This window comes from Mesorhizobium sp. L48C026A00, from assembly GCF_000502375.1.
Classification (GTDB): domain Bacteria; phylum Pseudomonadota; class Alphaproteobacteria; order Rhizobiales; family Rhizobiaceae; genus Mesorhizobium; species Mesorhizobium muleiense.
The window spans coordinates 57150-113889 of sequence record NZ_AYWU01000034.1; the positions used below are offsets into that span (position 1 = coordinate 57150).

A 56740-nucleotide genomic window follows, 5' to 3' on the forward strand; every position below is an offset into this window, starting at 1 on the left:
GAAGAGCGGTAATCAAAAGCACGGTATCGTAGCTGTTTGGCACTGCCTCTCTTGTCAGCGTGTCATGATCCAGCCAGGTCACGCTGTCTTCGGTCGAGGGGTAGCTGTCGCGAACGTGATCGCGCTCGGTCACGGTGGTGAGCACCCCCATCTCCGAGAGGATACCGCCAAGTTTGCCGCTGCCGCATAGCAGATCGATCGTCGTGCCGCGGATATGCGGCAATAACCAGTGCGCCATTGCTGCCGACCGGCAATGATAAAAGACACCGTTCCAACGATCGCGCACACCACGGCCGGCTAGGAAATCGTAAATATCTGGATAGGCCCCGGAGCCATTCTCAGTTAGCATTGCCTCAAGCTGGCCGGATACTTCCACCGCCTCGCGCTGCGCATATCCAAGATCAGAATACAGGGTGCGTGACACTCGATTGGCGAACTGTCGATAAACCTCGTTTGAAAAGCACATCGGTTCTGTCGCGAAGCCTTTTTGCTGATGGACGATGTTCATGTGCAGTCAAACTCCTGATTTTCTGTCGCCAAGGGGTGAATGGAACAATGCGCTAGGACGCAGTTTTCTCATCGTGCGGCAGATTGCGCTGGCCGCGCGCTTTTCGATTTCGGACTACTAGTCGTTACTGTATAGCGCCCGCAGCGAAGGGTCCGGTCAGCAAGGATGTCTTCGTCGGTGAATGATCAGGTCAAAGGCATCTGCATCGCCCAATGCTTCGGCAAGATGTCTGATGATGGCATTCGAAAAATCATCGGGAACGTCCACAAGCTCGCCCGAGTGCTCGTCATAGATATGTACATGCGCGGATGTTTGTGTCGTAAAAGGGTTGGGAGGAAAACTGCGGGAGCTGCCTGAGCTTTCCTCTTTTCGTGAGGCACAACAGCGTGTCGTTCACAGCCTCAAGCGATATGTTCGCGCGATTGGATTCCAATTTCCCGTGTATGTCATTCGCGGTGAAATGGCAGGCACCACTGGCAAAGACTACTTCGGCAATTCGCTCATGAGAGTTTGGGTAATGAAATGCATATTTGTCTTGGCAGGCGCGTCGTGTGCAGTTCTGGCATTGGGCGCTATTTGCCATAGGTCGCTCCTGTGTCTTGAATTCCAGCGTAGGGCCTGCGCCGCAGAAAGCGAGCAGGCGAGACAGAGGTATGGTCAACGAAGCGCGACTGTTCGCCGCGCCGGATCAGTAAGGAGTGGCGGATTCCCAAAACTCGTCGCACCTGGGCAAGTGCAGATTCATTGCACTCTAGGTAAGCGACGATGCATGACTCTCCGCTAACCTCCTGCGGCAAGCCGAGCGGTGCCACACGCCAATTCAGCATTGCCCATTGAGGAAGAAAGTAGGTCTCTTGGATGCCTCCGGCATATTGGAGTCCCTCTTCCAGACAAAACTCCATGACGGCGCAACAGATTTGGGTGAGGATGCCACGCCGGCCCGCAGTCCGCCTATCTGGGACTACAAAAGTTCGTGTCCACTCTGCCCAGTCTGGCCGGTTTGGCAGACCTTTGATTTCGCACATATGCGGGAAGATCTCGGAAACGAGATGCGGTTTGTCCGTGGGGATCAGACGCGCTGCTGTAACCAATTCGCCGTCTTCAAACCCAAGAATATAGGTAGCATCCGGTGTGTCGAATTGATCGAGCTCACGGCCTTCCGGGCTTGCGGGCCGCCATTTTTTCTCATGAACATAGATTTCGTGACGCCAGCGCAGATAGGAGTCCCATTCTGCGTCATAGAGCGAGCGGTTCTGATGCGTCACTACATGCGCTTCGATCACCTTGCACCCCCGATATTCTGGCGGAAGATGTCAGAAACGCTCCGTCAAATCAGGTATCAGATTTGAGTATTTTCTGGGTTCTTACAGTACGATTTGACGCCGACGCAGAGCCACTGCAACGGCACCCATGGTGGTGGAGACGGCAAATGTCTGGCGAGCATTTTGAAGGTGTTTGCGTACGGTTGTGACCGATACTGACAGGATGTTCGCGATCTCCTCGGCCGTCCTTCCCCTCGCGGCCCAAAGCAATACTTCCTTCTCGCGCCGGCTGAGCAGTCTCTCTTTTTCCGGCGGACTACGGATCGCTTCGACGGAACTGACCGCGACCGTCGACATCAGTGTTATTGCGGCAAGCTCTCTCTTCGAGAGGTCGAGGTGCTGCAGAGGTGAGGCAAGGGAAACTACCGTCTGCCAATGGACACGAGAATTAGCCGGAATGACATAGCCGTTAACGAGTCCAAAGTCCGCAGCCTCCTTGGCAACACGCTTTGAATTCGGGGAATTGCGCAGTCGTTCCGGAACGTCGCTCCAGAAAAACGGGCGCGTTGACTCTGCGCAGTGTCGACACACTGCATCCACACCGGCGTAGGTCTGGCTGGAATATCTCGCAAACCAAGGTTTGGGCCAACCGTTTAGCTCCACCAGTGGCTCCAGTGCCTCGTTCCCAACCGGCACACCACTCAAGATCAAATGTTCAAAGCCGAATTTCCTTACACAAGAAAGGAGATCATCGAGCACAACCTTCGACGTCATATGCGTCTGGCATCTCTCGATGAAATCAAAAGTATCAGTTTCCAAGCCCATGTTAGCCCAGCCCCCAAGAACTGCTGACTCGTAACACGAAAGCTCACCTATCGTATGTCTGTGGCGCAAAAATGTAGTGGGGCCACCCAGGCTGAAAATTCCACGGCAGGGTCGCGGGCCGGCAATTATCTTGCCGTCTAGAACTCCTCCTGGCGACTACGCTTTTCCGGCATTAGAGCAGCGTAGAGCGCGGTCTTTCCTATCTTAAGTCGTGCGGCTGCTTCCCGCACAGTGAGGCCTTGGGCGATCAGGGATTTGGCACGTGCAAGCTTGTCAGAAGTGACGACCGGCTTGCGGCCACCTTTCCGCCCGCGCGTCGCGGCGGCTTTGAGGCCGGCCGCAGTTCGTTCCCGGATAAGATCGCGCTCGAACGCGGCCAGTGCCCCGAACACTGCGAAGATAAGTTTGCCGCCCGGTGTCGTGGTGTCGATATTCTCGGTCAATGAGCGTAATGCGACATTGCGGGCCTGAAGGCCTTCGACTGTTTCGATGAGATGTGGCAGGGACCGCCCGAGCCGATCAAATTTCCACACAACCAGCACGTCGCCCTCACGGAGGTAGGCTAAAGCTTCCGTCAACCCGGGCCGTTCGGCCTTGGCGCCCGATGCGATGTCCTCGAATATCTTTTCGCACCCTGCCTTGGTCAATGCATCGCGCTGCAAGGTCAGGTCCTGCGCATCAGTCGAGACGCGCGCATATCCGATGGCAGGCACAAGTAAGTCTTGTCCGGTTTGCCGTCCAGCAATCTTTCTGTCCGTCTTTCCGTTGTCAAAGGGACATTTGCGGATATTTTCTGTGGACGGACAGCGCCACGGCCACCCCTACTACTCTGGGGCTGATCCAGTGGAGGATATGGATGGCGCAGCGACCCTGCTCAAAGCCGACCGGTGGAGCGCACTGCTCGGCGCGCCGGAGGACGAGGAGACTCTGATCCGCCACTACACTCTCAGTCAGTCGGAGCTCGACCTCATCCAGGCCAAGACCGCGGCGCATAATCAGCTCGGCCTGGCAGTCCAGCTCTGCCTCATGCGTCACCTTGGCCGAAGCTGGCGGCACGCCGAAATCTTGCCGCCGGCCTTGGTTGAATTCGTCGCCGAGCAGATCGATGTCGCATCGGCGGCACTGGTCGAATACGGTCGCAGGGAACAGAACCGCCGCGAGCATGCACTCGAGGCGCTACGGCATCTCGGTCTGCGACAGGCGGACAAACATGACCTCCGCACGGCGCTGATCGCAGCAATCGCGGCGGCCGATGCGACTGATCACGGCCTGCCGATCGCATAGGCGATGATTTCAGCGTTGCGCGAGCGCCGTGTCCTGCTGCCGGCGGCCGATACACTCGACCGTCTTGGCCGCGCCGCTCGCGCCATCGCGCGCCGGCGCATGGAGGCCGCGCTTCTGGACGGCCTGTCGGCCGAGCGGTTAGCGGCAATTGACGATTTTCTCACCGTCGACCCTACTGTCGGAATGACCCGGTTCGCCTGGGCGTGCTGCCGGAAGCACCGAGCGAAAAGAACCTGGTCGCCTTGATCGACCGGCTGCGTTTCGTCCGCGATCTTGGCCTCGATCCACACTGCCGGGCTCGCGTTCATCCCGTTCGTTGCGCGCAGGTACGTGAGGGCAATGTCACCCCGAGCTGGCTGGCAAGCGATTTCAACGCCGGACGACGGCGCGCGACGATCGCAGCCCAGTTCATCGAACTTGATGGCCGACTGACCGACGCCGCCATCACGATGTTCTGCTGATTGGTCGCACGCCTGTTCACGCGTTCCAGGGCGCGCCGAGATCGGCGCCATCTCGATGCCCGCAAGGACACAGCGCGACTGCTGAGCCTGTTTCGAGACACGCTGGGGGCGCTCACCGAGGCCCATGACGCGGGTGAGGACGCCATCGACCTCCTTGATCGCAAGATCGGATGGCATCAACTGCTGCGGGCCAAGATAGACGTCGAGGCCATGGCCGAAACTGCCGATCCGGATCCGCTGCTGGATGCAGCGGAACGCTCGACCGTGCCCAAGGTGGCCGAAGCAGTGAAATGGCAGTGTCTCGACCGCATGCCGCTCGTTGAAATCACAGACCTGATCGCCGAGGTCGATGCCTGGACCGGGTTTTCAAATAGCTTTTCTCATCTGCACACCGGCGAACCGGTGCGCAGCCTGACGGCGCTTTATGCGGGAATTCTCGCTGACGCCACCAATCTCACGCAAAGCGTATGGCCGAGGCTTCCGATGGCGTCAGCGCTCGCCAGATTGCTTGGGCACGGCTGTTTCATCTCCGAACCTTCAAGACCGGCGTCGCCCGCATCATCGACGCGCAACTGGCCCATCCCTATGCCCAGATCTGGGGCGCTGGGACGGCATCTTCCTCGGACGGCCAGTTCTTCCGAGCCGCCGGGCAAGGTGCCCGGAGAGCCGACGTCAAACGGCGGTGACCCCGGCTCAAAGTTCTATACTTGGATCTACGATCAGCACGGCCATTTCTACATCCTGCCGATCGGTGCAACCGAAAACGAGGCGGCCTATGTCCTGGATGGATTGTACGGCCATGAAAGCCGGCTTGAGATCGAGGAGCACTATGTCGACACCGGTGGCGCTAACCAACAAAGGCGAGGCCGGCAACAAGCTCACCCGGGCGGTGTTCTTCCACGAGCGCGGCGAAGTCCGCGACGGTTCCTTCGAAAGCCAGGCCTACCGCGCCTCCGCCCTCAATCTGGTGGTGAGCGCCATCATTCTGTGGAATACGGTCTATCTGTCTCGCGTCACCAATCACCTGCGCGCTGACGGGCACGACCTTCCGGATGAACTGCTGCGCCATGTCTCCCCGCAGATTTGGGAGCATATCAACCTGATCGGCACTTACGACTGGAGCGGCAATGCGCGACCGCCCGCCGGAGATTTTCGACCCCTTCGCGTGCCGCGACAGACATTCCTGGCTGCTTGATCAGACGGTAGTCGTCAATCAGAGAATTCTTATTTCGTTCACGGATTCCGGACGCTTACGCACTACTCTTGTAATGACCCCTGTATGTGCGGCAGTCCTCGTGCCATCAGGTTCTGCACAATCGTGAGAGCAGCGCCCTGCAGCTCTCGCACAGCGCATGATCGCAGGCGTGACGACAAGGTGGCCAAGGCTCTCTTCGCCGCGACAACCGTATACTGCCGGGATGCACCCTGGCGCCGAAATAGCGTCCATATCGCGATAGGCCTGATCGGCCCGAAGCTGATGAGGTGGAACGGCCCTTCTCGAACGGCAAGTGCCTAACGTGGTCGTGCGAAACGCCCCAAAGAAGAAGGACCGCTCCATGGAGAAGATTACCACAGTCGGGCTTGATCTGGCCAAGTCCGTTTTTCAGGTTCACGGCATTGCCAGAGATGTGACATGGCTACGGGACTGTCGCAAAAGTCTCCTTCAATCGCCGGACTTTTGCGCCTGACATTTGCGACGAGAATTGCTGAGCAATTTCAGGTTGGCGCAGCCCGGGCCGGAAAGTCAGGATTTCTGCGACTGTTCCTGATCTTTGGTCCAAAATAGTAGCCCGCCGACGCAGATCACAATGATCACGCCACATGCCATGTAGAGGGTTGCCTCGGACGCCCCCGGCACGATTGTCGGCAGGAGGTATATCGCAAGCCCGAATCCGCTGGTGAGAAGAGCCGTGAATGCCTGCACGCGGCCAATCATGCTCGGATTCCCCACAAAAGGTGGCCGTTAGCCGCCGCCCGCGACACGTTCCAGAGCATTCCCGCCACACAATACAGAAGAACCGCGATAGTCGGATTCGACATGAGGGAGAACAAAACTAGAGATATGCCAGCGGCTGCAAGAATTAGAGGTGTAAGACCTTGCAGACGTTCCGCTATAGACGGGAGTCCAACCACAGCCAATGCGACCATGCCAGCGATGGCAGCAGCCATTTCGAGCAAGCCAAACAGGCTGCTGTCACCACCAAGGAAGCGGATCACAAAGCCCGGCAGCAGCAGGTTGGTAATTTGAATCACGGCAAATGCTAGCCCGACAGTTACCGCCGCCGAAAGAGCTTGAGGGTTGGTGAGCAGATAGTTGAAAGCCTGCCGTGAAGCAGGTAGCAGGCTTAGCCGCTGCGGCGCTCTAATATCAAGGGCCTGCGCCATGATTACCTTCAGTGCTGGAAGGCATGCCAGGGCCGCCGCTGCGAAAATCAGTGCGGACATGGTGCTGCCGAGTCTGTCGATGGCAAGCCCGGCAGCACCCGTCCCGATCGCTATACCAAGCTGATTGAAAAGGGAAATCGCATAGCGAGCCCCATGCGCTGCACTTCTGGAACGATCGCTTGTAAAATGCCGCTTAGTGATCCCGATAGGAGTGCGAATCCAAAGGCTCCCGATATGCCGGAAACTATGAGAACGGCGGGCGATAGAGGTTCTGCGACAAACCCGATAAGAGCGAGAAGAGCTAGCCCTAGGGCACGGATGATCTGCCCGCTGACTGTGATCTGTGTTCGATCATGACGATCGACCAGATGGCCGGCGACCGGCGCGAGCACCAGACCCCCCACGCTGGACGACAGCAACACGAGGCCAACCAAACCCGAGCCGCCAATATGAAAAGCCACCCATGCGGGCAGGACAATTCCGACGCCAACGATAAAGAAAGAAGCCGATGAAAAAGCTATGAACAGGGGTCTTTCCAAATCGTAACGCTCAACCTGTCTCAAAGGAGATCATTGTCATCTCCTGATGCCTAATGTCGCAAAAGCCCCGATTGCACAAATTGAATCGCAGACTATTGCAGCGTGCAAAGAGCCCGAAGCCATCATCCGGCTCGGTGCTCCAATATATCGCCGCTAAGGCCGGATGACGATAATCCCAGCCAGTGCAATGAGAACGATACCGAGCATGGAAGCCGCATCCAGACGTTCCGAAAACAGCACGACGCCCCATAGCACTGCGAAGGCCAGGTAGGAGAAGTCCCAGGTCGAGATGATCGACGATGGTCCCCACTGGTAGGCGATGGCCGTGCCAATGCTGCCGATCAGCATCGTCATGCTCAAAAACCCGATCAACGCCCATTGGGTCCAGCCCATTGGAATCCACTCGCCGATGAACAGGCTTTGCCCGCCCTCGCTCCCGGCCGTCACGGTCGCCAGGCTCGCGCCGCCCGCGAGAACGATCGCTATCAGGTTGAAGATCAGCGCCAGAACGAAGGGGTTTTCGCCGCGGCTCTTGGTACGCGTCAGCACCATCGCCAGAGCGTAGAGGATCGCGGAAACCAGCGGCATCACGGCATGGATGCTACCATCACCGGCCTGCGGCTTCAGCATGAGCAGCACACCGACGAAGCCGAGGGCGACCCCGACCCAACCTTGCGCCCCGACTGGTTCCCTGATCCAGAAGGCCGCAAAGAGGGTAATGAACAGCGGGATCGTGTAGTAGACCGCCGCCGCCATCGAGAAATCGAGCCGCGGTAGCGAAGAGTAATAGATCAGCAGGCTCGACAGAAGCAGGCTGCTTCGCACGATGGCCCAGCCAGGATAGGCTGGGCGCAACGATACCTGCGGAAAGCGCCATTTCAGGATCGAGATCAACAAGGGCAGCGTGACGCAGGACCGCAGGAAAACGAACTGCGACAGCGGCATGTCCGAGATAGTGACCTTGATGATCGCATCCGCGAACGAAAGCGTCAGGTCCGTGAAAACCATCGCCGCAACGGGGATGCCCACCCTGTCCGCCTTGGGCGCTATCTGACTGATCGACATTTTTCGCGCTCCCTTTCTTCGCCAGCCGAGGCTAGCGAGCCGAGAACGTTCCAACAATTCCGATTATATGGAAATTTTGTCCGTGATATTGTACAATGAGCAACGACACGAAAGGGGATGCGGGGCTTTGGACAGCGTGAACGACATGATCCTTTTGGCCGAAGTCGCCGAAACGGGCAGCTTTACCCGTGCCGGGGGGCGGATCGGGATTCCCAAATCTACCGTCAGCCAGCGCATCGCCCAGCTTGAGGCACGTCTGGGACTGCGGCTCCTCAATCGTTCCACCCGGCACGTAAGCCTCACCGGCAGCGGCCAAGTCTATCTCGAATACTGCCGCCGCGTTCGCGCAGAGGTCTCGGCCGCGAACGTGGCGATGGCCAATCTGAAGGAACAGCCTGTCGGAACGCTGAAGATCACCTGCCCAGAGGTAACAGCCACCTATTTCATGCCTGCCTTCCTACACGGATTTACGACGCAGTTTCCCCGGATCGCGGTCGAGCTGATCGCCACAAACCGGCACCTCGACATCATCCGCGAGCGGGTTGATTTCGCCTTTCGCGTTGGCACGACCACAGGTCAGGACCTGATCGTGCGGCGTGTCTCATCGATCAAACGGGTTCTCGTCGCCGCCCCAGCCTATCTGGCGGCTGGCAGTCCTCTTCGGGAACCGACCGATCTCCTGTACCGCCGCTGCCTGATGCATGATGCACAGCCCGAATGGGTGTTCTCGTCAGACGACACACCGATTGTCCTGCGACCGCCGCCGGCTGCGACCTCGGATTCCATGGGGTTTCTGCTGCAATCCTGCATCGCGGGCGGCGGTGTCGCACTCCTTCCCGCTTATGTATGCCAGCCGGCCGTCGCGGTCGGCCGCCTCATGGAATTGCTGCCTGGCTGGGAAATTCCACCCTATGAAATGATGCTGATCTTTCCCAACCTGAAGAACCAGTCCAAGGCGCAGGCCGCATTCCGCGATTATGTGAATACCTTCGACTTTTCAGCGTTTGCCGTTGGGCGATAGCCGGAACTTCCCGAGTCTGACGGCCGCCTTGCTTCACAAAGCGGACTATCTGTCGCAAAATTCCCAATTACGGGCAATCGGGAGAACACGATGCCGCCCTAACATTTCTCTCTTGACCTCAGCATCGTCATGTGAGCCGACATTCACCGGAACCGGGTCATGACGCCAATGCGGACCTTTGCCGGTCAGGTCAAGAGTGGCGCTTCTGGTCCAGTCATGTCCACGGCGAGTGAATATGCCGCCCTTCTTTCCGGCGATATGGATCTGTGTGCGATAACCCTCGAACTTTAAATTAGCTCATGCAGCCATTCGACCTCCGGAACGATCGAAGCAGTATTGTGTTAGACCGCGCTGGCAACTCTGTTCCCCCGGATTCCGCTGAACCGGCGGAGGACCCATCCCTCCTTTTGCAGCATGAAACTCCGCCGGTTCACATCTCTTCAGAAAATCCAGTGGATGGTCGCCGCGGCGGCTAATACGGCCGCGATCCATATCGGCAGCGTCCAGCGCGTTACGCGAGGCCCGCCGTAGTCAGAAAATTTCTCGTAGCCGGTCATGGTGCATTGCCCAATCTGTGTTGCAGACATGCAGCGTCGAATACCGCTCAGCATCAAAACGCACTGATCATCTGCGCCGTCTGATAACCTGCCTGTGCGAAGATCAGCAGACCGACACTCCGCAGCAGCACGCGCTCGTTGAGCCGTTTCACCATCAGCCCGGCAAGCGGAGCCGCGAACAAACCGCCAACGATCAGCCCGAGAATGGACGCCAGGCTGGAGGTTGCGCCGCCAATGACGTCCCACCGGCCGGTTAACAGCGCCAGCAGGAAGCTCAAGGAAACAGCAAGCGTTATCAGAAACTCGCTCGCATTGACCGTGCCGATCACGTAGCGCGGCGCCCCGCCGGCGCCGAGCAGTCCGGTGGTGACGATCGGCCCCCAGCCGCCGCCGCCCGCCGCGTCGAGAAAACCGCCGGCCGCGCCGAGCGGCGCTACAAAACGGCCAGGCACCGGGCGTGACGGGATTTTCCAAAACGACCGGATTACCAGCCAAACGCCGACCAGACCGAGATAGCCGGTGACGAATGGCTTGATCATGTCGCCATCGAACGAGGTCAGCACGTAAGCGCCGAGGCAGCCGCCGAGAATGCCGAATGGAGCTAGACGCCAAAACAGCCGCCAGTCGACGTTGCGGTGGTAGAGATGCGAGGAACCGGAGGCGGCGGTGGTGAAGAGTTCCGCGGCATGAACGGCGGCTGAAGCATGCGCCGGCGAGACCCCAAAGGCCAGCAGCGTCGTTGACGAAATTACGCCGTAGGCCATGCCGAGCGCGCCGTCCACCGCCTGCGCGAGGAAACCGACGATGGCGAAGAGGAAAAAATCTGTCATGAATGGCTTTCCGGTCCCGACGGGCGCAAACTAATCGCCGGCCATGGCGCTACACCTACATTGCTGCCTGGCAGCGCTGCAAGCGCCGTGGCCCTAAACAACGCGACCTGCGCGAGCTTCTCTGCCACCGCTCGTTGATCGGCATTTTGCGCGTATCGCCCGCCGAACACGGCGATCAGGGTGGCAGTTAAGGAAGACCGCTCGCTTCATGAGCCGGTCAGATTCGGCTACTCACTGAACCCAATGCGGTCCTCCCGGCATCGATTTCTCTCCTGAGACCCGACTTTCGCCACAACCAGCGCTACCCTGGCGGAGCGGCCCAGATCGCCGCGTCCAACGTGACAGTCCTCAAGGCGCTTTATGACGAGGACGCCGTCATTCCGAACCCGGTTCAGACTGATCCGAATGACCCGACGAAACTCACCCCCACCAGGGAGAGCCGCTCACGGTAGGCGGCGAGCTCAACAAGCTCGCCTGGAACTACGGCGTTGGTCGTGACTGGGCCGGCATCCACTGGCGTTCCGATTTCTCGGCATCGCTGGCGCTCGGAGAGGAGCTCGCGATCAGCGTTCTCCGTGACGAGCGTCTGACGTATCGGGAGCCCTTCGAAGGATTTAGCTTCACGTGCTTCGAGGGGACGAAGGCCGATGTCTAGCGAGATCCAATGCTGCCCACGGCAATGCAGTTGCGGTGCAATTCGATGTCGCGCCTCGCGTTGTCCTAGGGAACTCATGCCACAGGAGCCCATAATCGAGCCCGCCGCACTGCCATCCCTTGGCCAGTTTCGTCTGCTCGACGTGCGCAAACCCGCGGCATTCGAGGCCGATAACCGGTGAGGGGCATCCGGGTGCCGATCAAAGCATGGGAGGCCGCCGCGAAGTCGGGCGAGACCTCCTTCGAGAACGTCACCTACTGGGAACAGAGATTGCCGATCTCGGCGTCGGCGGCCTGCTGCCCGCAGTGATCTATGACGACGGGCGCATGACGGAGGCCGCACGCGTCTGGTTCATCCTGCAGTATTTCGGCGCGGAGGCGCTCATCGTGAATGGGGGATGGCCTGCCATCCGCGGGCAGAGGAAACCGCTTGCGCAGGCAAGTGGACTTTCAGGTTCGACGACATTCCAGGCTCGACCGGGAGCGGAATCGGTCGGGTTGGTTGACCGGCAGACGCTGAAGGCCGACCTGGACGGCGTCCAACTTCTCGACGCTCGGACCGCGGACGTGTTTGCCGGCATGGACCTGCGACGCAACGCACGGGGCGGCCATTTGCCCGGCGCGCGGTCGCTTCCACATGCGAGCCTGCTCGACGATGACCGCCTGAAGCCAGCCGGCGATCTACGCTGTCCGTCGCCGGATTCCGAGCCGGCGATCACCTGATCACCCATTGCGACGGTGGTGGCCGCGCGGCACTCGCGGCCGTCGCCGCGGTCCGGGCAGGATATGACGGCGTCCGCGCCTACTATCTGAGCTTCGCCGACTGGGCGAAGGACGAGAGCTGCCCGGTCGTACTGAACCCGCAAACCCGGTGACCGCCATGACAAACCCCACCGTCGTCGGCTTCTCAGGCAATCGACGATGCGAGTTCTCTCCTGATCTCCCGCCGACGCGGCATCGGCGCTACTGACTTCACGCCGCCCCGGACCGCCGAAGAGCAAGTCGAGAAGCGGCCAAGCTCGTTCGCACGAGTGGATACCCGACTTTGACAACGCTGCGGACGTCGGGCCTGGCGATCACGACCAGCCATGGACGACCTAAGGACCTTCTCGCAATTGCGAAGACGAGGTCTATTCTGCCACCGACAGCGAAATTTTTGAGACGATATTCCCGGCTTCGCACTGTTACGGCAACCTAGTACTTTGCTGAGACGGCAGCTATCCTGGAGGATGCTGGTGAGGTTGCGCACCGTGCGTTGCCATCCCTTCACCTCAACTGGCTGATTTCAAGGAAAACATCATGACTGAGCTTACAAAACCGCCGCATCGTCTTCTTGCCAAGGCGATTACGAGGCGCGCCGGCCTTGCCGCATTCATCGCTTCGGCAATCGCGCTCGTTGGCATCGCTGCGCCGGCGCCGGCGTTCGCGCAGGACAAGAAGGCGATCAAGGTCGGGATCATCAGCGGCGAAGACGAGGATGTCTGGCGGGTGGTCACACAGGAGGCCGACAAGCGCGGCCTGACCATCAAGACCGTCGTCTTCAACGACTACACCCAGCCCAACGAGGCGCTGGAGCGCGGCGAGATCGACGCCAATGCATTCCAGCACGAGCCTTATCTCGATAACCAGATCAAGACGCAAGGCTATCACATCGTGCCGGTCGGCTACACCGGCGTATGGCCGATCGGGCTCTACTCCAAGAAATACGCGAAGGTCGCCGACTTGACGGTAGGCGCCGTGATAGGCGTGCCAAACGACCCGTCGAACGAGGGCCGTGCGCTGCGTCTTCTGCAAAACGAAGGGCTTATCAAGCTGAAGGACGGTACCGGTATTCTGGCGACGACCGCCGACATCGCCGAGAATCCGAAGAACATAGAAATCAAGGAGTTGGACGCCGGCATCGTCGGCCGTTCCATCGATGACCTCGACGCTGCGGTGGTGAACACCGACTGGGCACTGAAGAGCGGCCTGACACCGGAAAACCGCATCGCCCAGGAGCCGATCGCCGACAATCCCTATCGCAACTTCATCGCGGTAAAGGCCGGCACCGAGAACGAGCCGTGGGTGAAGACGCTGGTTGAGTCTTATCAGAACGATACGGTGAAGGTCGAATTCGAACGAGTCTACAAGGGTACCGGACTCAGCGCCTACTGACCTGCGGCCCGCCACTCCGGTTGGCTATGTGAAAAGAGGCAGGCGGCCCGCGCCTTCGACGCGGGCCGCCACGCTGTATGTCCTGCAATACGCCGCCTGGACACCCGAAGGAAACCATTTTGAACCAGCATTTCTCTGCAGACGCGCAACATACTCCCCACGTCGACCCGGGTATGCCCGAAGACGTTCTGCGCTTGATAGACCTGAAGCGCCGATTCGGCACGACTCCCGCTCTGGACGGGGTCTCGCTCACCGTTCGCAAGGGCGAGATCCTCGGCATCATCGGCCGCAGCGGCGCCGGCAAGTCGACGTTGATCCGCTGCCTTAATGGTCTGGAGCGTCCCGATTCCGGGCAGATTTTCGTCGAAGGACGCGACATTGCCCGGCTCGGCGAACGCGAACTGCAGCCGCTGCGCCGGCGCATCGGCATGATCTTCCAGCACTTCAACCTGCTTTCGGCCAAGACCGTCGAGGACAATGTCGCGCTGCCGCTCAAGATCGAAGGTCGCCCGAAAGTAGAACGCCTCGCACGGGCGGCCGAGCTTCTCGATCTGGTCGGGCTTTCCGAAAAGGCAAAGGCCTATCCCGCCTCGCTTTCGGGCGGACAAAAGCAGCGCGTCGGCATTGCCCGGGCGCTGGCGGCCCGCCCGGCGCTGCTGCTTTCCGACGAAGCGACGTCCGCGCTCGACCCGGAGACCACGCGCTCCATCCTGGCGCTGCTGAAGGACATCAACCGGCGACTCGGCCTGACCATTCTGCTCATCACGCACGAAATGGAGGTGATCCGCTCCATCGCAGACCGGGTGGCGGTGATTGATGCCGGCCGCATTGTCGAGGAAGGTCCTGTCTGGTCGGTCTTCGCCGATCCCCATTCGCCCATCACACAAAGCCTTCTCGGCGGCATCCGCCCGCAATTGCCCGACGAGATCGCCGCCAGGCTCTCGCCCTCGGCCGGCAAGGAAGCGATCCTCAGGATCGATGTCGCGGGAGAGGCTGCGCGCCGCCCTCTCCTTTCCGATCTCGCCGCAAGTATCCCGGGCTCGTTCCGCCTCGTCCATGGCGGCATCGACCATATCCAGAGGCAGCCGGTGGGTAGCCTGTTCCTCCGCGTCCCCACCGGTGCAGACCATGTGGCGCGCGTGACCGATTTTCTGGCGGGCCACGGTGCCCGTGTGGAGGTGCTTGGCTATGTCGCCAGTAATGATTGAACTGCTTTTCCGCTCGCTCTGGGAAACAGTGCTGATGACTGCCGCCTCCGGCTTCATCTCGCTGGTGGCCGGCTTGCCGCTTGGGCTGGCGCTCGTCGCCACCGATCGTGGCGGCATCGCCGAGCAACTTTGGGTGAATCGCGTCCTCGGCGCCGTGATCAACGGCTTCCGGTCGGTCCCCTTCATTATCCTGTTGGTTGCGCTGATCCCGGTGACGCGGCTGGTCGTGGGCACCTCGATCGGCACCTGGGCGGCGATCGTGCCGCTGTCGATTGCCGCAACGCCCTACTACGCCCGCATCGCGGAAGTATCGCTGCGCGAAGTAGATCACGGGCTGATAGAGGCGGCGCGCGCCATGGGCGGCAACCGCTGGACGATCATATGCGAGGTGCTGGTGCCCGAAGCGCTGCCCGGCATCGTGGCGGGCTTCACCGTGACGCTGGTGACGCTTGTGGGGGCTTCGGCCATGGCGGGCGCGATCGGCGCCGGCGGGCTGGGCGATCTCGCCATCCGCTACGGATACCAGCGCTTCGAGACCGCTGTCATGGTCGCGGTGGTGATCGTGCTGATCATCCTCGTCTGCGGCATCCAGTGGATAGGCGATAGGCTCGTCGCCCGGCTCGACCACCGGGTATGATCTGGATCGCTATTCGAAAAACCGGTTCCTGGGGCGTGCCAGGCCGAGATTTTCGCGGAGCGTCGACCCCTCATATTCGCGTCGGAACAGCCCGCGCCGCTGAAGTTCCGGCACTACCTTTTCGGCGAAGTCGTCAAGGCCGGCGGGAAGATAGGGAAACATGATGTTGAAGCCGTCGGAGCCGTCGCTGAAAAGCCATTCTTCCATCTGGTCGGCAATGGTCTGCGGCGTGCCCACGAAGGCAAGGCCGGAATAACCGCCCAGACGTTGCGCCAACTGCCTGACCGTCAGGTTCTCGGCTCGTGCCAGCTCGATGACACGCTCGCGACCGCTCTTGCTCGCGTTGGTCTCGGGGATATCGGGTAGCGGCTGGTCCGGGTCGAAGCCTGAAGCATCATGACCGAGCGCGATGGAAAGCGAAGCGATGCCGCTTTCGTAGTAGACGAGGCTATCCAGCTTCGCCCGCTTGCTGCGCGCCTCCTCGGCGCTCTCGCCGACGATGACGAAGGCGCCGGGCAGGATCTTGATGTCGTCGCGTGATCTCCCGAGTTTTTCAGCACGTCCTTTCACATCCGCGGAGAAGCGCTGCCCGGCCGAGAGATCGGCATGGGCCGCGAATATGACCTCGGCCGTCTCGGCGGCAAGCTGCCGCCCTGCCTCCGATGCGCCCGCCTGGACGATCACCGGCCAGCCTTGAGGCGGCCGGGCGATGTTGAGCGGCCCGCGCACCGTCAACTGCGGTCCCCTGTGATCGAGGACATGCAATCTGGCTGGATCGAAGTAGAGGCCGCTTTGCTGATCGCGAACAAATGCATCGTCCGCGAAGCTGTCCCAGAGACCTGTCACCACGTCATAGAATTCGCGGGCGCGGCGATAGCGTTCGCTATGCTCGACGTGATCCTCCAGCCCGAAATTGAGCGCGGCGTCCGGGTTCGATGTCGTCACGATGTTCCAGCCGGCCCGTCCGCCGCTTATATGATCCAGCGACGCAAAGCGCCTCGCGACGTGGTAGGGCGCATCGAAGGTCGTCGAGGCGGTAGCGACCAGCCCGATGTGGTCGGTGACCGCCGCTAATGCCGATAGCAAGGTGAACGGCTCGAACGAGGTGACGGTGTGGCTCCGTTTCAGCGCCTCGATGGGCATATTGAGCACGGCCAGATGGTCCGCCATGAAGAACGCGTCGAACTTGGCAGCCTCGAGCGTCTGCGCGAAACGTTTTAGATGAGCGAAGTTGAAGTTCGCATCCGGGAAGGCGCCGGGGTAGCGCCAGGCACCCGTATGGAGACTGACAGGACGCATGAACGCGCCGAGCCGCAACTGCCGTTTCTGTGTCATGCAAATGAGATCCCGGACAAACACTCAGACCACAGGGAATGTCGCACGCATGCAGTGACCTTCAGCTGCCTGCGGTATGATTTCCACTCCGTTTCGCCGCCGCTTCAATTGCGATGTCCCGTGCCCTCAGGAAGACGCTCTCCATCCGCCAGTGCTCGTTGGGATAGCGGGGATCGCCGGCCCATTCGTCCCAGCCATGATCGCGACGGAATTCGCCGAGCAGGCCGGAGGCCAGGATCGCGTCCTTGTCGACGGGGGTCGGGTTTTCGCAGTCCGGAGCGACATAGATCGCATCTCCCCGGCAATAGAGCTCGCACATGAAGCAGGTCTGGCAGTCTTCCTGTCGGGCGATCAGCGGCGGCCCAACCGATACCGGATCAAGCACGTTGGTAGGGCAGACCTCCACACACGCGTTGCAGCCTGTGCAGCGCTCGGCGATGACGAGTTCGATCATGATGCGAGCTCCAATGCGTGGCCGTAGTCCGGCCTCGTCCGAACCTTGTCCAGGCCGCCGACGAGAATGCGCCGGTTGAAGCGGGAATCGGCCTCCGGCCGATCGTCGCGCTGGTGCATGCCGCGGCTTTCGTCGCGCGCCAGCGCCGACGCGGCGCACCAGCGCGCCGTGGCCAGCATCGCGGCGGTTTCTCGAGTCCGCAACAGACTGCTGCCAACGCCGTGGGCGCGGGCATCGAACTCCGCCCAGGCGGCATCGAGAGTTTCGGCCGAGCGTTTCAGCGCGTGACCGCTACGGAAGATGTTCCGATCGTAACGCAGCATCTCTCCCTGAATGACGGACAGCGTCGCGCCAAGATCGACATCACGCTGTGCGCCGGCTGGGCGCAGGCCCGCCTGCCCGATGGGCTTTGCGCCCGATGCGGCAGGGTTTTTGGCGGCATGGCGCGCCGCCCCCACTCCCGCCCACTGGCCTGACGAAACCGCCCAGGCCGAATTGATATTCCCGCCACCCGAAATCGCGCCGGCGACCAGTTCGCGAGTGGCTGCGTCACCGGCGACATACAGGCCCGGAATCGAGGTGCCGCAATCGTCACCAACAACGCGCAGCCCGCCGATTCCGCGGATGGTTCCCTCGCCGTGCAGCGTCACTTCGAACCGGTCCTTGTACGGGTCGATGCCCCAGCGCCGGAACGGCAACATGAAGTTCGGCGAAATCGTCGGAACTTGCGCGCGGATATCTTGCGGCGTGCGGGCAAGGTCGCAGAAGACGCGGCCCTTCAGCATGGCCCGCGCGAGCGGCCGTGTCGTCTCCGGCCCAGGTGGCATCGGAATCACCGCGCCATCCTCGTCGTAATAGGTGGCGAAGGCGTAGGACATGGACCGTGTCATGGTCGAGCGTACCGGCGCGACGGTATAGTAGGTGGTGAACTCCATCCCGGAGAGTTCGGCGCCGGCTTCTGCCGCCATCAGATAGCCGTCACCCGTGTTGGTGTGGGAGCCTAGCAAGCGCGACAGAAACGAAGTGCCGCCGGTCGCGATCACGACCGCGCCGGCATTGACCTGCCAGTCGCCACCCGCCTGCCGCCGGATGCCGCGCGCGCCTGACACCGAGCCATCGGAACGCTGCAGCAGCTCCAGCGCCGGGCTGTGGTCGAGGANCCGGATGCCGCGCGCGCCTGACACCGAGCCATCGGAACGCTGCAGCAGCTCCAGCGCCGGGCTGTGGTCGAGGACTGTCACGCCAAGACTGTCGACCAATTTGCGCAAAGCGCGCATGTATTCGGGGCCGCGCAGGGCACGATACTGCTTCACGCCATTCTCATCCGTGGAAAAGTCGTAGAAGCCTTCAAGGGTCGGCAAGCTGTCCCAGGTGAGCGCCAGGATGCGCGCCATCCATTCCGGATCGTTCAGGCCTGCCCCTGTCTTTCTCCTGTTACGGATGGCTGTGTCTCGCAATTCGGGAGGGTCTGGCGGTATCCACCAATGGCCTGGCCCCGCAGTTGCGGTGACGCCGCTGGTGCCGCAATAGCCCTTGTCGGCGAGGACAACCGAAGCGCCCGCACGCCGTGCGGCTGACGCTGCCCAGGTTCCGGCAAGCCCGCCACCGATGATCAGCACGTCGGCGGTCAGTTCGAGAGTCTCTCCGCTCGATCTGCTCATCGTCCAAGATCCTCAGGCATTGCCGTGAGTGCGATGGCGAACACCTAGCCAGTCGAGAAGGCTGCCGCGTATCCTGGCGAAGACCGGATCGGCGACATCGCGCGGACGCGGCAGGTCGATGCGCTCTTCATGCGCGATGACGCCGTCCTTCATGACCAGAACCCGGTCGGCGAGAAGCACCGCCTCCTCGACATCGTGGGTGACCAGAAGAATAGCGCAGCCATGCCGCTGCCAGAGCTCGCCGACCAAATCCTGCGCCTTGATGCGGGTCAGCGCATCGAGCGCGGCAAAGGGNGCCATGCCGCTGCCAGAGCTCGCCGACCAAATCCTGCGCCTTGATGCGGGTCAGCGCATCGAGCGCGGCAAAGGGCTCGTCGAGCAGCAGCAGGTCGGGTTCGCGCACCAGCGCGCGCGCCAGCGAGGTGCGCTGCGCCTCGCCGCCGGACAGCACCTTCGGCCACACGTCGGCCCGGTGGCCGATGCCGACCTCGTCGAGCGCTGCCAGCGCGCGCGCCCTGTCGGGCCGCCCCGGCAGGCCGAGTACGACGTTGCGCCAGACCTTCTTCCACGGCATCAGCCGCGGCGCCTGGAAAGCAACTGCACGGCGCACCGGCACCTCGACCTCGCCGAGGATTTCGCGGTCGAGATCGGCGAGGATGCGCAGCAGTGTGCTCTTGCCACAGCCGCTGGCGCCGAGCAGTGCCACGAACTCGCCCGGCGCAATGTCGACGTCGAGGCTCTTCAACACCTCGCGCTCGCCGAAGCGGCGCGTGAGCCCACGAACCCTGACCGCGGGCAGCGGGGCTTTCGACCGTTTCGGGACAGGTGGAGGCGCGACCGCCTCGACCACGTTCAAGTTCCGCTGAAGGCTGGCCGCCATGCGAGGAATACCTTTTCGAGGGTGCGAACGGTGATATCGACGCCAAGGCCGAGCAAGGCATAGACGACGAGACACACGACGATGACATCGGTCTGGAACATCTCCCGCGCGTTGGCCATCAGATAGCCGATGCCGGCGGTGGCGTTGATCTGCTCGCCGAAGACCAGCGCCAGCCAGGCGATACCGAGCGAATAGCGCAGCCCGACCAGCGCGCTCGGCAGCGCACCGGGNGATGACGTCGGTCTGGAACATCTCCCGCGCATTGGCCATCAGATAGCCGATGCCGGCGGTGGCGTTGATCTGCTCGCCGAAGACCAGCGCCAGCCAGGCGATACCGAGCGAATAGCGCAGCCCGACCAGCGCGCTCGGCAGCGCACCGGGCAGCACGACGTGCCTGATCATTGCGCTGCGCGACAGGCCGAGCGTGCGGCCGGCCTCGATCAGCGTCGAATCAACGTTGCGGATGCCGGCATAGACGTTGAGGTACAGCGGAAAGGCGGTACCGAGCGCGATCAGCGCGATCTTCGGCGCTTCGCCGATGCCGAACCAGATGATCAGCAGCGGGATCAACGCGACGTTGGGCACGGTGCGCAGCATCTGCATGGTGGCGTCAACGAGGTCTTCGCCGAGCCTAAACAGGCCGGCGACGACGGCCAGCGCCACACCAATGGAGCCGCCGATCGCCAGGCCCCCCAGGGCGCGGCTGAGCGAGATGACCATCGCATCCTGCAGTTCGCCGGTCTTGATGAGCTTGGCGGCGCTGCCGATCACAGTCGACGGACCGGCGAGGACCTCGCTTGGCAGCACGCCGGTTTGCGACGCGACATGCCATAGCAGGACCAGCAGGACGGGACCCGACAGCCGCCGCAGCCAGCGCGGCACCCCCTGCCCAGCGGTCGATACCGGCTCGATGCGCTGCCGTGCCAGCGGACCGTCGTGTTTGGCCGGATCATTCGCCGGCCACCTCTCGACGGCGCCCGGCGTGACGGTGATCGTGGCGATCGAACTCATCGGCTTGTTCCCTTTCGAAACCGGCGTCAGTTCGTGGGCAGCCCGCGATAGNGGTGATCGTGGCGATCGAACTCATCGGCTTGTTCCCTTTCGAAACCGGCGTCAGTTCGTGGGCAGCCCGCGATAGACGTAGTCGGCAAGCTTGAGGTCGCCGCTCAGCACGCCGGCTTCCTTCCAGGTATCGAAGACGTTCTGGAGCGAAGCGGCGAAGGCGTCGTCGATGGGCTGCCTCACGTAGGCAGCTTCATCCGGGTAGAGACCCTCGATGGTCGCCTTGTCCTGCTTGGTGAAGGCGGCATAGAAGTCGAGATAGGCATCCTTGTTCTTTTTCGACCAGTCGAATGCGCGTTCGATGCGGTCGGAGAAGTCGGCGATCGCGGCGACCTTGCCAGGATCGGCCAACGCACTGTCGGTGGCGCTCAGCACGAAGTTGCCGGTGTTGATGCCGGGGCCATCGATCAGCACCGTTGCCTTCAGCGTGCCGATCGAGCGCGCCTTGTAGATGCCCCAGGTCCCCCAGGCGTCGATGCTTCCGGCCTGGAAGGCGGCGCTGGCATCGGAAGGGTTGAGGAAGGCGAGCTCCACGTCGTCCTGGGTAAGCCCAGCTTTCTTCAGGACCCCGAGGACGAGATAGTGGGCGACACTACCGCGCGTCGTCGGCGAAATAGTCTTGCCCTTGAGATCCTCGATCGTCTTGATCGGGCTGCCCGCCGGAACGATCAACGAACTGCCAAGGCCGCCATTCGAATAGTTGGCTACGACCTTGATCTTCGACCCTCCGGCGATAGCGCTGACGGTCGGCGAATCGGCAGCTTGGCCGATGTCGATGGCATCCGCCTTCAACGCCTCATGCAGATTGACGGCGGCCGGATAGACCGACCACTCGATCTGGTAGGGAATGTCGGCGAGCAGGCCGGCTGCTTCGAATTTCGCCTTGGTGGCGCCGGTCTGGTCGCCGACGCGCAGTACGACCTTGCTGAGGTCTTCGGCTGCGAGAGCCGACGGCTCGGAACCGAATACGGCGACGGCAGCGAGTCCGCCGAGAAGGAGACCGAGTGTGCGGCGATTGAGCGTTTTCATGGGGAGGTTCACTTCCAGCTTGTGAGAGGGCTTCGGTTGCGAAAGCGCGGGAAAGATTACTCGGCAGCGACGGCTTCGTGGCGCCCAGCATGGCGATTGGGCGGCACCGGAATTCCGAGATTGCCGCGGAACGTCTCGCTTTCGTATTCAGTTCGGTAGATGCCGCGCTTCTGCAGAATCGGGACAACGGCCTCGACGAAGACTTCGAGTTCCCTCGGCAACGACACATTGAAGACGAAGCCGTCGGAGCCGCGCTCCTCCAACCAACGCTGGAATGCGTCAGCGACCTGCTCCGGGGTGCCGACAAATTCCGTGCGCGGCGTCGCGAAACGCACAGCGACCTGGCGAAGCGTCAGGTTTTCCCGCTCAGCAGTTTCCAAAATCTTACGCGAGGTGCTCTGGTTGCTGTTCGCCCCAAATGCCAACACGTCCGGGAATGGCGTGTCGAGATCGTGCTGCAGGAAGTCATAGTCGTTGAACGGACGGCCAAGCATAGACAGCGCGTTCTCGATCGATGTGAGGTCGGCAAAATCCTGGTACTTGCGCTCGACTTCCGCTTCGGTCGAGCCGATCACCGGGCGAATTCCGGGGAGGATGAAGAGCTTGTCCGGATCGCGGCCAAAGCCGGCGGCGCGTTCCTTGATATCGCGGTAATACGCTTTGCCTTCATCGAGATTTTCGTGGTGGACGAAGATCGCGTCGGCGCGGCTCGATGCAAAATTGTTGCCGTCCTCGGAGGCGCCGGCCTGGAAGATCACCGGCTGGCCCTGCGCCGAACGGGCTATGTTGAGCGGACCCTTGACCTGAAAGAACTCGCCCTTGTGATTGAGTGTGTGAAGTTTGGCCGGATCGAAGAATACGCCACTCTTCTTGTCATGGACGAGAGCGTCGTCCTCCCAGGAATCCCAGAGGCCCTGCACGACGTCGAGATGTTCGGCGGCGAGCCGGTAGCGCGTATCATGCGCGAGATGCGAAGCTTTGCTGAAATTGGCTGCGCTTCCTTCGAGCCAGGACGTGACGACGTTCCAGCCGGCGCGGCCGCCGCTGATATGGTCAAGCGAGGCGAACTGGCGCGCAACATTGAAAGGCTCGCTGTAGCTGGCAGTCAGCGTGGCGACGAGACCGATATGGGAGGTGGCGCCAGCAAGCGCCGACAGAATCGTCAACGGCTCGAAGCGGTTGAGATAATGCGGGCTCGATTTTTCGGTGATGAAGACGCTGTCGGCGACGAACAGGAAATCGAACTTCGCAGCCTCGGCGAGTTGCGCCTGCTTCTTGTAGTATTCAAAGCTCGTGCTCGCAGTCGGGTCGGCATGCGGGTGGCGCCAGTCGCCCCACCCCATGCCGACGCCATGGAGCATGAAGCCGAGTTTCAGCTGATGTTTTTGGGGCATGACGGACTCCCTGGCTCTCATCTGGGCCGTGGCCGGAAGGTCGTTTCGCTTCCGCCGGTTTCCATCAAGCTAATTTCTACTAGTTTAGTAGACTAGGCATTGCGTGCTGAACTTTCCTCCGATCGGAGAGTCGAATTCTCCTTTCCGGCGTTATGCTGGGCAGGTTGTCCGCAGGTTCGAAAATCGGCGATCCCGCTCACGGCGATGCCTTTCGGACATCGAACACATCCATGAGGGTGACTGAACGAAAATCCGACACGAGGACGGTGACGCGGACGATCCAGAAGCCATCCAGGGGCAGCACGAATCCGTCGGCGAGATAGACGCCGCCATCCCCGGCCCGGCGCGCTTCCCGCGTGAACGGACCGAGGCCGTAGGACGGCTTGTCGAGGTCTATGCTCAATCTGACCGGGTCGAATGGTTTTCCATCGAGGAGCAGGTCGCGCACCTCCACTCTGACTGGCCCGACGATCGGCGGATGGATCGACAGGGCAGCACTGACCCCGTCCTTCTGCACACGGACTTCCTGGGCTTCGAACAAAGCGGGATTTGCCGCAATTGCGCGCGGCGGCGGCGTAAATCGCCATAGGCCGAGCACAGCGATGACAGCGGTTGCAAGAACGATCTCAGCGCCCACGCTGCGCCTCAGGCGCCGCGTCGCGCCCGCGTCGCCAGCGATCGCGGGAGCGGTCAGGTAGAAGCGATTGAGCGCAGCAAGCAGCAGCAGCGCAACGACCAGGGAAAGCTTTGCCAGCAGTATCAGCCCATAATCCGTGTTCCACAGCGCGGAAACCGTCTCGACCTGCACGGCGGCGAGCACCAAGCCAGATACGATCAAAACGCCAACGACCGCCGGGATAGCTGAGGAGAAGCGCCTGAGCACGACCGGCACCGATGGGCCACCTCGCAGGAGCGCGGCCACCAGCGGAACCAGCGCGCCGATCCAGAGCAGAACCGTCACCGCGTGCAGGAAAACCGCTGGGACAGTCAGATAGCGTGGCGGCGCAGTCGAGGCATGACCGGCGCTGGCGAGCGAAACGCCGACCATTACCAGCGCGGCGACGGAGAGCGAGATGCCAAACCGCGGCCGACCGCGGGTCTGGGCGGAAGCATAAGCGAGGAAGATGGCCGTCGCAGCCAGCAACACCGAACGGCCATACCTTGTCGCCCATAGCCCGGCCCGCCAGATGTCGATCATCGCCAGGCCGGAGAGCGGCGCGCCCAGCGCATCGAGCCCCTGGAAGCCGATCAGCAGCGGCGCGGCCACCAAGCCGGCGAACAGCGCCCCCTTCACGATGCGGGCTTCCGGCGCCGGGTCGGAGCGGCCGATCAAGGCGTTGAATGCCACGCCGCCGACACCGACGATCAGCCCGGCGAGCAGCAGGAAGCGCGCCGACCAGAGCCCGATCCGGACGGAGAGATCTGATTGCTCGATCGTCGCCGGCGCGACCGCGCTCGGTGCACCGACCGAGAATACCAGGCCGCCGCCGATCGGATGACCATCGGACGAGGCGACACGCCAGGACAGCACATGCGTGCCGTTTTCCAGGCCGGACGGAAGCGTCAGCACGATCACCGAACCCTTCTCGCCGATCTCCTTGAGGATTTCGGTGCGCCCGCCCGGGTGGATCAACCGCGCCACAAGGGGCCGGGCCGGTTCGGAGAAACGCAAGGTGACGGTTGACGGCGCGGTCGCCACGACCGCCCCATCGATCGGCTCGGCGGCGATCAGCGTCGCGTGGGCAAAAGCCGATCCGGCACACAGGCCCAACACGAAAACAGCGGCGAAGATCGCCGCCGCCAGCCGCAACAGTAAGACACGACGTCCGGTCACGATCCGGCAAGTATCCTTATCGACGGCGCCGGGAATTTGAGATCGTCGGAAGAGGCTCCTGCCGACGGGATCTCGATCCAGCGCTCGACGCCGGCCTCGCATTCCTGGACGACCGGGACAAAGATCGCCGCCACCGCGATGTCTTCCGCCACCTTCGCCCGGAACACGAACTCGTCATAGTAAGCGTCTTCGAGCCGGCCGCCCGACCATGCGATCTCCTTGATGACGGCATCGTCATGTCCGCCATGGGCGGCGTGGCCGTCTTCGCCGGAGCCGTCGCCCTGGGCTTCGATCCGGGTGACGTCCAGCGTCCAGCCGGGCTTGGGCTGCGGCTTGGTCTCAGTCAATTCCTCCGGCAGCGCAATCCTCACCGCCGTGGTCGGTGACCCGGCACAACCATGCGGCACCCTGAGCACGAACTTGACCGTGCTACCCGCCTTTACCTCCTTGTTCTCGAAGGTGATGTGGGCGTGGGCGGGAAGCGATATCGCAAACGCCGCCATAGCAAGGGTAGCGCGCAAGCCGTAGTTGAGCATTTTCATTTGAAGGATTCCGATCGGTTGACTACCAGGTTGCGGCGAGGCCCAGATGGCCGAGCGCTTCCCGCCTAAGTTCCGCCAGGCGCGGATCGCCACGATGGCGTGGGTAAGGAAGATCGACCTCGATGTCGGCGACGATGCGCGCCGGCCGCGGGCCGAAGATCAGCACCCGCTGCGTCAGGAACAGCGCTTCCTCGACATCATGGGTGACGAGAACGGCGGTCAGTCCCGCGCGCTGCCACAGGCTTACAAGCTCCGTCTGCATGGTGAGACGCGTCAGTGAGTCGAGCTTGCCGAGCGGCTCGTCGAGCAGAAGCAGGCGTGGCTCGTTCACCAGCGCGCGGGCAAGGGCCACACGCTGCGCCATGCCGCCCGAAAGCTGATGTGGGTAGGCCTTGTCGAATCCGCCCAGCCCGACGAGCTGGATCGCGTCATCGACCCTCTGCCTGGACTTCTTCAGGATGCCCCTGGCTTCGAGGCCGAGCGCCACATTGTCCCACACCGTTCGCCACGGGAACAGGGTCGGATCCTGGAAGACCATGATGCGCGAGGGATCAGGATATCCAACGTTCTCACCATCAACCTTCAAGTCGCCTTTGGTCGGATGATCGAGGCCGGCGAGCAGGCGAAGCAGCGTCGACTTACCGCATCCGGAAGGGCCGAGCAGCGCGACGAACGATCCCGGCTCGACCGAAAAGTCGATGCCGTCGAGCACGGGGAGCGGTTCGCCCTCGAGCTCGAACTGATGGAAGACGCTCTCGATGTCGATCTTCTGGCCGGCGGCGGCGGATGCTGCTGCCGTGTTCGTTGCGAGAGCTACCATCTGACGAGACCTTTCTGCCAGGATAGCGTCCAATCGCGCACGCGGAACAGGATGGTGATCAGGCTCGAGCACATCAGGGCCATCACCAAAAGTGCGGCATACATGTTGGCATAGGCTGCCCAGCCTTGAGCCCATTGCAGATACCAGCCGAGCCCGGCCTTGACTCCCAGCATCTCGGCGATGACGAGCACTGCAAAAGAGGTGCCGAGCCCCATGAACAAGCCGACGAAGACGTGCGGCAGTGCTGCCGGGATCGCCACTTTCAGGATCAGGAACCGGGGTTTGGCGCCGAGTGTGCGGGCGATGTCGTAGTAGTCGCGGTTGACGCCGACGATGCCCGACCAGGTGAGGATGGTTACCGGGAAAGCAGTGGCAAGCGCGATCAGGAACACACTCGCCGATCCGCTGGTCGGGAAGATGAAGAAGGCGAGTGGCAGCCAGGCCGTGGCCGGCAGCGGGCCGATGAGCCGCAGCACCGGATGCACCCAATAGCTCGCCGCCTGCGACCAGCCGATCGTGACGCCGGTGATGAAGCCGGTGAGTGCGCCGAAAAAGTACCCCTTGGCGAGCAATGCAACGGAATACCAGACGCTGAGACCAAGCCGGCTCCAATCGTCGAAGAACACTTCCAGGATGCTCTGCGGCGAGGAGAAGAACGGCACCGGGAGCCAGCCGGTCTTCGCCGTCACCACCTCCCAGATCGCGACGACGAGCGCGGCGGCAATCGCCCAGGGCCCATAATAGCGGATGGTGGAGGCGANGAAGAACACTTCCAGGATGCTCTGCGGCGAGGAGAAGAACGGCCCCGGGAGCCAGCCGGTCTTCGCCGTCACCACCTCCCAGATCGCGACGACGAGCGCGGCGGCAATCGCCCAGGGCCCATAATAGCGGATGGTGGAGGCGATAGCTCCGAAGAGCCGCCCCGTCGCTGCGACGATGACCAAACCGAGCGCGAGCGCCATTGCGATGATTGCCAGTTCTCGGCCATATGGCTGCGGAATGATCTCCGGCCACAGTTCGATCAGCGCGGCGACGCCGATCCAACCGGCTGCGGCGACGAGCCCAACTATCCAGATTCCTGCCCCGGTCGGCGCCGAAGCGCCTTCCAGGGCAGAGGTTTCAGCGTGCCGGGAAATCGCCGGNTATCCAGATTCCTGCCCCGGTCGGCGCCGAAGCGCCTTCCAGGGCAGAGGTTTCAGCGTGCCGGGAAATCGCCGGATCGATCGATGCCATCGTTCCGCCTCCCTACGCCGTCAACACGTCGGCATAGACGCGCTCGGCGAATTCCTGCGGATCGGTCGAGTTCTTAAAGACCTGCACGTCGCGCAGTTCCTGCGCATAGAGCGCAATCTCCTGCTTGAGGTCGGCCCCTATCGGATTGTGGCCGTGCGTCTGGTCGAGCAGCACGCCCACCAATTGCTCGATGGTCTTGTCCTTGGGTGCGTTGGGAAGGAATGCCTTGGCAGCGATCTCCGGCTTAGCGACCGTCAGATCCTGCGCTTCGAGCAGGGCTCGCGTAATAGCCGACGCCGTCGGCAGATCGTCGCGGACGAGGCTCCCCGTCAGGCCGACGATGCAACAGACGCGGTTTTCGAAGCCGTGATCGAGATTGGACGCGATCTGAAGGTATTTCGGATCTTGGAGCCAGAAATACGCCTTGGGATCACCGTCGGCGATAGCGTGGATTTCACCCTTCTCGGCCGCAAGCTGCAGGAGCTCGCCCGGATATTGACGCCATTCGACATCGGCGACCGGATCGAGGCCCTCCTTGTGGAGCAGGATCGAGAAGAAGTTCTTGCCGGGGCTGGCGAGATCGGAAATGCCGATCGTCTTACCCTTGAGTTGCTTGAGGTCCGTGATGCCGGCCGACTTGAGCGCCACGAGCCGCGAGCAGCCGCCATGGGTGCCTGCCGTGATCTTGACGTCAAAGCCCTGTTCCAGCGCCTTCAGCCAGCGCAGCGCCATGCCGACGCCGCCATCCGCCTTGCCGGTCGCTATGGCTTCCAACAGCGCCTCGGTCGAGGCGCCGAAATTGACCAGCTCGACCTCAAGTCCGTATTTCTTGAAGATGCCCTGCTCCTGTGCGACGAAGACCGGTGCGAGGCAGATCGCCGAGGCGTTGGTGGCGAATTTGATCTTCTTCAGTTCTCCGGCCGGCGCCGCGGACTGCGCCCAGAGGCTGCTTGCGGACACAGCGCCGAGTGGAGCTGCGAGGCCGAGTGCTCCCGCCGTCTTCAGGAACGAGCGTCGGTCAAGCCCGCCGATGAGGGAGTTGTTTCTCGCCGATGCAAAGGTTTTCCAGGTCATGTTCATTTCTCCTGAGGATGCCGGTTGATGGGAGCGCTCAGCCGTTGGCGGTGCGCATGGAACTATTCGGCCGCCTGCACATGCGGCGACGCGTTGTCCCGCTGCGCAACAAGCGCACGCACGCGGGGGATGAGATCGCGGCCGTAGTGGAAGGCGTCTTCGAGCGGATCGAAGCCGCGGATGAGGAAGGTCGAAACGCCGAGATCGTAATAGTCGAGCATGGCTTCGGCGACCTGGTCGGGCGTCCCGACCAAAGAGGTCGAATTGCCGGCCGCGCCGGTCAGGGCTGCGATTTCCGTCCAAAGCCGCTTGTCCAGCCGCGCGCCTTGCGCGGCGGCTGCCAGTAAGCGTCGCGAGCCTTCGTTCGGCGGCTGGCCAGGACCGCTCTTCGCGTTGACGTTGATCAGGCGCTCGCCACTGGCGCGCAAGGCCTTGGCCCGCTGCAGAGTGCGGTCGGCCTTCGCCCACGCTTCCTCCTCGGTGTCGGCCAGGATCGGGCGCAGCGACAGGCTGAAGCGCGGTGACCGGCCATGGGCGGCGGCGGCGGCGCGGATGCGATGGATCGTCTCGGCCACCTGCGCGTAGGTTTCGCCCCACAGCGCGTATATGTCGGCATGCTTGCCCGCGACCGCGATTGCGGCCTCGGACGAGCCGCCGAAATAGACCGGAACGCCATCCGGACCTTGCGGCTTGACCTCCGAGAAGCCCCCGGCGACGCGATAGTATTTACCGTCATAGTCGAACGGTTTTTCGCTCGTCCATTCCTTGCGCACGATGTCGAGATACTCGCTCGTGCGAGCATAGCGCTCGTCCTTGGTCAGATGGTCGCCGTCCTGCGCCAGTTCCTGATCATTGCCGCCGGTGATGATGTGGACAGACACGCGGCCATCGCTCAGATGGTCGAGCGTCGCCAGTTGGCGCGCAGCAAGCGTCGGCGCGGTAAACCCCGGCCGATGGGCGATCATCAGCTTCAGCTTTCGCGTGATGCTAGTCACATACTGACCGACGAGAATGCTTTCGGGCGAGGTGGAATGGAAGGCAAGCAGCACCCGGTCGAAGCCGCCATTCTCATGGATGGCGGCCGCCGCCGCGATGTGGTGGGGATCGATAATTGGGCCGGAGCGCGCGATCGTCTCCGAGGCGTTGAAATTCCCAATGTAACCGATGAATTCGACTGGCATGAAAACCTCCGTCGTCCTTCTTGTTCAGATGCCGAGAGCAAGCCGGCCGGCGCCGAGTCGGACCGTGTCTTCCTGCGGGCTGTGAATGCGGCCGCAGAGCACGTCGCGACAATGGCGCTCGAGCGGGTTGTTGCGTGAGATGCCGTGATTACCGGTGAGCTTCAGTGCCTTCTCGACGGCGGCAATTGCGTTTTCCGTGGTGACGACCTTGATCAGCCCCGCTTCCGACAGGGTGAAGGGGCGCCCATCGTCGACATCGCGCGCCGCCGACGAAATCAGGCGGCGGTTGACCGCGATCAGTTCCTCGATCTCGCCGACCGCCTGCTGGATGCGGGGAACCGTCGCCAGTGGCTGGCCGAGATTGGTCGGCACCCGCTCCTTGAGGAAGCGCACCAGCCAGTCGCGCGCGGCCTCCGCAACGCCGGTATAGAGCGCGCCGGGCAGCGTACCGAACCATGCCGCCTGTCCCTCGCCGCGCGTGTCCCATTCGGCCGGAAGACGAATATCGGCAGCGTGATCGAGCGGAATGCGCACATCTTCCAGCACGGCGTCATGGCTCCCGGTGGCGCGCATGCCGAGCGGATTCCAGGTCTTCTCGATCCGCAGGCCGGGAGCATTGGCGGGAACCAAAAAGCCGCCGACACGTGGCTCGGCTTCGTCCGTCCGCGCCCAGACGATGGCCCAGCTGAGACCCTCCGCGCCCGTCGAATAGATTTTTCGACCGCTGATCGACCAGCCGTCGGCCGTACGCCGCGCGGTGGTGGCGGGCAGCCCTCCCCGTACCGGAGTACCGAGCTCGGGCTCGACGCGGAACGCGTTGATCAGGGCGCCGTTTTCGACGGCGTCGACGATGACCTTTCGCACGAGGTGCTCTGGCCAGCGACTCTTGGGCAGCGTGGCAAGGTTGATGTACTGCATGATCAGGATGAGCGCCGTCGACGGCTCACCCCGCGCGATTTCGCGGATCACGTCGGATGCTTCGGCGAGGCCAGCACCCGCGCCGCCGAATTCGACCGGCGCCGTCAGGGCGATAAGTCCGGCATCGTGCAACCGAAAAATGTTCTCGTGCGGAAACGCAGCGCTCTCATCATAGTCGCCGGCGGTCACGGCAAATGTTCGCGCCAGTTCGGCCGCCACCTCCACGGAATTGCGCGCGGTCGTCACGGCCCTTGGGCGAAGCGGGGTAACCGTCATTTGGCGCGTCCTTTTGCAAGTGACGACGGCATCACTCGGCTGCCAGAGCGTGATGCAATGCTTGCGGAAAGAATGCGCCGAGTTCGGCGACTGCCTGTTCGGCGCGGCGTCGGATGGGCTCGGAAGCGAGGCGGTAGTCGGAAAAATCCCGGTCGGCCGCATAGACTGCGCTTGGCAGTGTATGCGCCATGAAGAAGCCGAAGAGCGGGCGAAGCTGATGCTCGACGATCAGCGCATGACGATCCCCGCCGCCCGTCGCAGTCAAAATCACCGGCTTGCCTTGCAGAGCGAGCGGGTCGACCAGATCGAAGAAATGCTTGAACAGTCCGGTATAGCTGCCCTTGTAGGTCGGCGACCCCACGATCAGAACATCGGCCGAAATGATCTTCTGCACGATCTGCTGAGCGGATGTGTCGAGGTCGTCATGGTGCCGCGCATTGCCAAGTGAAGGACCGACATCGGTCAGGTCGTAGAGTTCGGTTCGCAATCCGTATCGGTCACGTGCGAGCCCGGCGACTGTATCCACCAGCGCGTACGATTTTGACGGGCGGCTGAAGTTGCCGACCAGGCCGACCAGTTTTGCGTGGGACATGCAGAGCACCTTCGTCCTTGAAATTTCGAGGGTTTTCGAACGAACATCATATTGCGCCAGCCCATGAGGTGCTGAGGCGCCTTCAATGTCTACAATATTTATAGAATTTGGAGACAAGGAGTCCGCGACGTTTCGAATGTTCGCGGTCCGTTAGAAAATCATGCTTGGTAAGGAGCCGTTCATGGAACCGCGATGCCCGTGTTTTTCCGGCCGGCCGCGTGCCGGACCGGGGTGGTTTTCGCCTGGCCTTGGCTTGCCGATTTCGGTCGCCTGCCGATCAGGCCGGCAAAACCCTGCGGTCTGTCCGTTCGAATTAGACAATTCGTTGCGCGGTGAAATCTTCCGCGCAATTTTTTATCTCGCGCCGCCAACGCGCAATCTTATCCTGAAGGGAACGCGATGGCCTCGCCATCGTCCTTGCCGCTTCGGCGGCCAATCCTCACCGACGGAGCAAACCAATGGCCCAAGCGCAATCGCTCAACGAAACCCTTGCGGAGTTCCAGGCCAAACGCGCACTGACGATGCCCGCCGACAGACTGAAGATCAATGTCGACCAGCGGCGCCTGCTCGTCGAAACCGCTGACCGCTCGNCTGACGATGCCCGCCGACAGACTGAAGATCAATGTCGACCAGCGGCGCCTGCTCGTCGAAACCGCTGACCGCTCGGCCTTCGTGAAGGCGGGCGACACCGTTGGGCCTTTCGAATTGACGGAAGTGGATGCCGGTCCGCTGTCGCTCTCTGAGCTTCTGAAGAACGGGCCGCTCGTCCTGATCTTCTTCCGCTTTGCCGGCTGCCCCGTCTGCAACATCGCCCTGCCCTATTACAGCCAGCATCTCGGCCCCGAACTGCGCAGGCTGGGTACGACGCTGGTTGGCGTCAGCCCGCAGGTTCCCCAAAAGCTGCGCGACATCAAGGATCGCCACCAACTCGATTTCCTGATCGCGACCGACGCGGGCAATTCACTGGGGCGCCGCTTCGGCATCCTCTATTCATTCGACGAAGCCTCGCGCCGTCTTTCGGTCGAGAGCCGAAGCCCGATCGGCGAGGTTACCGGAACGGGAACCTGGGAGCTTCCGATGCCGACTGCGATCGTTATCGATCAGGCGGGCACTGTGCGATTTGCCGATGTCAGTCCGGACTAGCTTGTGCGCACCGAACCGGCCGATATCATCGCGGCCGTCCAGGCCATCACGGCGCGCACCGCTGCCTGACCAGAGCCGGCACAGAGAAAGACGAGGTGACTTTGACCAAGGACCACGGCCGCGACGGCCATCATCACGATCACGACCATGATCACGCGCCGGTCGACTGGCGCGAGAATGGGGTAAAAGTCATCCCCGGAAATTCGCTTGACCCCAACACCGCGCAGACACCCGGCATGAATCGGGCGACGGCGATCAACAAGGCACGGGCGGGCGCCGAAAAGATCTGGGCTGGCACGGTGACCATTCACGCCAACGCCAAGACCGGCGCGCATCACCATGGTGACCTGGAAAGCATCATCTACGTCGTCAAGGGCAAGGCGCGCATGCGCTGGGGCGAGAGCCTGGAATATGTCGCGGAAGCCGGTCCCGGCGACTTCATCTACGTGCCGCCCTACGTGCCGCATCAGGAGATCAATGCCAGCCGCGACGAGACGCTGGAATGCGTTCTTGTCAGGTCGGGCCAGGCACCGGTGGTCGTCAATCTCGACATCGAACCTGTGGAAGCACCCGAGGAGGTGCTGTGGATAGATCCGATCCACCGGTGAACTGCCGAGCTACAGCGCTGATGAGTTGACTGGCGCCAGGCGAGATCGCGGCGGGCAACGACACTGATCCCGGTAGGTTCGGCGACATCGCCGCCGTGCTCGGTCTGCCCGAATAGGCGCTACTCAGTTGCTGAGGGCCTTATGGCTGCAGGCGTCGACTACACGAATGAGCGCAGACGGCGGTTCTGTAAAGCGCTCCAGACTTCGTCCCGCGAACTGCGCGGGCGCCAGACTGCGGATGGCAGCGGCATTGTGGAGGGCAAGCTATCCTCCAATTGCCTTCCGATTCGACGGTTCATGTCCGGACCTGCCTAGGTTTTAGAACGAGGCCTAATCATGCCGGATCGCAGACCTCATCTGGTGGCCATAGCCGGAAGCGTGCATCGACCGTCGAGGTCGCGCGCGTTGGCGGAACCGGTTGCGGCGACCATGCACCGAATCGACCTTCGGGTCAGCATTTTCGATCTCATCGATGCCGGCTCCGGCCTTGGCGCGGCATTCTCACGCGGCGAACAGTCGATGAGGCTCTTTCCATCATCGAGGTCGTCGAGGCCGATGCGATTTGCGAGCGATCACGAATTTGCGGACGGGTTTCCGGCCGACCCCGTGGTGAAGGAGCGCACAGACCTGGCCGGCGCACAATTGACCGCATTGTTGTTGCAGCGTCGCCCTGTCCCGTCGAATGTGCGGGAGTCCAACATCCGGGCAGCGACGGCGGGCTGAAAAACAACGAAAAATCAACGTTTGTCGGGTTGTATATAATGTCACTAGAACTTATGTGTCATGCACGGCCGGGCGCGGTGGGGACGAACCGAGGAGCCAGGCGATCTCAACAAGCGGCACTCCGCTGCCGCACGCCAGGACGACGTTCGTCAAATGCTCACCAGGAAAGGCAAGTACGGCCTCAAGGCGCTCGTGCATCTCGCACATCTGCCGACCGGACAACTCGCATTCGTCAACGACATCGCGACCAGCAACAACATTTCGAAGAAGTTTCTCGACGCCATTCTCGGCGAGCTTCGCAATGCCGGCTTCGTCGAGAGCCGGAAGGGAAAGGAAGGCGGATATCGCCTGGCGCGTCCAGCCACGGATATCAAGGTCGGCCATGTCGTGCGTGTTCTCGACGGACCTCTGGCGCCGATCCCGTGTGCGAGCCGCACGCGCTACGCGCGATGCGAAGATTGCGATGAGGCGACATGCCAAGTTCGTCATATGATGCTGGAAGTGCGGCACGCCATCGCCGAGGTTCTGGACAACCGCAGTCTCGCCGAAATGCGGGGCTCCGCGAACGACGATCTAGCAGCAACCCTGAAATATCAGGCCTGATTCCTGGGGCGCCCCGCTATAGGCGGCGCTCATGACGGAGCGCAGCCGCAACTCCATCATCATCGTCGGCGGAGGCGCGAGCGGCGTCATCCTGGCCGGACATCTTCTGCGTTCTCCGGATCCGAATCTACGGGTCACGCTGGTCGAAAAGCGCGCGTCATTCGGCCCTGGCATTGCCTATTCAACGTCGCTGCCGGATCACCTGCTCAACGTAAGCGCGATGGGCATGAGCGCGCTTGCGGACGACCCGGAGCATTTCTGGCGTTGGCTGCGGGGCAAAGGGCTGGCGAAGGAGGAAGCCTTCCCAGTCTATGCGCCGCGCAGTGTCTACGGCCTCTACCTCCAGGAGCTTCTCATGGAAATCGCCGAGCGTGAACCGGGCCGACTCCGTCTCGTTCAGGAAGAAGGCGTCTCGGTCTCGCCCACTCCCGCCGGCGTGGAGCTACGGCTGGCCAATGGAACGAGCATCGTCGGGCATGTCGCGGTACTCGCGGCCGGGCATGACGAAGAGCCTGCATCGGAGCAGGGTTTTGCAGTTCGCATCGGTTCGGCCGAAGACACACAAATCGATCTGGATTCCCGCGTGCTCATCCTCGGCACCGGGCTGAGCATGGTCGACGCCTGGCTTACTTTGGAGCATCGCGGCCATCGCGGCGAAATCGTCGCCGTGTCCCGGCGCGGACTGTTGCCTTCGCCGCACCGGAAGGGTAGCCCGATTCGGCTGGACAGCGCGGACATCCTGCTTGGCACCGAGCTTTCCTACTTTGTCGGCTGGTTCCGCGACCTCGTCCGCGCAACCGAGAAGGCCGGCGGCAACTGGCGCGATGTCGTCGACGGACTAAGGCCCTTCAATCAGCGCATCTGGCAAAGTTGGCCGGTGAGCGCAAAGCGCCGCTTTCTCAAGCACACCAAGGCGTGGTGGGACATCCACCGCCATCGGATGGCGCCGGAGATCCATGCAAGAATAAGCGAGGCGGTGCGGTCGGGCCGGCTCCGGCTCATTGCCGGCCGGGTTCTGGGTGCCCATCGGGAAGGTCGAACCCTGACGGCCAATCTGCAACTTCGGCAGTCGCAGGCTGTTGAAAACCTGGAAGTCGGCGTCGCCTACGACTGCACCGGCATCGTCAAGGACGTCTCGACCGGAGCGATCGCAGTCGTCCGCTCGCTGACCGACCGTGGGCTCGCGCGCCCGGATCCGCTTCGGCTCAGCCTCGACGTGACCCCGGACTGCGCGGTGATCGATGCGGACGGCTCGCCCTCCGACAAGCTGTTCGCCGTCGGTCCGCTCACCCGCGGCACGTTCTTCGAAATCGACGCCATCCCCGACATCCGGGTCCAGTGCGCGAGATTGGCGGAGCAACTGGCTGGATAGGCGCCTTTGAATCGCCTTGGAGCAGCGGGAGCACGCTCAAGCGCGGGACCGCCTGCCCATCGTCGATGCCCCCGACAGCCCCGGCGCGGGCAATATGGCGCGCCGTTCCTCGCGAGCGAGGGAATTGCGCAACGGCGCTACTGCCTGGCCGAATCTCCGTATCTTCTCCGAATCGTATGGACCGGTCACCATGAATTCCGAGACGCCGGCTTCGGCATAAGCGATCAGGGAAAGCGCCGACCGCGCGGGAAGACCGGGCGCGTGAACCGCGTCCGCACGGCTGACCGGCCAGTCGCGCGCGAAGCTCACAGGCATTGCGAAACGAACCTTCCCGGACCTTCCGTACTGAGCCGCTGCGGCGCGCACGCGCGCAATCAGCACCCGCACATCCTCCGGCGCGCCGGGCGCCAGTTCGAATATGTCGGCATGCCGGCCGGCGACCTTTAGGGAAGTTCCGGAAAGCCCGCTCATCCGGATCGGTATTCCGAAGCCACGCGGACCCTTGTTCGGAATGAACCCGCCACGGACGCTGTAGAACGGACCCTCATGGTCGAACGGCTTGTCGTTCGACCACAGTCTCTTCAACAGCGTCAGGTATTCGTCCGTCCGCTGCCAGGTCGCGAGATGGCTCGCGTGCGAATCTGTAGCGACGTCGTTTTCGGCAATGCCGTCGGCCAGAATCCTTAGAGCCAGACGGCCTCCGCTTGCCACACCGAGCGACGCCAGCTGCCGTGCCGCCACCGCCGGGGCGACGACCCCTGCCCAATGTGTAAGAACAATCTGAAGCGACGACGTCACCGCCGCCGCCTTGGCCGCCAGATCGAAGTTGGTCAAAAGTCCGGCGGAATCATCGATCACGACGCTTTGAAAGCCCGCTTCCTCGACTTGTGCGAGGGCTGCCGCCGATGCGTGCGTATCAAAAAAGAACGGCGCCGCGCCTGCCGCCGAAAGCTCGTTCGAATCGGTACCGGGTACGAAAGTGAACTCGATGGCCATCGCATTTCCTCCTTCGTTCAGGGGTTCCGCCACGGTCGGCGAAAAGATCAAATCCTGCCCCTCCGTGGTTATAGGGAAGCCGTTCAGGGAATGAGCCCGAGCACGATCGCGGACGCGAAGCCGAATGAGAGTGCAAAAGCCGCGTATGCGGCCACCTTGGTCGAGGCGCCCGCGGGCGCCGTCACGCCGCCTGGTCGTCTTGCCGTCCTGCGAGTGTTCTCGGTATGGATGTAAGCCATATCATCCTCCAATATCGGCATTAGTCTATAAAATCAGTAGACTTTGTCGATTGCGAATTTCGCGTGGGATGTGGGAAATGGTTCTCCGGAAGCGGCGCTCAGCGGAAACTTCCTCTACGCCGCCTGGTCCCGGAGACGCTCGACACACATTGCACGGAGGACGACCGCGGTTTCGGCGAAGGTGCTTTGACCGCCGTTGTTGATCTCCGATGCTCGCTCGCCGATGATGTCGGCCACGGTGGCGCGCAAGCGCTCTGGCACAATGTCGAAGCATGTCCGCATGCGCCCGAAAATCGAACTGATCGGAACGTTCTTCTCCTCGAACATCACGGTAGGCTCATCCATGTTCAGGCCCCAGGCTTCATAGGCGTCGAGTGCGTCGGCGAACGCCTGGTGCAGATAGATGGAGGCATGGCCCTCGTGGAGGGCAGGAAGCACACGTGTCATCACCAGTCTCCTCATCAGGTCAAAACACGATATGGACTGCCATCGTCGGCAATTCCGAACAGCGAAAGTCGGCTTAACGCATGTCTTCGCAATTGGTTGTCGCCGACGTACGGGAGCCGGGAACGACCTACCAATGGCCGTGCATACACCAGCCCCAATAAAAGCTTTCGTCATGCTCGGGCAGGCGGTCACGCTCCGCCCTGGAGAGGCTTTCGCCTGTCCAGGCTTGGGGCCGGTTTGTTGTCCTTCGGCACGGGAGAGCCCGGATAGATGTCCAGATATGGCTCAGAAATGTCTGTTTCATCGTCACCTCCTGGTCATGCGAGCACGAGTGGGTGGTAGGCGGTCAGGCATTTAGAAGGCCAGTATGACTCAACCCGGCAGAATGTCAATAATGTCTACGGTTTTTATATACATTAACGCCGCCGGGGCCGGCTGAAGCTCACCAGGCCGTTACAACGGAACCCTTGAAAGTCTGCTCGACGAACGTCGTCACCTCAGGGGAGTCCCTGGGAACGCAGGCCATCGTAAATCTCGTGGGCGGCGGCCTTGGCGTAGCGCTCGTTCCCAAAATCCAGTGTGATACGGATCGATGCGGCGTGACGTTTCGCGAGTGGACTAGGCCCGCCACGCCGATCAGCTACGAACTTGCCATGGCATATGATGCGCCTTCCCCCTTGAGAGATGCTTTCGTGTCCACAGCGCGGACAAAGGTCGAAGAACTCTAGCTTCGTGCCGGGCAAGCCAATTTCGCGAAGCCCGAGAACAGGCGCTTTTTTGGCGCGCGGCAGTTCGCTGCTTCCTCGCTCAAGCGTCATGATCGGCCGGGAATATCGCCAGTAATCCGAGATCAATCGATGCGCACCAATTGCTTGCCTATGTTTTGGCCGCGAAGGAGGCCGATCAAGGCCAAGGGTGCTTGCTCCAGCCCCGTCGCAATCGTTTCCCTGTAAATTCACCACTCCCGAGCGCACCCAGCCCTCGAGATCGGCGATTGCGTGAGGCCAGAGCGAGGCATGATCGGAAACTATGAAGCCTGAAGAAGCGTTCGATTGGCGATGGCCGTGTAGAGATTCGTTATGCCATAGGGACAATCATTGTTGTAGTCGGTAATCATTCCGCAGAGTGCTATCCTGGAGAAGGGATTTCCCAGTTTCAGCACCGCGTTTAGCACCACGCCGCCTACTGTGTCGAAGTAAACATCAATCCCAATCGGGACGGCTTGCGCAAGCTTCTCCGGGAAATCGGCAGCGCGGTGGTCCACGCATTCGTCGAATCCGAGATCGACAACAACATGCCGACACTTTTGCTCTCCACCGGCAATGGATCGACCGCGTAGAATTTGCACTGCGGGATGAATTTTGTGCGTTGCAATATCTGGCGCAATTGCTATCATGAGGTGGTCGGCTACCCACTCCTCCCGGATGCGATGCCGACGTTGAACGCGGTGCACCTCCTCCCGCGCCGTTTTCGAAATCAAGCCCGCTGCCACCTCCTCCCGGCAGCGGGCTTTTTCTTTCAGGATCCAGCATTTTCGCCGCCATGATCTGTCCGATGAACTCGAAAGAGCGCCGAGCGGGCAGCTCCGCTTGGACGAAGGGGGCGCGGAGTGCGCAACCGCGACGATGGTCTCGAGCGCACCTCGTGGGAGGCCGTCGGTCTTAAAGGCGCGTACCGACCGATGATCGAGCAAACGTGTTGAGCGTCTCGTTCCACAACATCCAGCGTTCGGAACTGCCTCCCGATATCGGCTATAAAGCGCCCGATGCACATCCCGCACGAAGCGCTCGTCGGCAAGTGGAGCATGAGCAATGCGATTCATGCGCGCTCGAGCGACAGCGCGAATGCCTTCAACAGCCGGATGGCAACGTCGGTTGCTTTAGCCTGCCAGGCAAGCACGGTCGTGCGCAGGCTTGGCTGGCGTGTCGGCCAGAGGTTCGGCCCTTGCAGACGCGTCCAGGCGGGCGTGCCGGGCCGCTGGGGAACAGCTTCACGCTCGACGCCGAAATCGAGCTGCTCGCGCCAGTCGGCAAGTCCCTGCGTGCGTTCCCCACCGACCCTTGTATAGCCGCGGAATTGCGGCGAGTTGACCATCTCGATCGCACGCTTTTCCGATTCAGGAAGCGCGAAAAAGCATTTCGCCTCGGCAAACAGCGTGTGTATGTCAGCATGGGAGATGCCATGGCCGCCAAGATAGAAGAATCCGATGTCGCGCGCGGCTGATCGCAGATCCGCAAGGAAGGCCATGTGTGCAGAACCACCCTCTTCAAAGCGGTTGAGATCGAGAATTGGCAAGATCCTTGGCATTATACACCTCGTAGCTTCTGAGACCCGCGCGCCACGTATTCCTCATCGTCGTGCGATAGTGCCGTAGTCGCCGTTTGCGACAAAGAAACACACGAGCGCAGACGGAAGGAGAAGGAGACAGTTGCTGTCCAACTCGGCGCGAGAGGGGAATGTTTTTCCTTCCCGCGCCTTTACTTTCTCTCCGATGCGTTGAGACGACTTTCGAGCCACTGGCTGTAGCGCGAACCGCCAAAGCCGAAGACGAAGTAGACCATGGCCGCCACCAGATAGGCTTCGTCATAAAAACCGAGCCAGTTTGGATCGGTTGCGGACGCCTTCGCAGCATTGAGCAGGTCGAAGATGCCGATGACCGCGAGCAAGGAGGTGGCCAGCAGGAAACCGATGGCCAGGTTGACGAGGCCAGGGATAACGACACGAAGCGCCTGCGGCAGCACGACCAACTGCATGGCGCGCCAATAGCCTAATCCGAGCGCTGAGGCCGCTTCCTCCTGTCCGGGCGGGATTGCCTGGAGGCCGCCGCGTACCACCTCGGCCGTATAGGCCGTCCAGAACAGAGCCACCATGATCATCGCCCGCAGGGTCTTGTCCATCGATTGGCCCTCCGGCAGCGCCATCGGCAAGATCAACATGGCGATATAAAGGATGGCGACCATGGGCGTGCCGCGCAGCAATTCGATGTAAATGACCGAAAGCAGGCGCAGTCCGGTCATATCCGAGCGCCGCGCGAGCGCCAGGAGGACCGCCAGCGGCAGGGACGTCGCAAAGCAAACGGTCCAGACTAGCAGCGTGACGGGTAGGCCGCCCCACTGGTTCGATGAAACCGGCGCTCCACCAAGCGCTCCCGCCATCAGCAGCCAGCACAGTACGATGACCGCCGGCCATGCAAACAGCAGTTCGCGCCGCCAGAAACGCGGGATTGCGGTTGCGCCGAGGAGTGCGAGCAGCAGCAAGATAACCAGAGCTGGCCGCCAATGCAGCTCGGGCGGATAAAAGGCGAATAGGAAGAAGCGGAATTTTGCGGCCACGAAAGCCCAGCACGCTCCATCGCGCGCCGCACAATCGGCGGAAGTGCCGCTCCAAGTGGCATCAAGAATCGTCCAGCGCAGCAGCGGCGGCACGATCCACACGAGCAGAGAAACGGTCAGGACCGTGACGATGGCATTGAACGGCGTCCCGAACAGGCCAGTCCTGAGGCGATCCCATATGGGGGCGCGCGCGATGACGAGAGGGGCGCCGACTTCGGCCACAGTCATGCCGGCCGCCCTCCCCTAAGCGCTACGCGCCTGTTGTAGACGTTCATGAGCGCCGACACAGAGAGATTGAGGATGAGGTAGATGACGATGAGGATCAGCAGGGCCTCGAATGCCTGGCCCGTGGTGTTGGCGGTCGTGTTGACGATGCTGACGAGGTCCGGATAGCCTATTGCTACCGCGAGGCTCGAATCCTTGACCAGATCGAGATAGTTGGAGGTCGTCAGCGGCGTAATCACCCGCAGCGCCTGGGGCAGGACGATGAACCGCATAATCTGCCCATCGTGCAGACCCATGGCGCGGGCCGCCTCCCATTGTCCGCGTTTGACCGACTGGATGCCGGCCCGTACGATCTCGGCGATGGAAGCGGAGAATTTCACCACCAGTCCCGTCAGCAGCGCAGCGAATTCGGGCGTGAGGCTGTAGCCGCCGCGGATGTTGAAGCCAGAGAGCGCCGGGACTTCGAGCGAGACGCTGGCTCCGGTGAGTGGGATGCCGAGAGCGACGCCCGCGACCGCGAGAACGCCGGCGAGCAGCCCGGACCGGAGCGTCAGCTTTCCCTGCCGGCGGGCTGTCCATAGGAACGTCGCCCATGCGACGAAGACGAGGCCGGCCACAAGCAGGGTGGGGAAGGACAGACCCTGAAAGATCGGGCCAGGGACGAAGACGCCGCGATTGGTCAAATAGAAGGCGTCCAGCAGCGGGAGCGCCCTGCGTGGTGCGGGAAGCGCCTGAGCCAGCGATATCCAGAAGAAGAGCTGGAGCAGCAAGGGCGTATTGCGCACGATCTCGACATACCAGCGCACAATGCCGGACAGCAGCAGATTGCCAGACAGCCGGGCGATGCCGAGCCCCACGCCAAGGATGGTGGCGAGGATACAGCCCAGAACGGCGACCTTCACCGTGTTGAGAATGCCCACCAGGATGGCGCGCGCATAGATGTCGCCGGCGCGGAAGGCGATCAGACTTTCGCCGATCTCGAAATTCGCGGAGCGCTGGAGAAAGCCGAAGCCGGGAATTACGCCGATACGGCTCATCGTCACCGACGTGTTGTGGCCTAACACGTAAAACAGCGCGACCACAGCGATGATCACCACGACCTGAGTAAAGGGGCGCGGGCCCCACCACATGCTTATTCTGCGGACAGTGCCGGGACCTTTCGGACCCGGCACAACGATGGACGTCATGGTCTTGAAACCGGTAGAAGAGCTTAGCGGAAGGGCGGCGAATAGAGCAGTCCGCCGTTGGTCCAGAGGCTGTTGTAGCCACGTTCCCATCCCAGCGGCTTCAGGTGCTTGTCGAACAGCTCGCCATAGTTGCCGACCGTCTTGATGATGTTGTAGGCGAACTTCGGATCAAGGCCGATCGCCTGGCCTAGCGATGGATCGACACCGAGGAAGCGCTGGATCGCCGGATCTTCCGACTTCAGGAACTCGTCGACATTGGCGCTGGTGATACCCCATTCCTCGGCCTGGATTGTGGCGTTCACCGTCCAGTTAACGATCTCCAGCCATTGGTCGTCGCCGCCAGCGATCGCGGGAGCCAGCGGCTCCTTGGAAAGGCGCTCTGGCAGGACGATATAGTCGTCCGGCTTCTTGAGCTGGGTCAGCTTGCCCACGAGGTCGGACGAATCTTGCGTGATCGCGTCGACGCGGCCTGATTCCAGCGCATTGAGGAACTCGCCGGTGTCCTCGATCGTCACGGGCGTGAACTTCTTGCCGGTCTTGCGGAAGAAGTCGGCAATGTTGAGCTCGCCCGTCGTGCCGCTCTGGACGCCGATGGTCGCGCCGTCGAGTTCGGCTGCGGTCGTCACGCCGATATCCTTGCGCACCAGGATGCCCTGGCCGTCATAGAAAATGGTTGGCCCGAAATGGAAGCCGAGCTGAAAGGCGCGGGTCACGGTGACGGTGACACCGGACAGCAGCACGTCGAACTCGCCGGCCTGCAACGCCGGCAGACGCTGCTGCGGCGACGAATTCGTGAACTCGACCTTTTCCGGGTCACCGAAAACGGCGATCGCCAGCGCCCGGCCGTAGTCGATGAAGAAGCCCTGCCACTTGCCGTTGCTGTCCGGCGCGAAGAAGCCCGGCGTGGTACCGACGCCGACCTTGATGGTGCCGCGTTCCTTGATCTTGTCGAGCGTCGGACCTGCGAACGTCGCAGTCGAGAAGACGCCGGCGGCAAGGACGAGCGATGTAGCCAGCACCGTCCTCCAACGGGCGCCGGATCGAATTTTGGAAGTCATATTGATTGCTCCTGAGATTGTCGTTGCAGTCGACCCTGAGGCCGGTCGTCCCCCGCCTTGATCGACTACCTCGAACATAACTCTATAAATTCTATAGACTAAGGAATCTTCGTCCATTTTTGCGATGCAATACGAAGCAAATTGCTCATGGATTGTGCAGACTGCCCACGCATTACTGGTCTGGCCAATCTGCCCGACGAATGGACGTGGTCCCGCGCTCGATCCAGTCGTCCGGCAGCGCTTCAATTGTTCTGGCGACTTGTCCTGGAGACGCCAAAGCATCCCGTCGCGGATTCCACGCTCGGCGAGACGAACGGAACTGCGGTAGAGATAGTGAGCACAGCTTCCGCCATGCCCAGCAGCTGTCGCTACCATCGATGCAACCAGGTCGAGATCGAGATCGCCAGCATAGTCCGTGGAGTCACGGTTCGCTGTGAATGCCGAGGCAGATATCCGGCCGCCCGGTGTAAAGATCTTGATCCAGCGTGGTACAGTGGCACATGGATCGTCGCTGATTTCCCTCTCCAGAAGCGCCCGCAGATCATCCTCCAGCCTGAGCGGGTTGATCCTCTAAGCGATGCCGCGGCAACTCCCGCCTCTATCCAGGGCTAGCATCAGGCCCGGACGGTCCGGCGTACCGCACCATCGCGTGAGCTGGAGGCGAAACGACCGGCGCCAACCGAATGTTACGGCCGAGCGCTCTTCGAATGCGTCGAAGGCAGGCTTCCAGATGTGAGCCGTAAGAGAAGACCCAGAAGGGCGTATCGGGCGTACGCCCCTCAAGGAGCAGTCTCAGCCAGCGCTCGCGCGTCTCCTCGGAGAGATCGAAGTTGCCGTAATGCGGCCCGGGATCGGGTTCTTTGCGCTCGACCCTCGCCACCAGCGCCGCAGTCAGCGCCATGTTCGAGATCGGCATGGATCGGAGCGCTATCGACTGTGCCATCACCCCGCAATCCTTTCAGGCGTGACCTCCCGGAGTGCGGTGTCCGTTCGCCGCCAGCCGAGCACGGGCGCGATGGCATGGACGAAGTCATGCATGACCTGCCGATAGTCCCCTTCGGGGAAGTCATAGGGGAGCTCCATCCGGAACTCGTCGACCAGCGGCAGGATGGGGTCGTCGGCCAGTTGGTCGAGGATCTCCTCCGAGGTGCCTATGATGTCGCGCGCAAACAACGTCCGTCGCTCGCCATTGGGCTGCAGCGTTCGCGCGTGGCGGCTTGCGGCATAGGCGCGGTAGCGTTCGCGCGTCTGACGATCGGCGCTGTCAAAGGGAACGATCACGCGGCCAAACCCGATGCGCGGCCGGTGCGCGATATTCCAGTTCCTACAGTAGAGTTGGAGCTGGTTGAGCTGTGCCTCGAAGAAATCATCGGTCTTCTCGCCGGTGGTGACGTTGCCGATCAAAAGATTGAAGCCGTTCTTGGCGGCCCACTCGGCCGAACGCAGCGATCCGCCGCCATACCAAAGGCGCTCGGTCAGGCCGACGGCAACCGGCTGGACGCGTGGGCGGTAATCGCCGAGGGCCGAGGACAAGACCGTTTTGTCGTCCCCGAGCAGGTCGCTGCGCAGGCTTTCAGCTAGGCGCTCCGCGCGGGCATGGGAATAGTCGACACTCGACGGATCGCCATCGAGAAACAGACGGCCGAGAAGTTTCGCATGCGGCGGAGAACCGGCGCTCAAGCCCACATTGAGCCGGCCGCCGGACAGCACGTCGACCATCGCCAGATCCTCCGCCAGCCGGAACGGGTTCTCGTACCCCATCTGGATGACGGCCGATCCAAGTTGGATATCGGTCGTTCTTTGTGTCGCGGCGGCGAGAAAGACGGGCGCGGAAGAGACGCCGCGCTCGAGATGCCTGTGCCTGATCCAGGCGCTGTCGAAACCGAGCGATTCCCCAAATTCGAACAGCTTCAGCGTGTCTTCCAGCCCGGCCAGTGGCCGGTCTTCCGGATAGTTACCAGGAGTCAGGAAGCCGATGTGATCGATCTTGAAGTGTTGAGGCATCACTTGGCCGCTTTCGGGTCGATCTTGGAAGAATGTGACGGGGGCTTCCCCCGCGGTCGCCCCCGTCACGGCCGCATCAAAACTTTGGCAGGCCGGGAGGATTCGTCTCCGACCGCTCCAGGGCTTCCTCGGTGAGATTCCAGCGCGCCAGCGCCTTGCCATAGAGACCATTCTCGATTAGCCCGTTGGTGGCGATCGTCAGCGCATCGACCAGGCCGCTGCCTTTGCGGGTGGCAATGGCAACATCCGATTTCAGCGGCCAGCCGGCGCTCAGCGTGCCGATGCGTTTGATGGTCTTGTCGCGCGCCGCGATGAAGACGAGTTGCGCATGCGGCTGGACAATGACGTCGGCCCGGCCCGCAGTCAGCGCCACCAGACGCGTGGCTTCGTCATCGAAATACTGAAGCTCCAGCGGCTTCAGCCCGGCAGCCACATTCTGCTTGTCCCACTCCAGCAGGATACGCTCCTGATTGGTGCCTGCGCCGACAATAATGCGAAGGCCGGCGGCATCCTTCGGCTCCTCGATGGAGGCGATGCCGCTATCCGATTTGACGAAGAAGCCGTGCAGGCCCTGCCTGTAGCTGGTGAAATCGAACTTCTCCTTGCGCTCTTCCGTCACGCCGACATTCGAGATCACGGCGTCGTATTTGCCAGAGACGAGGCCGAGCGGCCAATCGGCCCAGGCGACGGCAACGAGATCGAGCTGCAGGCCAAGGCTGTCGGCAACCAGTTGCGCATAGTCAGGGTCGGCGCCGACAACAGCCTTGGCGTCGGTGGCGTAGGTGCCGAGCGGCGGGCCGCCAGGACTGACGGCGACCGTCAGATGTCCTGGCTGGACGAATTTGAAGTTCGGGGGAACTGCGCGGATGGCTGCCTCAATCGGCGCGGCCCGGACACGCTCTTTCTGCTCGGGCGAGAAATCGAAACCGGCTTGCGCGGCGGCTGGACCCGTCGCGAAGAGGAGGCCGAGCAGGCTGGCGGCAAATGCAAAGGATGGGATCTTCATTTGTTTTCTCGAATGGTTGAAATTATAGGAACCGGGAGCGGCCTCCGCCCGGTCTGGATCAAGGCCCTCCGGATCAGCTCTTGGGAAGGCCCGCGGGATTGGTCTCGGATTTCGTGATCGCTTCGGAGACGAGATTCCAGCGCTCCAGCGCTTTCGTGTAGTTGCCGTTCGCGATCTGCGCGTTGAGCGCGGCGGTGATTGCGTCTGCGATACCGGACCCCTTGCGCGTTGTGACCGCAATCTGTGCCGTCAGCGGCCAGCCGCCGGAAAAGGTGCCGACAAGCTTGGTCTTGCCATCGCGGGCCTCGTAAGCTCCGAACGCGTTGGGACCGAGATAGGCGTCCGCCCTGCCCGACTGGATGGCAAGTCGCTGCACAACATCGTCATCGTAGTACTGTACTTCGACCGGCTTCAGCCCGGCCTTGACGTTCTGGTCGTTCCAGCGCAGCAAGATCTGCTCCTGGTTAGTGCTGGCCCCGACGATCACCTTGAGGCCAGCGATATCCTTCGGTTCTTTGACCTCGGTGATCGGACTGTCGGACTTGACGTAGATGCCGAGAAGGTCGTCGCGATAGGTGGAGAAGTCGAACTTTTCCTTGCGAAGTTCCGTGACGGTCACGTTCGATATGACCGCATCGTACTTGCCCGACTCCAGCCCGAGCGGCCAATCGGCCCAGGCAACGGGTATGAGATTCAGTTCGAGGCCCAAACTGTCGGCGACAAGTTGCGCGATATCCGGTTCTGACCCGACCGGCGTCTTGGTGTCGCTCGCATACGTACCGAGAGGCAAGCGCCCCGGCGCGGTTGCGACGGTGAATTTGCCTGGCTGGGCAAACTTGAAGACGGCAGAAATGAGTTTGATTGCCTCGTCGTTGCGCTCTGCGCGTACGCGGCCCGCTTGCTCAGGACTGAGATCGGGTTCCTCCGACGACGCCGGGGATGCAAACAGCCCAAGGGTGATGGCGATAGCGCCGAGGGGACGAACGAGGGAACGGATGGAAACGGTCATGTGCGAATTCCTGTCATGTTGCGTTGAGAGTCGCGGTTCCCTTTGGAAGTTGTTTTCTTCCGCGTTTTTTGATCACAGCACCTTGGCGAGGAAAGCCGCGGTACGGGGATGCGTTGGCGCGTTGAAGACCTTGTCGGGCGTGCCAGTTTCCAGCACCTGGCCTTGTTCCATAAAGACGATGGTGTCAGCGACCTCGCGCGCAAAGCCGATCTCGTGAGTGACGATCACCAGAGTGGTGCCGGAGCTGGCGAGTTCCTTGATGACGTCCAGTACCTCGTTGACAAGCTCGGGATCCAGCGCCGAAGTCGGTTCGTCGAACAGCAAAACCTTGGGCTTGAGCGCCAGCGCTCGTGCGATCGCGACCCGTTGCTGCTGGCCGCCTGAAAGCTGGCGCGGATAGGCATGGGCCTTGTCCGAAAGCCCCACGCGCGCCAACAGGTCGTAGGCCAGTTCTTCCGCGTCGGGACGAGGCAGGCCACGCACCGTGACGGGTGCTTCGACGATGTTTTCGAGAACCGTCAAATGCGGAAAAAGGTTGAAGTTCTGGAATACCATGCCGACATCCACCCGACGGCGCAGGATATCCGCTTCCTTCAGCTCATAGAGCGTCTCGCCCTCCTGGCGATAGCCGATCAGCTCGCCATCGACCGAGATGAAGCCGTCATCGACGCGCTCCAGATGGTTGATGGTACGCAGGAGCGTCGACTTGCCGGAGCCCGACTGCCCCAGGATCGCCGTCACGCTGCCGGCCGGCAATGCCAGCGTCACATCGCGCAGAACGCGCAGCTCGCCAAAGCTCTTGGAGACGTTGTGGATATTGAGCTCGCCGCCTTTGACGCCACCTTCCTTCCAGCGGCCGGACACGACCGCAGCCGGGCTAGATGATACCTCTGGCGAAACGGCGGCAGCCGCAGCCGGGCGTGCCCTGACGCGATTGAAAAGCGCGGTGAAGATCGAAGGCGGCGGATTGCGCAGCGCGCCTTTCGCATAATGCCGCTCGATCTGGTGCTGAACGGCCGACAGGACGGTGAGGATGATCAGATACCAGATCGTCGCCACCATCAGCAGCGGGATGACCTCCAGATTGCGCCTGTAGATGACCTGGATGGTATAGAAGAGTTCGGGCAGCGCGAGGATGTAGACCTGCGAGGTGCCCTTGGCCAGCATGATTATTTCGTTGAAGGCGGTGGGCAGGATCGACCGCATGGCCTGCGGCAGGACGATGCGAGAGGCCTGCCGGCGTCGCGGCAGGCCGAGGGCCGCGGCGGCTTCGAGCTGTCCCTGATCGACCGAAAGGATGCCGCCGCGAACGATTTCAGAAGAGAAGGCCGCCGCATGCAGTGTAAGGCCCAGCACCGCGGCGAAGAATGGCGTGATGAGCTGCGTTGTCGACCAGCTGTAGAAGCTGATCTCGGTATAGGGCACCCCGATCCAGATCGTCTCGTAGAGATAGCCGAGATTGTTGAGGATCAGCAGGAGCACGATCAGCGGTATCGAACGGAATATCCAGACATAGGTCCAGGAAACACCGGCAAGCAGCGGCGAACCGGACACGCGGGCCAGTGCCAGCGCGGTGCCGAGGGCAAAACCAAAGATCGTGCCAAGCGCGGTCAGCAGCAGCGTGCGGCCGAGCCCGACGAGCACCGGCTCGGCGAAGAACCACTCGGCAAAGACAGGCCAGCCCCAGCGTTCGTTGGTGAGCGTCGAATGGGCTACCGCAAGGATGATCAGGATCGCCAGGACCGTTCCGAACGTGCGCGCGGGATAACGCGCCGGGACGATCTTGAAATGGGAATAATCACCCTTTGCAACAGGTTTGGCCGGGAACACATCAGGGCGGCCGAAGTCCGTGGTAATCGTCATGAGCGAGCCCTCCGTTGCGGGTGGATCAACCGGTGCGCGCGGCGCTCCGGGCAGCGTGCGTTTCGTCACGACGCGGCAGAAAGCTCTCCACTCTCGATTTGCCGATGAACTTCTCGAAAGGGAGGTGCCGGTAGGTTTCCGGGTCGGCCGTCGTGTCGAACAGAGCCGTGTAGCCATGGCCGAGATAGAGGCCGACGGCTTCCGGCTGACGGAAACCTGTCGTCAGGTAGATGCGCCGGTAGCCCTGCCTTTCTGCCTGCGCCTCAAGTTCGACGAGCACTTTGCGAGCAAGTCCCTGTCGGCGCAGGTCCCGGCGCGTCCATACGCGCTTGAACTCCGCCGTCGTGTCGTCGTACCGCTTGAAGGCGCCACCGCCGATGGTCTCGCCGCCGCGGATGAGGAGGAGGAAGTTCCCGTGCGGCGGAGCGAACGCCTCCGGCGGATAACGGTTCAGTTCGGCTGCGGCACCTTCGCGATCGAAGATGTCGCCGTAGCGGCTGTCGTATTCGAAGATGAGCTCGTCGATCAGCGGCTTTGCACGGTCATCGAGCGGGGTGGTGTAGAGAAAAAAGTCGTCGCTCATGGGCTTGGACCTGCGCTAGGATGCGTTGAGATAAGTTTCAGCCAGCGCTACCCAGTAGGCGGCTGCGGGAGCGATGATTGCGTCGTTGAAGTCGTAGAGCGGGCTATGAAGCGGCGCGCTTTCGCCGTTGCCGACAAAAACGTAGCTGCCCGGCCGCGCCTCGAGCATGAAAGCGAAGTCCTCGCTCGCGGTTCTTGGCCGGAAATCCTCCTCCACGGCAGCGCGCCCGAAGGAGCGCTGCGCCACCTGGCGGGCGAAGCTCGTCTCGGCGGGATGATTGATGACGCTCGGAAAGCCGAGCCGATAGTGGACTTCGGCCGTGGCGCCGAAGCTTTCTGCCTGCGCCCTGGCGAGTGCCGGGATGCGCCGCTGCAGTTCGGCCCGGAGGTCGGGCCGATACGTCCGCACGGTCAGCTTGAGCTCGACGCTGTCGGGGATGACATTGGAGGCCGCTCCGCCGTGGATCGAGCCCACCGTGACGACGGCCATGTCGCGCGGGTCGACATTGCGCGCCACGACGCTCTGAAGCGCCGTCACGATATGGGCTGCCGCCAGGACCGGATCGACAGTGTTGTGCGGTTCGGCGCCGTGCCCGCCTTTGCCGACGACGCGGATGACGGCCTGATCGACGGATGCCATCGCGGCGCCTTCCACGAAACCGAATTGTGCCTCTTGCACACCGGGCCAGTTGTGGAGCCCGAAGACCGCGTCGCAGGGAAAACGCTCGAACAGCCGCTCGGAGATCATCTTCTTCGCGCCTGCTCCGATTTCTTCGGCGGGCTGGAAGATCAGGTTCAAGGTGCCGGCGATAGTGCCACGTTCGGCTAGATAGCGCGCGGCAGCCAGCAGGATCGTCGTGTGGCCGTCATGGCCGCAGGCGTGCATCACGCCGGGATGGACACTGGCATAGGAGAGCCCGGGCCGCTCGTCGATGGGCAAGGCGTCCATGTCGGCGCGGATGCCCAGGGTTTTTCCGTCACCACGCCGCAAGGTACCGATCACGCCGGTTCCTGCCAAGCCGGTGGAGACCTCGTACCCCCAGCCGGCAAGCAAGGATGCCACGCGCGAACTCGTTCGTTCCTCTTTGAAGGCCAGTTCCGGATGGCGATGGAGATCGTGGCGCAGGTCGATGAATTCGTCGACAAAATTGCCGATGCCGGCAATGATCCTGACGGCGTCCTTGACAGAGGCGTGAGTGTTCATGCGCTGCAGCTCGTCATCGGGCGAGCTGACGCAACGCGCCACCATCGCCTTGTTGGGAATAGCGGCTCTCACGGCGTGGGAGACCGAGATGATCGCGCAACGTCTTGCCTGCAAGGACGCGCTCATAACGGCCGCGCGCTTCCAAGATCGGGATGACGTGACGGATGAAATCGTCCAGTCCCTCGGCCACCACCGGGAAGCCGAGTATGAAGCCGTCAGCGGCGCCTTCTTCGATCCAGCGGATGAGTTCGGCGGCAACGTCTTCGCCGGTTCCGATGAAATGCGGCTTCGGCGTCGCAACCTCCAACGCCACTTGCCGCAGCGTCGACCCCTTTGATTTGGCGTCGGCCTTGATCCGGTCGGTGGTCGACCGGAAGCTGTTCTGGCCGATATCGCCCAGCTCCGGGAATGGTTCGTCGAGGGCATACCGGCTGAAGTCGTGATGGTCAAAGAAGCGGCCGAGATAGGCGAGCGCCTCGTCGACGTTCAGCAAGTCGCGGATGGCGGCATATTTTGCCTCGGCCTCCTCGCGCGTGGCGCCGACGATCGGCCCGATGCCGGGGAAGATTTGGACGGCGCCGGCGGAGCGGCCGTGCGCGACCGCGCTTGCCTTGACCTGGTTGCGAAAAGTCCGTGTCGCCTCGAAGGATGGGGCATTGGCGAAGACGGCGTCCGCATATTTGCCGGCGAGTTTTATCCCGTCGTCGGAGGAGCCGGCCTGAAAGATGATCGGCTGGCCCTGGGGAGAACGCTGGATGTTGAGTGGGCCCTCGACCTGGAAGAAGCGCCCCTTGTGATCGAGGCGATGGAGTTTTTCCTTCTCGAAGAACTTTCCCGTCGCACGGTCCCGCGGAAACGCGTCGTCATCCCAGGAGTCCCAGAGGCCCTGGGTAACGCTCAGGTATTCGTCGGCGATCTCGTAACGTAGCGCATGGTCGGGATGCAGCCGGCTGTAGTTCCTGCCGGAGCCCTCGAGCGGAGAGGTGACGACGTTCCAGCCGGCACGCCCGCCGCTGATCAGGTCAAGCGAACCGAACTGGCGAGCGACCGTGAAGGGATCGCTGTAGGAGGTCGAAACAGTGCCGGCGACACCGATCTTCGAGGTGACCGTGGCGAGCGCCGACAGGATAGAGATCGGCTCGAAGCGGTTGAGGAAATGCGGGATCGACTTCTCGTTGATATAGAGGCCGTCGGCGACGAAGGCGAATGCGATGCCTGCAGCTTCGGCTTTGCGCGCGGTGTCGATGTAGAATTGCAGGTTGACGCTGGCGTCGGCGGGACCGCTCGGATGTTTCCAGGCGTTCATATGCCCGCCCGCCCCGTGCAGCATGACGCCGAACCTAATGCTCTTTTCGCTCATGGCATTGCTCCTTCAGGCAGCCGCGCTCTGGTAGGCGCCGACAAGAAGTTCGATCGAGGCGAGGCGCTCGGCGTAGCCGGCGACTGGCGTGTCGATGACGAATTCCTTGACGCCGAAGCGCTGGTGAAGCCGGTCCAGCTCGCGGCGGACGTGGTCGGGCGTCCCGGCGATCACGCTCGGACGGTTCTCCTCGACGCGGTATTCGCTTACGCCTGCCTGCCTCGCAAATTCCGCGGCGGCCTCAAGCGAAGGAAGGTTGACGCTCTGGCCCGTGGCGAGATGAACCTTGAAGACGCGCAGTTCACTCACCTGGCGTTCGGCCGCCTCGGTCGTCTCCGCTACGAAAGCGAAGAGAGCCAGCAGCGGCACGCGGCCGGTGGACTTCTCATAGACTTCGAATGCGCTTTGCACCTTGGCAAGGTCGCCATTGAGGTGGGCGGCAAAGCAGAATTGCCATCCATGGCGGACAGCCAGCGCGGCGCTATTGTCGCTGGCGCCGAGCAGTATGCGTTCCGGCGGAGCGGGCGGTACAGGTGTGGCGGCAACGCCCGCGAGGGGGTGACCCTCAGGAAGCGTACCCACAAGAAAAGAATCGAGTTCGGCAAGCTGATCGGCGAAGTCTCGCTTGACGTCGGCGCCACGTCCGGCCTGGAGCGCCTTGGTCGAAAGCGGCAGCCCGCCAGGAGCCTTACCGACACCGAGGTCGACACGCCCCGGCGCCAGCGCCGACAGCACGTTGAAGACTTCCGCGACCTTGTAAGGCGCATAGTGCTGGAGCATGACGCCACCGGAGCCGATACGGATGTGGCTGGNGTTTGCAAGCAGAGAGGCAACGACCACTTCCGGCGCCGAACTGGCCAGGCCCGGCGAGCTGTGATGCTCGGCAACCCAGTACCGATTGTAGCCAAGTTGTTCGGCTTTCTGCGCCAGCGCGACCGTCCTGCTGAGCGCTTCGGTTGCGTTCGATCCCTCGGGAACGGGACTCTTGTCCAGCAAGCTCAGGAGATATGACATTCTCGACATCCAGACCGCCGCGCCGGATCGCACCAATTAATCGGCCGCTTCATGTTGATAATATCGACAGAATTTATAGACTTAAGAAATCTGATCCCTTTCTACTTTGCTGAAGCGAAAAAATCGGCTTCAAAAGGCAGTCGAATGGCTAAGGAGAAACCCTGGCAGTGCTATCTGGCGGCGGTGTAAGGTACGCGCGATGTGCAACACTGGGTTTCACACGACGCGTCCGGCACAGGTCACGCTCGTGCGCTCTCAGCGAAGGGCCTGGTCGAAACGATCTCGTCAGTATCGGTGACACGTAGGTCGACTCGTTGCTGCCGCGGTCGTCAGTTGGAGCTTCTGCAACATCACAAAAAAGCCGGGCCGATCAGGCCCGGCAAAGTGAAGGTCGAAACCTCCAGAGGGGAACATCGGCCGGCAACAATGGGAGGAAAACTGCCGACCGACGCCACATCAATGCACACGTTCGAGACATTTCGACACGAATGGAATGTCAAAAAATCACACGTTCCGGCAAAAATCTGTTCGGTCGGCATTCACCTGCTATCCACACGTGTCGTGACGCATGTGCCCACTTGGATATCGCACGCGGCTATCAAGCTCGCATCGCACTTGCGAGGAAAACGGCGGCCCCGCACCGGGAAACGGCGGCGCTCACCTGTGAATTGGCCCCGAAGCATGACCCCATCCATCCGAATTTGGGCAAACCCGTTGATTTTTCTGCGCATGTGGGAAAAGCAGAGGGGGCACGGTCGACGCCGACGTGACCCTATCTCGTTGGACACTTTTGCACGATATCAAGAGCATAGCAGCGAATTGCGTGGGGGTCACGCTTCGGAGCGGATTCACAGCTAGGCAGACCGCCGCAGTTTCCACTCTGATCCACCTCATTCATTTTCGAATGAGCGGATACAGCTTGACGGTCTCTCTAGTCTGCCGAGACCAGTCGTCTTTCCATGCTCGGCAGCGGCCTGCTCGTTGCCTCGACGCCTAGCAGCTCTAGTACCTCGTCGCGGAGGCGAATGAAATCTACGCACGACCGGTCGAAGCGCGCCGACGAGGGGACCGGCAGCACGGCTGCAATCCGTCCGGGGTGCGGTTGCATCACCACGACCCGATGTCCGAGGTGCACCGCCTCGTCGACGTCATGCGTGACAAGAACGGCCGTCGTGCCTTCGTGCTGGACGATACGCTTGAGTTCGTCCTGAAGCCTGAGCCGTGTCAATGCGTCGAGCGCGCCCAGAGGCTCATCAAGGAGCAGAAAGCGGGGGCGGTTGACCAGTGCGCGGGCGATCGCGACGCGTTGCGCCATGCCGCCGGAAAGCTGCGCGGGATAAGCCTTGGCGAATTGTTCGAGGCCGACGAGCTCCAGATGCTCTCGGACGGCCTCCTCCTTCTTCGCCCGGCTCGACGGACTCCGTCGAAGCGCAGCAGCCACATTGGCTTCGACGGTCAGCCAGGGAAGCAGGCGGTGGTCTTGGAAGACGATCGAACGGTCGATTCCCGGGCGCTCCACGGGCCGGCCGTCGATCCGGATCTCGCCCTGATAGTCGAGGTCGAGCCCAAGAATGAGCCGCAAGAGCGTGGACTTGCCGCAACCGGAGGCCCCGACGATGCCGAGGAATTCGCCCGGGCTCACCATCAGGTCGATACCCGCAAGAACAAGGACATCTCGCCCGGCAACCCTGAAAGTCTTGTCGACACCGCGAATCTCGAGAGCCGGCGCGACATCGCCGACCAAGGCGGGAGCAGTTACGATCTTGTTCATCGGGTTCTCCGTCGAAGAAGCCAGTTTTCCAGCCAAAGGGCTAAGCTGTTGTAGAAAAGGCCAATCGCGCCAAGCACGATGATCCCGAGGAAGAGGAGGTCTGTCTCGAAGAGCTGGCTTCCTTCGTTCAATCGTCCGCCGATGCCGGGCGTGACGTTCAGGAAGAGCTCGGAACCGAGCGTCGCGAGCCATGCATAGATCAGCGCGGCATGGAGGCCAGTGAAGATCGCCGGGAGCGCGCCCGGAATGGCGACGAGCCGGGCAAAATCCACACGACTGAAAAGCAGCGCATCGGAAAGCTCGCGATAGCTCGCCGGGATGCCGCGCACGCCTTGCCACGTATTGATCACGACGGGCTGGAACGCGGCGACCGCGATGAAGGCGATCTTGCCGGCGTCCGCTCCGCCGAACCAGACCGAGATTAGCGGTACCCAAGCGAAGAGGGCGACCTGGCGCGAGGCGAGCAAGGTAGGGCCGACGACCCGCTCCACGGTGCGTGAAAAGCCGAGGACAAGGCCGAGCAGCAGGCCGGCCGAGGCACCGATCGTGAACCCCGTCAGATTGCGCCTGAGACTTTCCGCGATATCGAAGAGGAGCGTGCCCGTCGTGAACTCGGTTCGGGCCCGATCGAACACCGCGCCCGGCGATGGCACAAAGCGGAGATCGACCCAGCCAAAACGCGTCGACGCCACCCAAAGCAGAAAGACGGCGATAAACGAGATAACGGTCCGCCAATGGCGGCTCGTGGCACTATCGACGATGCGCCGGATGACTTCAGCGGCCATCGCTGGTCTCCAGTTCCCACGGCTGGACGAAGCGCTCGAGCACCTGAAGGACCGCGTTCAGCGCGAGCCCGATCGCGGCGATCACCAGCATGGCGACGATCACCAGCTCAAGCTGGAAGAGCTGCCGTCCCCAGGTCATCAGGTATCCGAGCCCTTCGAACGAGGCGAAAAGCTCGACGATGACGAGGTTCTGCCAGGCCGCCGCCAGCCCCTCGCGAAGGCCGGTGAAGAGCGACGGCAAGGACGCCGGAAGCACGATGATGCCCAGATTCTGGCGCCGGCTGAAATTCAGGACACGGCCGAGCTCGACCAGCGCGGGCGGGATATTGGCTATCCCGCGCGATGTGCCGAGGATAATCGGGATTGCCGCGGACCAGCCGATGCACACATATTTCAGTTCCTCGTCTATGCCGATGAGGAGAATGAGCAGTGGCAGCCAGGCGAGCACATTTACCTGGGTGATCGCGGTCAAGACAGGCCAGACATAGGCGCGAACCTTCGGCAAGAGACCGATCGCCGCGCCGACGGAAAGGC

The 56740-nt window shown here is 62.0% G+C and carries 58 protein-coding genes and 3 pseudogenes (2 of these 61 only partly in view); 14 read left to right on the plus strand and 47 right to left on the minus strand.

Annotated elements, in window-relative coordinates; translation table 11 throughout:
• The 5 genes from X738_RS75405 to X738_RS75415 all read right to left on the minus strand — a co-directional run.
• Positions 1-508, minus strand: the 5' portion of a protein-coding gene (locus X738_RS75405) for a hypothetical protein (protein WP_023803057.1). 302 nt of this gene lie to the left of the window's left edge; the window shows 508 of its 810 coding nt (coding positions 1-508); it begins with the start codon at positions 506-508; its stop codon lies off the left edge, out of view.
• 286 nt (positions 509-794) lie between these two features.
• Positions 795-1091 (minus strand): transcriptional repressor, encoded by a 297-nt coding sequence (locus X738_RS89360; RefSeq protein WP_156942718.1) that lies wholly within the window; start codon positions 1089-1091, stop codon positions 795-797.
• Positions 1081-1791, minus strand: coding sequence for an acyl-homoserine-lactone synthase (locus tag X738_RS83620; RefSeq protein ID WP_084833921.1), 711 nt, complete (start codon positions 1789-1791; stop codon positions 1081-1083). Before X738_RS83620 ends, X738_RS89360 begins: the two co-directional genes overlap by 11 nt.
• Before the next feature lie 81 nt (positions 1792-1872).
• A complete protein-coding gene (locus X738_RS75410; protein ID WP_023803059.1) occupies positions 1873-2595 on the minus strand; it encodes a helix-turn-helix transcriptional regulator in 723 nt (240 codons plus the stop codon).
• 137 nt (positions 2596-2732) lie between these two features.
• Positions 2733-3308: a recombinase family protein gene (locus X738_RS75415; RefSeq protein ID WP_023803060.1), complete on the minus strand. Its 576-nt coding sequence runs from the start codon at positions 3306-3308 to the stop codon at positions 2733-2735.
• 82 nt (positions 3309-3390) lie between these two features.
• Here X738_RS75415 and X738_RS88815 point away from each other — a divergent pair, with 82 nt between their 5' ends.
• Positions 3391-3879, plus strand: a complete 489-nt coding sequence (locus X738_RS88815; RefSeq protein WP_306454994.1) for a DUF4158 domain-containing protein — start codon at positions 3391-3393, stop codon at positions 3877-3879.
• Here the strand turns inward: X738_RS88815 and X738_RS89365 are convergent.
• The gene (locus tag X738_RS89365; protein ID WP_373420489.1) at positions 3858-4391 is read right to left on the minus strand and encodes a hypothetical protein; all 534 of its coding nucleotides are present in this window, start codon (positions 4389-4391) and stop codon (positions 3858-3860) included. The two genes, X738_RS88815 and X738_RS89365, sit on opposite strands and share 22 nt — an antisense overlap.
• Before the next feature lie 416 nt (positions 4392-4807).
• On the opposite strand from X738_RS89365, the gene X738_RS89370 reads away from it, so the two are divergent.
• The 3 genes and pseudogenes from X738_RS89370 to X738_RS89375 all read left to right on the plus strand — a co-directional run.
• On the plus strand, positions 4808-5026 hold the full coding sequence (locus X738_RS89370; RefSeq protein ID WP_023803063.1) for a Tn3 family transposase: 219 nt from the start codon (positions 4808-4810) through the stop codon (positions 5024-5026).
• Positions 5023-5535, plus strand: a complete 513-nt coding sequence (locus tag X738_RS88840; RefSeq protein ID WP_441295561.1) for a Tn3 family transposase — start codon at positions 5023-5025, stop codon at positions 5533-5535. Before X738_RS89370 ends, X738_RS88840 begins: the two co-directional genes overlap by 4 nt.
• Positions 5536-5896: 361 nt before the next feature.
• Positions 5897-6010, plus strand: a pseudogene (locus X738_RS89375) (IS110 family transposase); the annotation flags it as partial.
• 74 nt (positions 6011-6084) lie between these two features.
• Here the strand turns inward: X738_RS89375 and X738_RS87715 are convergent.
• The 4 genes from X738_RS87715 to X738_RS75445 all read right to left on the minus strand — a co-directional run bounded on the left by X738_RS87715 (position 6085) and on the right by X738_RS75445 (position 8329).
• On the minus strand, positions 6085-6276 hold the full coding sequence (locus X738_RS87715; RefSeq protein ID WP_023803065.1) for a hypothetical protein: 192 nt from the start codon (positions 6274-6276) through the stop codon (positions 6085-6087).
• Positions 6273-6785, minus strand: a complete 513-nt coding sequence (locus X738_RS87720) for a hypothetical protein (protein WP_023803066.1) — start codon at positions 6783-6785, stop codon at positions 6273-6275. Before X738_RS87720 ends, X738_RS87715 begins: the two co-directional genes overlap by 4 nt.
• Positions 6786-6835: 50 nt before the next feature.
• Positions 6836-7288 carry an MFS transporter gene (locus X738_RS87725; RefSeq protein WP_023803067.1) on the minus strand — a complete coding sequence of 151 codons (453 nt, stop codon included), beginning with the start codon at positions 7286-7288 and terminating at the stop codon, positions 6836-6838.
• 129 nt (positions 7289-7417) lie between these two features.
• The gene (locus X738_RS75445; RefSeq protein WP_023803068.1) at positions 7418-8329 is read right to left on the minus strand and encodes a DMT family transporter; all 912 of its coding nucleotides are present in this window, start codon (positions 8327-8329) and stop codon (positions 7418-7420) included.
• Positions 8330-8474: 145 nt separating this feature from the next.
• Between X738_RS75445 and X738_RS75450 the strand changes: the two genes are divergently transcribed.
• Positions 8475-9350, plus strand: coding sequence for a LysR family transcriptional regulator (locus X738_RS75450; protein ID WP_051407962.1), 876 nt, complete (start codon positions 8475-8477; stop codon positions 9348-9350).
• Between the two features lie 610 nt (positions 9351-9960).
• Here the strand turns inward: X738_RS75450 and X738_RS75455 are convergent.
• Positions 9961-10737 (minus strand): sulfite exporter TauE/SafE family protein, encoded by a 777-nt coding sequence (locus X738_RS75455; protein ID WP_023803071.1) that lies wholly within the window; start codon positions 10735-10737, stop codon positions 9961-9963.
• A 981-nt stretch (positions 10738-11718) separates the two neighbouring features.
• Between X738_RS75455 and X738_RS87730 the strand changes: the two genes are divergently transcribed.
• The 5 genes from X738_RS87730 (at position 11719) to X738_RS75475 (ending at position 15390) form a co-directional block, all read left to right on the plus strand.
• Complete coding sequence (locus tag X738_RS87730) at positions 11719-12114, plus strand: sulfurtransferase (RefSeq protein ID WP_245277827.1); 396 nt, start codon at positions 11719-11721, stop codon at positions 12112-12114.
• Complete coding sequence (locus tag X738_RS87735; RefSeq protein ID WP_245277830.1) at positions 12114-12266, plus strand: hypothetical protein; 153 nt, start codon at positions 12114-12116, stop codon at positions 12264-12266. The genes X738_RS87730 and X738_RS87735 overlap by 1 nt, the downstream gene beginning before the upstream one ends.
• A 424-nt stretch (positions 12267-12690) precedes the next feature.
• Complete coding sequence (locus X738_RS75465; RefSeq protein ID WP_023803073.1) at positions 12691-13545, plus strand: MetQ/NlpA family lipoprotein; 855 nt, start codon at positions 12691-12693, stop codon at positions 13543-13545.
• A 119-nt stretch (positions 13546-13664) separates the two neighbouring features.
• On the plus strand, positions 13665-14753 hold the full coding sequence (locus X738_RS75470) for a methionine ABC transporter ATP-binding protein (RefSeq protein WP_031256649.1): 1089 nt from the start codon (positions 13665-13667) through the stop codon (positions 14751-14753).
• On the plus strand, positions 14734-15390 hold the full coding sequence (locus X738_RS75475; RefSeq protein WP_031256651.1) for a methionine ABC transporter permease: 657 nt from the start codon (positions 14734-14736) through the stop codon (positions 15388-15390). Before X738_RS75470 ends, X738_RS75475 begins: the two co-directional genes overlap by 20 nt.
• A 9-nt stretch (positions 15391-15399) precedes the next feature.
• Here X738_RS75475 and X738_RS75480 read toward each other — a convergent pair whose 3' ends face one another.
• From X738_RS75480 to msuE, 15 genes are all read right to left on the minus strand, one after another.
• Positions 15400-16725 carry an LLM class flavin-dependent oxidoreductase gene (locus X738_RS75480; RefSeq protein ID WP_023803076.1) on the minus strand — a complete coding sequence of 442 codons (1326 nt, stop codon included), beginning with the start codon at positions 16723-16725 and terminating at the stop codon, positions 15400-15402.
• A gap of 61 nt (positions 16726-16786) precedes the next feature.
• The gene (locus tag X738_RS75485; RefSeq protein WP_023803077.1) at positions 16787-17179 is read right to left on the minus strand and encodes a 4Fe-4S dicluster domain-containing protein; all 393 of its coding nucleotides are present in this window, start codon (positions 17177-17179) and stop codon (positions 16787-16789) included.
• Positions 17176-18840: an FAD-dependent oxidoreductase gene (locus tag X738_RS75490; protein WP_023803078.1), complete on the minus strand. Its 1665-nt coding sequence runs from the start codon at positions 18838-18840 to the stop codon at positions 17176-17178. Before X738_RS75490 ends, X738_RS75485 begins: the two co-directional genes overlap by 4 nt.
• A 12-nt stretch (positions 18841-18852) precedes the next feature.
• Entirely contained in the window at positions 18853-18993 is a 141-nt protein-coding gene (locus tag X738_RS89820) for a hypothetical protein (RefSeq protein WP_023803079.1), read from the minus strand.
• Complete coding sequence (locus X738_RS89825) at positions 18968-20731, minus strand: ABC transporter permease subunit (protein ID WP_023803080.1); 1764 nt, start codon at positions 20729-20731, stop codon at positions 18968-18970. The genes X738_RS89820 and X738_RS89825 overlap by 26 nt, the downstream gene beginning before the upstream one ends.
• Before the next feature lie 102 nt (positions 20732-20833).
• On the minus strand, positions 20834-21811 hold the full coding sequence (locus X738_RS75500) for an ABC transporter substrate-binding protein (protein ID WP_023803081.1): 978 nt from the start codon (positions 21809-21811) through the stop codon (positions 20834-20836).
• A gap of 56 nt (positions 21812-21867) precedes the next feature.
• Positions 21868-23205 (minus strand): LLM class flavin-dependent oxidoreductase, encoded by a 1338-nt coding sequence (locus tag X738_RS75505; RefSeq protein WP_023803082.1) that lies wholly within the window; start codon positions 23203-23205, stop codon positions 21868-21870.
• A 196-nt stretch (positions 23206-23401) separates the two neighbouring features.
• A complete protein-coding gene (locus tag X738_RS75510; protein ID WP_036270324.1) occupies positions 23402-25039 on the minus strand; it encodes a copper resistance CopC/CopD family protein in 1638 nt (545 codons plus the stop codon).
• Positions 25036-25581, minus strand: coding sequence for a YcnI family copper-binding membrane protein (locus X738_RS75515; RefSeq protein WP_051407964.1), 546 nt, complete (start codon positions 25579-25581; stop codon positions 25036-25038). Before X738_RS75515 ends, X738_RS75510 begins: the two co-directional genes overlap by 4 nt.
• Before the next feature lie 22 nt (positions 25582-25603).
• The gene (locus X738_RS75520) at positions 25604-26401 is read right to left on the minus strand and encodes an ABC transporter ATP-binding protein (protein ID WP_023803085.1); all 798 of its coding nucleotides are present in this window, start codon (positions 26399-26401) and stop codon (positions 25604-25606) included.
• Positions 26395-27363 carry an ABC transporter permease gene (locus X738_RS75525; RefSeq protein WP_023803086.1) on the minus strand — a complete coding sequence of 323 codons (969 nt, stop codon included), beginning with the start codon at positions 27361-27363 and terminating at the stop codon, positions 26395-26397. Before X738_RS75525 ends, X738_RS75520 begins: the two co-directional genes overlap by 7 nt.
• Before the next feature lie 283 nt (positions 27364-27646).
• Positions 27647-28708 (minus strand): ABC transporter substrate-binding protein, encoded by a 1062-nt coding sequence (locus X738_RS75530; protein ID WP_031256656.1) that lies wholly within the window; start codon positions 28706-28708, stop codon positions 27647-27649.
• Positions 28709-28770: 62 nt separating this feature from the next.
• Positions 28771-29889 (minus strand): LLM class flavin-dependent oxidoreductase, encoded by a 1119-nt coding sequence (locus X738_RS75535; RefSeq protein ID WP_023803089.1) that lies wholly within the window; start codon positions 29887-29889, stop codon positions 28771-28773.
• 24 nt (positions 29890-29913) lie between these two features.
• On the minus strand, positions 29914-31083 hold the full coding sequence (locus X738_RS75540; RefSeq protein WP_023803090.1) for an acyl-CoA dehydrogenase family protein: 1170 nt from the start codon (positions 31081-31083) through the stop codon (positions 29914-29916).
• Between the two features lie 31 nt (positions 31084-31114).
• A complete protein-coding gene (gene msuE, locus X738_RS75545; protein WP_023803091.1) occupies positions 31115-31675 on the minus strand; it encodes an FMN reductase in 561 nt (186 codons plus the stop codon).
• A 597-nt stretch (positions 31676-32272) separates the two neighbouring features.
• Between msuE and X738_RS75550 the strand changes: the two genes are divergently transcribed.
• From X738_RS75550 to X738_RS75565, 4 genes are all read left to right on the plus strand, one after another.
• Entirely contained in the window at positions 32273-32818 is a 546-nt protein-coding gene (locus tag X738_RS75550; RefSeq protein ID WP_441295562.1) for a peroxiredoxin-like family protein, read from the plus strand.
• A 101-nt stretch (positions 32819-32919) separates the two neighbouring features.
• On the plus strand, positions 32920-33426 hold the full coding sequence (locus tag X738_RS0143985; protein WP_031256657.1) for a cupin domain-containing protein: 507 nt from the start codon (positions 32920-32922) through the stop codon (positions 33424-33426).
• An 876-nt stretch (positions 33427-34302) separates the two neighbouring features.
• Complete coding sequence (locus tag X738_RS75560; protein WP_023803096.1) at positions 34303-34752, plus strand: RrF2 family transcriptional regulator; 450 nt, start codon at positions 34303-34305, stop codon at positions 34750-34752.
• 31 nt (positions 34753-34783) lie between these two features.
• Positions 34784-36124 carry an FAD/NAD(P)-binding protein gene (locus X738_RS75565; RefSeq protein WP_023803097.1) on the plus strand — a complete coding sequence of 447 codons (1341 nt, stop codon included), beginning with the start codon at positions 34784-34786 and terminating at the stop codon, positions 36122-36124.
• A gap of 36 nt (positions 36125-36160) precedes the next feature.
• Here X738_RS75565 and X738_RS75570 read toward each other — a convergent pair whose 3' ends face one another.
• The 21 genes and pseudogenes from X738_RS75570 to X738_RS87760 form a co-directional block, all read right to left on the minus strand.
• Positions 36161-37120, minus strand: a complete 960-nt coding sequence (locus X738_RS75570) for an LLM class flavin-dependent oxidoreductase (RefSeq protein ID WP_031256659.1) — start codon at positions 37118-37120, stop codon at positions 36161-36163.
• An 83-nt stretch (positions 37121-37203) separates the two neighbouring features.
• Positions 37204-37359 carry a hypothetical protein gene (locus X738_RS85395; RefSeq protein ID WP_023803099.1) on the minus strand — a complete coding sequence of 52 codons (156 nt, stop codon included), beginning with the start codon at positions 37357-37359 and terminating at the stop codon, positions 37204-37206.
• A gap of 114 nt (positions 37360-37473) precedes the next feature.
• Complete coding sequence (locus X738_RS75575) at positions 37474-37806, minus strand: hypothetical protein (RefSeq protein ID WP_023803100.1); 333 nt, start codon at positions 37804-37806, stop codon at positions 37474-37476.
• A gap of 497 nt (positions 37807-38303) precedes the next feature.
• On the minus strand, positions 38304-38660 hold the full coding sequence (locus tag X738_RS85400) for a hypothetical protein (protein ID WP_156942719.1): 357 nt from the start codon (positions 38658-38660) through the stop codon (positions 38304-38306).
• A 173-nt stretch (positions 38661-38833) separates the two neighbouring features.
• Positions 38834-39628, minus strand: a complete 795-nt coding sequence (locus tag X738_RS83640) for a zinc-binding dehydrogenase (RefSeq protein WP_084833925.1) — start codon at positions 39626-39628, stop codon at positions 38834-38836.
• A 2-nt stretch (positions 39629-39630) separates the two neighbouring features.
• A pseudogene (locus X738_RS75580) lies at positions 39631-40113 on the minus strand (2-oxoglutarate and iron-dependent oxygenase domain-containing protein); the annotation flags it as partial.
• Positions 40114-40283: 170 nt separating this feature from the next.
• Complete coding sequence (locus X738_RS75585) at positions 40284-41366, minus strand: amino acid ABC transporter permease (protein ID WP_023803103.1); 1083 nt, start codon at positions 41364-41366, stop codon at positions 40284-40286.
• Positions 41363-42550, minus strand: coding sequence for an amino acid ABC transporter permease (locus tag X738_RS75590; RefSeq protein ID WP_036270327.1), 1188 nt, complete (start codon positions 42548-42550; stop codon positions 41363-41365). Before X738_RS75590 ends, X738_RS75585 begins: the two co-directional genes overlap by 4 nt.
• Before the next feature lie 23 nt (positions 42551-42573).
• Positions 42574-43608 carry an amino acid ABC transporter substrate-binding protein gene (locus X738_RS75595; protein WP_031256690.1) on the minus strand — a complete coding sequence of 345 codons (1035 nt, stop codon included), beginning with the start codon at positions 43606-43608 and terminating at the stop codon, positions 42574-42576.
• A gap of 324 nt (positions 43609-43932) precedes the next feature.
• Positions 43933-44391: pseudogene (locus X738_RS89380) on the minus strand (gamma-glutamylcyclotransferase); the annotation flags it as partial.
• A gap of 159 nt (positions 44392-44550) precedes the next feature.
• Entirely contained in the window at positions 44551-45612 is a 1062-nt protein-coding gene (locus X738_RS75605) for an LLM class flavin-dependent oxidoreductase (RefSeq protein WP_023803107.1), read from the minus strand.
• Positions 45613-45688: 76 nt separating this feature from the next.
• The gene (locus X738_RS75610; protein ID WP_023803108.1) at positions 45689-46618 is read right to left on the minus strand and encodes an ABC transporter substrate-binding protein; all 930 of its coding nucleotides are present in this window, start codon (positions 46616-46618) and stop codon (positions 45689-45691) included.
• 73 nt (positions 46619-46691) lie between these two features.
• Positions 46692-47627 (minus strand): ABC transporter substrate-binding protein, encoded by a 936-nt coding sequence (locus X738_RS75615; protein ID WP_023803109.1) that lies wholly within the window; start codon positions 47625-47627, stop codon positions 46692-46694.
• Between the two features lie 72 nt (positions 47628-47699).
• On the minus strand, positions 47700-49490 hold the full coding sequence (locus X738_RS88545) for an amino acid ABC transporter permease/ATP-binding protein (RefSeq protein WP_023803110.1): 1791 nt from the start codon (positions 49488-49490) through the stop codon (positions 47700-47702).
• A gap of 25 nt (positions 49491-49515) precedes the next feature.
• Entirely contained in the window at positions 49516-50073 is a 558-nt protein-coding gene (locus tag X738_RS75620) for a GNAT family N-acetyltransferase (protein ID WP_023803111.1), read from the minus strand.
• Positions 50074-50088: 15 nt separating this feature from the next.
• Positions 50089-51276, minus strand: a complete 1188-nt coding sequence (locus X738_RS75625) for a M20 aminoacylase family protein (protein ID WP_031256665.1) — start codon at positions 51274-51276, stop codon at positions 50089-50091.
• Between the two features lie 13 nt (positions 51277-51289).
• Positions 51290-52636, minus strand: coding sequence for an LLM class flavin-dependent oxidoreductase (locus tag X738_RS75630; protein WP_023803113.1), 1347 nt, complete (start codon positions 52634-52636; stop codon positions 51290-51292).
• Positions 52637-52648: 12 nt separating this feature from the next.
• Positions 52649-53650, minus strand: a complete 1002-nt coding sequence (locus X738_RS75635; protein ID WP_023803114.1) for an LLM class flavin-dependent oxidoreductase — start codon at positions 53648-53650, stop codon at positions 52649-52651.
• A 931-nt stretch (positions 53651-54581) separates the two neighbouring features.
• Positions 54582-55394, minus strand: a complete 813-nt coding sequence (locus X738_RS75640) for an ABC transporter ATP-binding protein (RefSeq protein ID WP_031256667.1) — start codon at positions 55392-55394, stop codon at positions 54582-54584.
• A gap of 23 nt (positions 55395-55417) precedes the next feature.
• Entirely contained in the window at positions 55418-56206 is a 789-nt protein-coding gene (locus X738_RS75645; RefSeq protein WP_023803116.1) for an ABC transporter permease, read from the minus strand.
• Positions 56196-56740 carry the 3' portion of an ABC transporter permease gene (locus tag X738_RS87760; RefSeq protein WP_023803117.1) on the minus strand. 286 nt of this gene lie beyond the right edge of the window, so 545 of the gene's 831 nt are visible here — the last part of the coding sequence; its start codon lies off the right edge, out of view; its stop codon occupies positions 56196-56198. Before X738_RS87760 ends, X738_RS75645 begins: the two co-directional genes overlap by 11 nt.

Excerpts from the sequence above, each read along its gene's own strand:
- X738_RS75480 (WP_023803076.1), bottom strand. The coding sequence starts at position 16,725 with ATGACACAGAAACGGCAGTTGCGGCTCGGCGCGTTCATGCGTCCTGTC.
- X738_RS75575 (WP_023803100.1), bottom strand. The coding sequence starts at position 37,806 with ATGACACGTGTGCTTCCTGCCCTCCACGAGGGCCATGCCTCCATCTAT.
- X738_RS75450 (WP_051407962.1), top strand. The coding sequence starts at position 8,475 with ATGATCCTTTTGGCCGAAGTCGCCGAAACGGGCAGCTTTACCCGTGCC.
- X738_RS75540 (WP_023803090.1), bottom strand. The coding sequence starts at position 31,083 with ATGACGGTTACCCCGCTTCGCCCAAGGGCCGTGACGACCGCGCGCAAT.
- X738_RS75500 (WP_023803081.1), bottom strand. The coding sequence starts at position 21,811 with ATGAAAACGCTCAATCGCCGCACACTCGGTCTCCTTCTCGGCGGACTC.
- X738_RS75475 (WP_031256651.1), top strand. The coding sequence starts at position 14,734 with ATGTCGCCAGTAATGATTGAACTGCTTTTCCGCTCGCTCTGGGAAACA.
- X738_RS75530 (WP_031256656.1), bottom strand. The coding sequence starts at position 28,708 with ATGACCTGGAAAACCTTTGCATCGGCGAGAAACAACTCCCTCATCGGC.
- X738_RS85395 (WP_023803099.1), bottom strand. The coding sequence starts at position 37,359 with ATGGCTTACATCCATACCGAGAACACTCGCAGGACGGCAAGACGACCA.
- X738_RS87730 (WP_245277827.1), top strand. The coding sequence starts at position 11,719 with ATGACGGAGGCCGCACGCGTCTGGTTCATCCTGCAGTATTTCGGCGCG.
- X738_RS87715 (WP_023803065.1), bottom strand. The coding sequence starts at position 6,276 with ATGATTGGCCGCGTGCAGGCATTCACGGCTCTTCTCACCAGCGGATTC.
- X738_RS75505 (WP_023803082.1), bottom strand. The coding sequence starts at position 23,205 with ATGCCCCAAAAACATCAGCTGAAACTCGGCTTCATGCTCCATGGCGTC.
- X738_RS89365 (WP_373420489.1), bottom strand. The coding sequence starts at position 4,391 with ATGGCGCCGATCTCGGCGCGCCCTGGAACGCGTGAACAGGCGTGCGAC.
- X738_RS89820 (WP_023803079.1), bottom strand. The coding sequence starts at position 18,993 with ATGAAGGACGGCGTCATCGCGCATGAAGAGCGCATCGACCTGCCGCGT.
- X738_RS75590 (WP_036270327.1), bottom strand. The coding sequence starts at position 42,550 with ATGACGTCCATCGTTGTGCCGGGTCCGAAAGGTCCCGGCACTGTCCGC.
- X738_RS75445 (WP_023803068.1), bottom strand. The coding sequence starts at position 8,329 with ATGTCGATCAGTCAGATAGCGCCCAAGGCGGACAGGGTGGGCATCCCC.
- X738_RS75625 (WP_031256665.1), bottom strand. The coding sequence starts at position 51,276 with ATGAACACTCACGCCTCTGTCAAGGACGCCGTCAGGATCATTGCCGGC.
- X738_RS75560 (WP_023803096.1), top strand. The coding sequence starts at position 34,303 with ATGCTCACCAGGAAAGGCAAGTACGGCCTCAAGGCGCTCGTGCATCTC.
- X738_RS75570 (WP_031256659.1), bottom strand. The coding sequence starts at position 37,120 with ATGGCCATCGAGTTCACTTTCGTACCCGGTACCGATTCGAACGAGCTT.
- X738_RS75615 (WP_023803109.1), bottom strand. The coding sequence starts at position 47,627 with ATGACCGTTTCCATCCGTTCCCTCGTTCGTCCCCTCGGCGCTATCGCC.
- X738_RS75535 (WP_023803089.1), bottom strand. The coding sequence starts at position 29,889 with ATGCCAGTCGAATTCATCGGTTACATTGGGAATTTCAACGCCTCGGAG.
- X738_RS88545 (WP_023803110.1), bottom strand. The coding sequence starts at position 49,490 with ATGACGATTACCACGGACTTCGGCCGCCCTGATGTGTTCCCGGCCAAA.
- X738_RS75410 (WP_023803059.1), bottom strand. The coding sequence starts at position 2,595 with ATGGGCTTGGAAACTGATACTTTTGATTTCATCGAGAGATGCCAGACG.
- X738_RS75645 (WP_023803116.1), bottom strand. The coding sequence starts at position 56,206 with ATGGCCGCTGAAGTCATCCGGCGCATCGTCGATAGTGCCACGAGCCGC.
- X738_RS75520 (WP_023803085.1), bottom strand. The coding sequence starts at position 26,401 with ATGGTAGCTCTCGCAACGAACACGGCAGCAGCATCCGCCGCCGCCGGC.
- X738_RS75455 (WP_023803071.1), bottom strand. The coding sequence starts at position 10,737 with ATGACAGATTTTTTCCTCTTCGCCATCGTCGGTTTCCTCGCGCAGGCG.
- X738_RS75585 (WP_023803103.1), bottom strand. The coding sequence starts at position 41,366 with ATGACTGTGGCCGAAGTCGGCGCCCCTCTCGTCATCGCGCGCGCCCCC.
- X738_RS75630 (WP_023803113.1), bottom strand. The coding sequence starts at position 52,636 with ATGAGCGAAAAGAGCATTAGGTTCGGCGTCATGCTGCACGGGGCGGGC.
- X738_RS75565 (WP_023803097.1), top strand. The coding sequence starts at position 34,784 with ATGACGGAGCGCAGCCGCAACTCCATCATCATCGTCGGCGGAGGCGCG.
- X738_RS83640 (WP_084833925.1), bottom strand. The coding sequence starts at position 39,628 with ATGAATCGCATTGCTCATGCTCCACTTGCCGACGAGCGCTTCGTGCGG.
- X738_RS75485 (WP_023803077.1), bottom strand. The coding sequence starts at position 17,179 with ATGATCGAACTCGTCATCGCCGAGCGCTGCACAGGCTGCAACGCGTGT.
- X738_RS75595 (WP_031256690.1), bottom strand. The coding sequence starts at position 43,608 with ATGACTTCCAAAATTCGATCCGGCGCCCGTTGGAGGACGGTGCTGGCT.
- X738_RS89360 (WP_156942718.1), bottom strand. The coding sequence starts at position 1,091 with ATGGCAAATAGCGCCCAATGCCAGAACTGCACACGACGCGCCTGCCAA.
- X738_RS89370 (WP_023803063.1), top strand. The coding sequence starts at position 4,808 with ATGGCCGAGGCTTCCGATGGCGTCAGCGCTCGCCAGATTGCTTGGGCA.
- X738_RS75515 (WP_051407964.1), bottom strand. The coding sequence starts at position 25,581 with ATGAAAATGCTCAACTACGGCTTGCGCGCTACCCTTGCTATGGCGGCG.
- X738_RS75610 (WP_023803108.1), bottom strand. The coding sequence starts at position 46,618 with ATGAAGATCCCATCCTTTGCATTTGCCGCCAGCCTGCTCGGCCTCCTC.
- X738_RS75620 (WP_023803111.1), bottom strand. The coding sequence starts at position 50,073 with ATGAGCGACGACTTTTTTCTCTACACCACCCCGCTCGATGACCGTGCA.
- X738_RS87720 (WP_023803066.1), bottom strand. The coding sequence starts at position 6,785 with ATGTCCGCACTGATTTTCGCAGCGGCGGCCCTGGCATGCCTTCCAGCA.
- msuE (WP_023803091.1), bottom strand. The coding sequence starts at position 31,675 with ATGTCCCACGCAAAACTGGTCGGCCTGGTCGGCAACTTCAGCCGCCCG.
- X738_RS75550 (WP_441295562.1), top strand. The coding sequence starts at position 32,273 with ATGCCCGCCGACAGACTGAAGATCAATGTCGACCAGCGGCGCCTGCTC.
- X738_RS75605 (WP_023803107.1), bottom strand. The coding sequence starts at position 45,612 with ATGCCTCAACACTTCAAGATCGATCACATCGGCTTCCTGACTCCTGGT.
- X738_RS75465 (WP_023803073.1), top strand. The coding sequence starts at position 12,691 with ATGACTGAGCTTACAAAACCGCCGCATCGTCTTCTTGCCAAGGCGATT.